Source organism: Mangrovibacterium sp., assembly GCF_059905295.1.
Window position 1 is genome coordinate 1 of record NZ_JBZQJF010000028.1, and the last position, 57,671, is coordinate 57,671.

The following is a 57,671-nucleotide window of genomic DNA, read 5'->3' on the forward strand; positions in this document are numbered from 1 at the left end:
GCATGTTTTTCCAATTCCTGGTAATGCTTGCGTACCAAAATCCGAATATCCTGTACAGCCTGCTCTTTCATAAGACTAATGCTTTCCTTCATCGAACTGTATTCGCGAATCTCGTTTTTACGGCTCATACCGTCGAATAAAGTGAACGAAACGCCAACACCTGCAAACCATTTCGGCACGATATCAGCCAGGTTGCCCGAAGCCAGCATGTAATTGCCCATCAGCGCCACGTCGGGCACATAGGCCGCTTTCTTGGCTTTTAACCCCTGCTCCGACAATTCCTGCATCATAAAAAGTTTATTGATATCGGGATAATACTGAACCGACTGTTCCTCGTAATAAGCAAGTGGTTTCAGCTGTTTTGCCAGGAAAAGCGGAGTTGTTAAATCGGCCGGAATCGAGTCGACACCTAATGTTCCAAGGAGTGCCGTTTGAGCTAAAACACCATCTTTTTGAGCTGCCAGCAATTCGCGCTTTGCATCGGCATAAGCAGCCTCAGCCTGCATCGTTTCCACCGTTGCCGACATCCCGTTTTTCTCCAGCTTTTGAGCATCCTCCAGATGATGCTGAGCAGCATCGAGTGCTTTTTGCCGAACTGTTACGGCATCATTAGCCAATTTCATCTGAAAATAGCGGGTAGCAAGCTCTGTTAACAATTGATTTTGCTCCTTAGTTACCTCTGTTTCCTTGATTTGACTTTTATAGTCAGCGGCTTTCACTGCAGCATTGATTTTTCCACCAGTGAAAAGCGGATATTTCAAATCCATATTAACCGTCCAGAAACTTTTCTGTTGCATCACAAAATTCCAGTTTCCAAGCATATCGCTCGAAGGCAACTGTAACAATTGCGATAGCTGATCGCGCTTCTCATTTAAATTTAAGCCCAAATCGTCATCCAAACGAACAGCCATGCCTGTAAGTTTTAATTCGGGCATCCGTAATGCACCTGCCTGATTTCGCGTATACTTCTCTGCTTCGAGCTGCTTACTAAGCGACTGTAGCTTTTTGTTGTTAAGGATCATCGAATCCTTTGCCTGCTCATAGGTAAACGATTGGGCAAAAGCAGATACTCCCGAAAACAGCAATATCAGCTGAAAAAAGACAATTACTAATTGTTTCATTTTGAATTCCTTTTATCCTGTATCTATTGTAAAGCTTTTAAAATGAATTCGATATTACACTCAACATCATCCGGTGTTAATGATTTATCCGTAAATAGATTACGCAGCCGGATATTGATGAATTGCAGTGTACCTCCAATAACAATCGCAAAAAACTGCTCCGTCGTAATCCTGTTCCTAATTTCTCCGTTTTCCTTTCCCATCCGGACGATATGCTCACATAATTCGACCATCTCCAAGCGGTTACTCTCCGGAATTTCAAACGAGAAATCATTCAGTAGTTTGTGATAAAAGCTAATAGCTTCAGGTTCATTTTCGGCACCGGCATACACCTTTTCAATAAAGGCACGCACCAAATCTTTGACCGTTTTATGTCGATCCATCTGATTGTTCAGCATTTCATGCGTATTTAAGAAACGCTCCTGAAATAGCCCCTCCAGTAGTTCACGCTTTCCATTATAAAATCGATACAGATAACCATCAGAAACACCGGCTTTCTTGGCAATTTGAGCAATTGATGCACCGGAAATGCCTTGTTCTACGACAACCTGCATAGCTGCCTTTTTAATGGATTGCAGCTTGGACTCATCTGTTGGTCGTGCCATAAATATTACTCTTTTAATTAATGAATGAATATTCAGTCATCAAAAATAAGTTAAAATCCGGAACTACGTGCAAAAAAAAATCCCGCCATATGAATGACAGGATTTCCTTAATGTTATGGTAATTTTCGAACAGTCAAGCCCTATTAAAATGAATTGAACTGCAACCAATTCATCCATCGGTTTCAGAGGTTAGCTATTCAATGACTTTAAACTCGGTACGTCGGTTAGCCTGATGTTCTGACTCGCTACAAGGAATACCGTCAGAGCAACGATTGACAAGTTGTGTTTCACCATAACCTTTGGCTACCAGACGATCCTGATCAATACCACGATCGACCAAATACTTAACAACCGATGCCGAACGACGTTCAGACAAACGCTCATTGTAGGAATTCGAAGCTCTACAGTCGGTATGAGAACCCAATTCAATGCGAATATCAGGATTGTCGATCATGATCTTGATCAATCTGTTCAAAACAACTTGTGCATCCGGTCTAATATTAGACTTATCCAAATCGAAATAAAGATTTTCCAGTACAAAGGTTTTCTTCACCTCTAACTTTTCGAGACGGATTGTTAATTCGTAGGTGAATTTGCCAGGGATTATCTCCGCTGTGTAAGTCGTATCCTTCCACATATAACCAGGAGCCATAGCATGAAATTGTTGAAGGGTACCAGGGGATAACTTCAATTTAAAAAGGCCGTTATCTTCCGTGACATTTTGTTCTTTCTCATCATTTATTAGCGACAATTCCACTTCCGGAATCTTATCTCCATTCTCATCATCGACAACCTCTACCTGCAGATTTAGGAATTTGGGGCTAATGTGGACTTTATAGATATCATCCTCCCCTTTGCCGGGACGATTCGAAACAAAATATCCCCATTCAAGATCAGGCGTCACAATAAGCTCGAACTCGTCGGCTTCTGTATTAATTTCCGGTCCAATACTCATCACTGTGGAGCTATCATCAAGCCGGGTATAGTAAATATCAAATCCTCCCATGCCGATACGGCCATCTGAAGCAAAGGATAAGAAGCCTCCCGGCAAATATGTCGGAAACATCTCACCACCTGATGTATTGATTTTTTCACCTAAGTTCACAGGAGCAGACCAATGTCCATCTTTACCCTCCCTGGTACACAGATAAAGATCGTTTCCTCCAAAACCTCCAGGCATATCACTGGTAAAAACAAGGCTATCCCCTGTAATACTAATGGCCGGATGAGCAAAACTATATTCTTTGTCATTATAAGGAAACTCCTCCTGAATATTCCACATACCTTGTTCATCCCGCCCCATAGTAACCAACCTTAAACGGACGATATTCTTTGGAAACATTCCGCGTACAGAATCAGGATGCACAACATTGCTCAATGTTGCAAAGAGCTCTCCAGTTACCTCGCAGTATGCAACAGGTCCTTCGTGATAATCATTGCCAAAGCCGGGAACTAACACTCGTTTTCCAGCCTTGGGACTGATATCCCAACCTTGAGAGGGCTCTCTGTAAACATCGTAAAAAAGCATTTTACGTCGTGCACGTGAGCGAGATTCCAAGTAAGGTTTCCCAACAGAAGAGTAATAAAAGTCGTCTCCGACAAAACAAGGACCAATATCACTGGTCGCGGTATTCAGTGAGTCAAGTACAAGTACCTGGTAGTTCTGCTCTGCGTAAAAATCAGAAGGCTGGGCATTTAAGATCTTACCATATCCGGCAATCAACAGAACCGAAATCAACAATACATTTTTATTCATTTGTCTCTATTTTTCAAAATAATAGAAAGGTCAAGGATCATTAAAACAGTGGTAGTGAAAGCCACACAATGCGATTAGCAGCAACTGATATTTGCCTGTTTAAAGCATAAACGACATCGCACTTTATTACCATAATGTTGATAATACCCTACTGCACTTATATCTGACCAATCGCAATAATCAGCAGTACAGAAGGACAATATAATATAATACACGATGCAAAAAACATGTTTCCTGCATATCCCTTTTTCACCCTCCACAAAGGCGACTATGTTAAAATCTATTACTAATATAAGTTCAGCTCCAAAACCTTGTATTATTAGTCCCTGAACCTAGTCCATTCCTGTTATCTGACTCAAATATAGAAAATTCAAAACTATGAAGTGCAATTATTTCATAATTGTAGTACTAAATTGGATAGACATAGTAATGCCCCCCTATTCAACTAACTAAATAGGGGTGTTTTTGAATTTTTCAAAGGAAAAATAGTCGTATGAATATTATAGGTGAAGTGGTACCCATCCTATCATTGGGTTGATAAGTGGAGTTTCCTGCGATTGGTCGTTAAAGGTTTCCCTCGGTTTGATTCCGGATTACGTTTATAAATTCCGTAATAGACCAGAACTTAAAAATTTCTTACAGAACAAAGCCACTTGTTGCGGTGTAGATGAAATAGTAAATCAGGTAGTAATAACTCTTAAAAAAGAAAAAAGCGCAGTAAGTAAAAGACTTACTGCGCTTTGGCAATTATTCGTAATTGTTATTTATCGTACCCTACTTGACTTCTTCAAAAATAACGACCACTATAAATCAACCACTTATGAAACAATGAGACAAATATGGTACAAATAATATACTATCTTTATCGGTCACAATAGCGGTCAGATCACCACCAAGTATACTAAATCCCAGCAGATATTTTGTATTTTACTACTCATTTTTTGATTGATTTTCTTCAAGATTGTTTTCCAAATTCTCATTTCCCGGGACGAATTAAACAGAACTCCCTCTTTGAACGCTTAGACACTCCTCAAATTCGGAGTAAGAAATTTGCCAAAAGGAAACGGAATAAATAGCCTTGCGGTTTATGCCGTAGTCTTTTGCTGATTTCGACTCCGATTTATCTTTCGGTCGCGGTCAATGAGTACTCTAAGAGTAAAATTTTTCAGAAATACCAACTCTCTTCAGCAAACCGTTTCAGCTTCATTTTCCCATTTGTTTCAATCGTCCGAGATAGGCTTGCCAGTAATTGCGTTTAGCCTTTTCATCCATATACGAGTTCGCAATCAGTTTTTCAACGTCGTTGGATTTACCCAAAAGCAAACGCTTTAGTTTTTCATACGTTATCTCTTGTACACCGGCGCATTCTGCAAGAACCCGGAACTGTTGACTAATTGTACCTTGCTTAAGGTTACGTGGAAGTAATCCATCATGCAAGGCAAAATCAGTATCTTCAATATGCATACGACTATTCAACAAGTCGTATGCAGGGCTTAAACGAAAATCTCCCATCCTCGTTTCCAGAAGCGAAAAGTTCTTAAAATGGGCATCTCCATTTGAAAATAAGTAATTAAATAGTATAAGCCGCAGAAGTTTCGGAGCTTCAATCTTATATGCCGGAACTGTTGCTTTCATGATTTCGAACAGCTCAAGATAATTTCCCTTGTATTTGTAATCTTCGCCATGGGTTTGTGGTGTTCTCCCTGCAAGAGACGCGAAATCTTCCTGCGCCAATTTATTTCCCAAATCGTCATAGTCAAATCTCTTGGTAATATAAGCAGCTGCTCCATCTTGAAAAAATATAAGCGCATTTTCCGCTGTTTCAAGACCAAAAACCTGCCTCGCGATTTGCATCGTCAAATGTTCGTTCGCTGGCAATTGATCCGCACGCTTGCCAATTCCCGGGATAGGCTTCAAGATATAAGTTCCTCGTTCCCCCTCTCGAATCAAGCGCAATTTATTTTTCTCCAGCAATACCGAAAATTTCTCCTGCACCCCGGAGATCGAGAGCTGTTTTTGACTCTGAATAAAAAGATCATCTGTCTCCAGCTTAGTTGCAGGCGAAAAATAAGGCAGTACATGGTAAACCTTCTTACCATTAAAAAGCCATTTTAGACAAGTTCGGCTATAGGTGTTGTACCCCTCGGCTAAAGTGCCAGGACACCTGGTTATTTCTGGTAGGCTCATGGATTATCGATTTTTAAGACCCGAACTGCTCCAATACTATCAAATTTCGCAACCGCTAGCAGCTGCCCGAAATAGTCGTCTCTGTCAATCCTGTTGTAATGACAAAGTACTTGCTTATTTGAGCCCTCGGGAAGCATGTTGAAAAAGAAAGGGAAAAGATTTTTTGAATGATATTCTTTATTCGATTTTGGCAAAGTGAGGCTTATGGAAGGTTTACCATCATCTACCATCCATGCATCACTATACCGGAAAACAAATGCTCCGTCGTCGAGTTGAGTCAAAACACCCGCTTCCATATCCTTATAAAATACCTTAGCTTGTCTCATTTGTCAATAATAACTTCTTTAATCTTCAAACAGATTTCAAAGCCTAATGCATCGGCCATCTTAGATAGAGTCAACAAAGTTGGATTACCCTTCCCGCGCTCAAACTGTTTTATGGTCCTCAGGCCTACACCTGATATTTCGGCCAAGGTTTCTTGCGTGACCTGCATTGACTCACGACGTTCCTTGATTGATTTCACCAACATCTCAAAGTGCTCCATATTGCCCTTTTTCTGCTAAAATAGAAAATTAAATCAACAAATCACGCAAAAGTGCAAGATAATACACTTATACGTGATTTCATTGTTCAATAGTCACTAAAGCAGTCCATAGTGCAACAAAATACACCTTGAATACATTGTCACTACAAACATTGCTAGCTATTCGCGTTCGTATGAGTTGATATTGTTTTGTTTCGGAGGTAATAGATATAGTAAGCCAGCTGTTGCCTGGAGCCGGAAAGCAAGTCTGAACCTTTTTTTCGAATATTACAAGGAAATTACCTCCTACCTAAAACGGGCCGAAAAAATAAAAAGCTTTTACAAACGTACAGTAAATACGTATATTGAGACCTAAGAAAGATCGTAAACCATGAAAGTAGTTAATTATCCAGAATTGAAACAAAACCTAAATTTCAACCTGGACGCAGTTACCGACGGAGAGTTGCTGGTTGTTCATCGCCCGAAGGGGAAAAGCATTGTTATGATGTCTTTGGAAGAGTTTAACGCTTTGCAGGAAACATTTCACTTGAATAAGAGCAAAAGCAACCGCGAACGCCTTGAATGCTCCATTCAGAACATAATTGCAAACTTACACAACCCACTTATTGAAAAATAATGGATATTTTCTTGGTTAAATTTGCTTGGGGGATTATCTGTATTGAATGAATACTGTTAAAACGGTCTAAAAAATCAATTCTGAACACCTACTTACCGCCAGGCATTTCTTTTAGTTCATAATTTGTACTTCGCCCACCGCTTGCTTCTTTTTGCAAAATATTTTTTTTAATCAAGTCTTGAATATCACGAAGTGCAGTATCTTGAGAACATTTATTTATTTTCCCCCATTTTGAGGTTGTCAACTTTCCTTCAAATCCATCGAGAAGTCGATTAATTATCTTCTGTTGTCTGTCATTGAGAATAGTAGTGGAATGTAATTTCCAAAATTCCGCTTTATGTAGAATTTTTGATAATGTCTCTTCTGTTGAATCTATCGCATTAATCAAGCATTCCAAAAACCATAAAATCCATTCCGTGATATCTGAATTTCCTTTTTGAGCTTTTTCAAGTTTTTCATAATACTGTTTCCTTTCAACTCTAATTTGAGCTGACATACTGTAGAATCGTCTAATACTCTTATCTGAACGAGCCAACATCATATCGGTAATTGCTCTTGTTATTCGTCCATTTCCATCGTCGAAAGGATGAATAGATACAAACCATAAATGAGCAATAGCCGCCTTAAGAACTAAGTCTATTTCATGTTCGCTTTCAAACCAGTCTAAAAACTTTCTCATTTCAAATTCAATCCTATCAGAACTAGGCGCTTGAAAGTGAACTTTTTCTTTTCCCATCGGTCCTGATACGACTTGCATTGGACCAGTTGAATCTTTTCGCCAATCGGCAACCGTAATTTTATAAAGATTACTCCAGCCTGTTGGAAACAAAGCGGCATGCCACCCAAATAATCTATCCTTTGTCAAGGGTAAATCGTATCGTTGCGTAGCATCAAGCATCATTTCAACGACTCCTTCAACATGACGTTCTGACTCTACAGAACCAGCTATCTCAATTCCGAGTCGCCGGGCAATGGAAGAACGAACTTGCTCTATTTCCAAAAACTCGCCCTCAATTTCAGATGATTTAGTAACATCCAATGTCAGCGTATTTAAAACCGCCTCATTTTGCAGATCAAATCCCAGAGATTCCATTCTACCTAAAAGTCTTCCCTGTTGGTTTCTGGCTTCACCAAGTTTTATCATCACTTTCTTGTTGTCCCATGTGAAGTCTGTCCAATTTTCTTTCTGGTGTAAGTAGATATTCATTCTCCGCATTTTATGCGACAAATATAAGGTTTATTCTCCGCATGCAGAACTTTCTCCGCGAAATTTGCGCCGAATAAAACATCTAACCTCCGCACCTTATGTTTTTTCTTGTCTGGCAGTAACGGTCCCTTTGCCCAGTATTCAATGGGAACCTCCCCATCGGCCTCTTACGGATCACTCCATATTCAACAAAGGTACCGTTGTGAAACTCGAGGATCTCATCAATAAAGCGTTCGAATTGATATTGTTTTCCTTACGGGATGGACAATACCGCAGGGCTGCCGCTGGTTTGGGAGGGAAAGGCAAGTTTGTTGCCGGAAAGGAATGAAACGGAATGCAATGGAGTGGAATGGATTAGAGGTAGCAAGCTTGCATGGGTTGCCGAGGTGGCTGAACGCAAAGAGCGAAGGTACGGAGGCAGTTACGCGATAGCGTAGCGCCGAAGTGTCCTGCAGCGAATGGAGTGAAGCGTCCTCAGGCAATGGCCGTAAAACACATAGCCTTGCACCTCAAACGGGTGGTTGGGGGATTTTTGTGGACTTGTGTAACGTTGCAGGGGCACCCAGTGCGTGATCCAGGGTGCTCTGAGATGAGAAGCAATTTCCACATAATTCTTACAGTGCACCACATACTATTAATTCAACCTGCAAATTCGTAACAGTTGAATACGGATTCTCCTAAAGCAATGCACTCAAAACAATCAAATCAAAATACATGAGCCGCGTTTTTAGTTCGTCATCTTTATCTAGTCCCATATATTGCTTTTCCTGTTCTTCTGTTGAGAAGAGAAACTCAAAGTCGTTTTTTTGATAGTAAACCAATGGTTCCTCTTCGTTATAGGAATCAACTACTACAAAACGACACCCGGTTTTATTATTCGTATCAATAAACCATGCCTTGATAAAATCCATCAATTCGCGTCCAAGACCCAAACGTTTATAATCTGTATTCACGCCGAGGCGGCCAATAAGTACCGCTGGATAGCTCTTAAAGTGCTTTTGCCTTGGAATCTTCTTCGAAACTTTCTTTTTCCTATTATTGGGAAGCGTATTCGCCTTTATACTATCGTTTGAAATTGTAAAAGCACATACGACAATCTCCGGCTTTTCATCTAACCGAAAACAATAGCTCTTTCCTAAAAGTTCTCTGGAATAATTAACTGAATCGTTGGCGAAAAAATCATTTAAATCGGCATGCCCGCAATTGAAAGGATAAGAAGTATCCAGAATTTCCTGATCGAATACGGAAAAGGTGCATTTTTCAGCAAGAAATCCCATACCGCCTTTTTTAGCGCATATTTGCTTTTTTCAAAATGGCATGGCTAACCTCAACCTGCTTACTGAAATTGACAGAAGCACGTTTAACAGAAGTTTTCGAGGCCTTTTTCACAAAGACCTTTGCATCCTTACTTTTCAAAGTTGGTATACTTTTAATTGCAATAGCCATAATGCCTTAGTATTTTACGCAAAGTAAGTAAATACAAAACAAACAAGCAAATATCGAATTTAACTTTCCTGATTTTAAACCTCGATGAAAATATCGTGTAAGACAATCTCCTAATTATTTGATCAAACTATTCCAAAACCACTGCCTTAAATATTTCCTATCTGGGATCAAGTGACGACGCCATGAAACTACTGCCAAGATTATTCGTTCTTGTTCTGATGATGTCGTCGATAAAAGATGCAAAACACTAACTCCAATATATCGACCAGTTACCAACCAATTCCCTACCACCAAATTTGTTTCCCATTTTCGTATGTAAATACTCTTTCTTCTTTTCCTTCTGTTAAACACCTAAGCCAATATATCGTTCCAGACGGGATGTCCTCATAATTGAGAAAATAGTCAGTCGCCTTTTTTTGCCCAGCGGAATGCCATCCGTCATTCCAGAATAATAATTCATACTTGTTTCCTGGGATAATAAAATTTGTATCGTTTCTTGGGCAAAGCTGAACTTCCGTTATTCGGGTAGGGTGTCCAAGATCCATTATGATAGCTGTATCTACCATGTAACTATCAAAGTCATTATCAAATAATTTTAAGTACCTTTCGTCTAATTCGCCTTTAGGATTACGAACATCGTAATTTTGTACTTTGTTGCCGCAACTGTCAGAAAAACAAGCTAAATAGGCGAGACGGAATTTTTTATTTTCGTTTGATTTTACTTTCAGGTATTGGTACTTGTTGTGAGTTTTGATTTCAAATTTGTCGACAAAAAAGGGATATTTGTCGATTACGGCAAGTTGCTCTTTTTCTTCAAAATTCTTGTCATTAGATCCCCAAACAGAACAATTCTTCAGGTCTTTAACATGAGCAGCGGAATATGAAAAAAGTGGATACTTTCGAAAAAGTCTCATGTTGATCTTTTTATTTAAATTGCATTTTAGCTCACGTTTTCGACCAAGACTGTCCAGAATAAACGGGGTATCAATTGGAATCAAGTCTTGATTACTACTTACCATTGGTAGATAAAGAATATTCTTTCCTAGTTTTTTAAAATGAGCATTTCCGAGCCAATTAAAAGAAGCAAAGCCCACCGGTCTCCATCCATTAGTATCGAAAGTAGCGAGATAGCCGATTTTAACCCCTTCAAAAGGATTATGCCACATATCTATACTTGCGGTCACTAAATATTCTTGGGTTACATCCAGCATATTGGGTTGAATTAATTTTGTATATAACTGATCTTTAGGCACTCTATTCATTATTTGCGCTATTTCCGGCTGGATGCTCCATGTTCGACGATAGACCTTAGGAATAGTTTTTTCGTACTGGATAGTCAAGTAAGGAGGAATCTCATCGTTGTGAAAATTAGGTCTGTTTTTGGGCTGCATCGCTGCATTCAGGTTATCAACTAAATTCAATGTGTCATTAGCGTTATCTAGTAATTTGTCAACCTGAATATTTTTGTTTGCGAGTCCTACATAAGCATGTCTGGCATAAGTCCTATTTCCCCATGCTGGAATGTAGTCGAAAGTCGCTGGAGCACCAGCAGCTCTCAAGTAATAAATCATTAATCGGCTTCTGGCAACACAATCACCTTCTGCGCTGTAATTAAGCCACGTAAAATTGCTTTCAGACGGATACAAACTCTTTATTTCGAATTTGCTTGATAGAGACCAAAAGATACCATTCCGGAGAAAGGAGTACAGGCTATCTAAATTATTAAGAATAGGTTGTTGCAAAACCAAATTGGAATAACTTGATAAAAGCGAATCCCTCCAATTGTCAACAAATTCTAATTCTTGCTTGTAAGGGAGAATATACTCAACAAAGTCGTTAACAGAAATTTCATTTCTCCACTCAGACTTGGATAATGCCAAAAAAGCTAAACTATCCTGGGCCTGAAGGAAGCTAGAGGATATATACTCCTTGTCAATAAGGACATAGGGCTTTGCTGTTTGATTTGACAATAGTGAATTTAGCTTTTTCTTTGACGAATCATTAATTGTCTTGTAACTACAATCGGAAATTATCCTGTTGATCGTTTCGATTGAATCCAATGAGCAACGCAATAGCGTAATTTTAGTGGAGATTATTTGGTCATTTATTGTTTGCGCTGATTTTAAAAATAAATCCTTTTCTTCGTCTGAGAATTTAATGTTCTTGGGTGTACATGCTTCCGCAATAAGAAACAAACAAAAGATAAACAGAGATATTCCCTTCATACTTTTTTAGGTTTTACAACTAGATTATTGGTTTAAAAATTCTTTTTGAAGCATTCGTGATTTTTTGTGTGGTACTGAATAAGATCAGACTGGCCTTACCGACGATCTCTTCTTCAGGAACCACTCCCCAAAACCTCGAATCGTTTGAGAAATTTCGGTTGTCGCCTAACATGAAGTAATAATCATGTTTAAAAGTAAACGTGTCGGTTTGTTTTCCTTTTAAATAGAACTCGCCATCAATAAATTCTAATTTTTCTTTTTCCAATCGGGAAATAACACTTCTGTAAATGGCGAAATTCTTTTCTGTTAATAAAAGAGTCATCCCCTTGGCAGGAATAATAAATGGTCCAAAATCAGCTATTGTCCAGTCTATCGTTTTGTCTTTATTATACACATAATTGTCTTCATGATGAGGAATTAGCTCTGTTCTTATCGAATCGATGAAATTGTACTTTTGAAGTGTATTTTTCTGTTTCGCACTCAAATTTAAACGTAAGTACTCCGTTGAGTTCTTACCGAAATAATTTCCCGGGAGAATTTCTATTTCCTCTTGTTTCAAGGTTTGGTCAACATTGTTCGAGAGTTTTAGCCAGGTATCGTATATTTTCTTCGCATCCGGAGCTTCACCAAGAATATTCCGGTTAATTGTAACTGTGGAATTGTCAATGAGGACCGTATCGCCGGGAAGGCCAACACAGCGTTTTACAAGGAAAAAGTCTCGTCGCCTTGAATAAGGATGGCGAAAAACAACCACATCATTTCGTTGAACCGCAGATATTCCTTTAAGCCTTAGGTACTTCCACCATACCTCGTTCCGCCGGGACCAAGCCTTTTTATTTTGAGCACAGATCATGTTTATCCACGGAATCTCAAAAGGAGAACGAGGCATTTTGGGCCCCACTGTTAATTTATTTACCAGAATAACATCACCCGGGAATAATGTATTCTCCATCGAGCCGCTTGGGATCGAAAATACTTCGAACAAAAATAGCCGCACCAAAATAGCTACACAAAAAACGAATATAAACATGAACACGGATTTTATCCCCCTGCCCAGCCACACAGGTTTCCGAACAATTTTTAGCTTACTGATCAGCCAATAAACCCCGATGACCAAAGCTAGCAAAAGGGGCAGCCATAGCAGCCCTGTAAGAAGGCCAATCAACAGGATAAGTCCGGCCATTACTGCAATTTTCTTATTTCTCATCCAGAGTCCCTTCCAAATCATCCGGGTACGCCACTTCTCCTTTTATGCTCAGTTCTTTGGGTGAATCCTTCCCGTTGTAATACACTTTAATGGTTTTATGGAACACTCCGGGGAAATCGGCATCATACTTTATCTTAATTTTCCCGCTGCTACCAGGTTTTACCGGCTTCTTTGTCCACTCCGGCACCGTACAGCCGCAGGAAGTTTTAACATCCAGAATCAGTAGGGGTGTTTCTCCTGGATTCGAAAACTGAAAGCTGCAAGAAGCTTCTTTTTGGTAGGGAATAGAGCCGAAGTCTTGCTCCGCTTTTGAAAAGTCTATAACAGCATCATTGGTCATCACTGCAGTTGTGCAGGCACAAACTAAGAGCACCAGAATTAGGGTAACTATTTTATTCATTTCGAGGAATGTTTTGTATTCGGGTTAACTGCGGAACGAATATTCAAATTTTTATTCCGGTTTAAATAATAATAGGCCAAAGGCACAAAATACAGGCTAACAAAAGTTCCAATGGTCATCCCGCCAATAATGGCCCAAGCCAGTGGCTGTTGGAGGCGCGAGCCCATATCATGCCCCCATAGGAAGGGCACCATGGCTAGGATGGTGGTAGCGCTGGTCATCAAGATTGGCTTAAGCCGTCGGCGGCCACCAATGTGAATGGCCTCCAGTACCGGCTGCCCATTGCGCACCAGCCCGTTTATTGTATCGATTTTTAAAATCGAATCGTTAATAATAATTCCGGTCATCACCACAATGCCGATCATACTCATCAGGTTCAGACTGTTGCCGCTTAGCCACAGCAAAAGCAGGGCTCCGGCAATATCGATCGGGATTTCAATGAAAACAATAAATGGTTGCAGCACCGACTCAAACTGCGAGGCAAGGATAAAGTAGAGCAACAGCAAAGCAACAACCAGTACAATAACCAGCTCTTTAAACAGCTCGCGGTTCGCAAATAAGGAACCGGCAAACTTAACATGCACGTTAGGGTAACTTTTCAATACCTCGTGAACCTGCCGTTGTATCACACCCAACTCATTGTCAGTAATATCAAACGACAGTGAAGCGTACCCCCCCTCCTTACCACCCTGCAACAGTTTGTAGCCGGCAATCCGCCTTACTGTTACCAGCTGATCTACCGGAACCTGCCCTTTGGCATTGCTCTGCACCCGGACAGAACGAATAACCGTATAGATATCTTGTTGCTTGCCGGTCAGTACCACCGGCACTTCGTACTGCCCTTGGCGAAGGGTAAACAGCGACAACCGGTTCAGCGATTTTTTCAGGACGCTGGTCAAACGGGCTACTGGGATATCGTAAAGCTTAATTCGGTCAAAACGGGGACTGATCTCATAATATTCCTGCAAAGGCGCTTTTCTCTCAGGCGATTTGGCAAACAGTTTCGTGATGTCGGCAGCAATCTTATTCAAAACTTCGGGATCGGGAACAGGGGTACTGCCATCGGTCCACAACCGGATCTCCAGGGGAGACTCGTTATCCCCGAATATCTTTTCAAAAATCGTTTCGGGGGGAGATATTTCGTAGAGCGCTTCCGGGTAATTGGCTGTCATCCACTGCCTGACTTCATTCAAGGCATCTTTCCTGTCCACTGCATTTTCAGCCTGAAAATAAATTTTGGCCTCCGATGCCCCCAGCACATCACCTTGTTCCAGGATAAAGCTTTGTTCGCCCACCATGCACGAAAGCTGCACCGTCAGGCTGTCTATTGCTGACCTCAGCTCCTCCATGCGCCTTTGATTCTCGTTCACCCCAATGTTCCGGTTCCAATCAATGGTGATTTCAGCCTCAGTCTGTTCAAAAGCCGGAAAACGCTCTTTCGTTAAGGCAGAAAACGCCCATACGCCAACCAATATAAACAGGAATGTACCCACCAAAAACCACCGCCTGTTTGCAAAAATCCAATCGTAACCCCTAGCATAGCTGTTCTCTATATTCCGGTAAAACTGCATCCACTGCAGCGCTTTGGGCTTTTCACCTACCCTTGCTTTTGGCTTCTTTCCCGTTCTACGGTAAAAAACAGCGTACAGGACGGGGATCAGAGTGATGGAAACAATCAGCGATGCGCCCAGCCCGATGGTGATAGCCATAGCCTGGTCGTAAAACAAAGCCCCGGCAATGCCGCTCAAAAAGATCAGCGGGACAAACACGGCACAGGTGGTCAGCACCGAGCTGATCAGCGGGCGTATAACCTCGTTGGTTCCGGCAATAGTAGCCTGAATCACACCTTTTCTGTTTTCCGAATAATACTGGGAAATGTTATCGATGACGATAATTGAATTGTCAATCATCATTCCCACACCCAATATCAGCCCCGAGAGAGATATAATGTTGATGGACAAATTAAACAAGTAGAAGAACAGCAAACTAACCACCAAACTGACCGGGATGGAAACACCGATCAGGATGGGGGATTTTAAATCTTTCAGGAAAAGCAGCATGATCAGGAAGGCCAGGATACCACCAATTATCAAGCTGCTTTGAAGGTTAGAAATGGAATAATCCAGCAGTTCAGTCTGGTTGCGCGACAGCTCAAAGCGCAGACGGGGATAATCTTCGTTCAGGTTGTCCATTAGTTTCCCAGTCTGTTCCTTCAGGTCTTCCATCCGGGCATCCGATTTTTTAATGACTGCCATGATGATGGCCTGCCCTTTTTTATCCACAAAAACGCCCTTGCCCGATTTGGGGCGAACTTCAATTTTCGTCAGTTCACCCAATGTAAAAATACGGTCGCCCGAGCGGAGGCTGATCTGCTCAATGTCGCGCCGGTTTTTAAGCAGTGTGGCATATTTTACATTGAACTCGTACATACCGTTGCGTACGCGGATATTGCCCAGCGAAATGTTGTTTTCTTCCAATGCCGACTGAATGGTACTATAGTCAATGCCCAAAACCCGGAGCTTATCCAGGTCGGCAGAAATCCTGATTTCAGGATACTCCATCCCGCTGATATCTACCATAGCCACTTCCGGAAGTTGTTCCACCCGCTTTTTGATGACTTGTTCGCAAAATTCGCTTAGCTCCATAAAACGCTCTTTGCTCTCATCGGCGTACTCCTGTTTTAGCATCACGGTCATGTAGAATACCGGGATATCAGTAGCCGATGCCTTGATGATACGGGGACGCTCAAAATCAGAAGGCATAGAAGGCATTAAACCGTCCATCTTCTCGTTCACCTCCACAAAGGCGTAATTAATATCTGTGCCGTATTTAAAGGTCAACCGCACGGTGCCTTGCTCGTTAGTGGCCACACTCTGAATATCGTTAAGATGGCCGAGCTGCAACATCTGGCGGCGTATTGGGCGGATGTAATTCTGTTCCATCTCGTTCACAGGTTTATCGGGCGCCGAGACCTGGATGGTGATTTCGGGGATCGCAATATCCGGCAATAACGAGATCGGGATCAGGTTCATAGCTGCTAATCCTAAAATCAGGAACGCAATAAAGGTCATGATTACGGCAACAGGCCTTTTTACAAGAAATTCTACCATTTGTAATTCAGTTTAAACCAATCTCCCGTGCAGGGGAGTGGAGGAATGGTCATTCATATGTTTCTATTATCTTGTCGAAATCGGCTTCCAAATCAGCGCCAATCTCAAAATCATACAGGCAAAGCCTGCGGATGGAATAAAGCTGCACCCAAAAGTTGCTGAGCGAATTCAGGTAGCTGTTTTGGGCGTTCTGCATGTCGGTGTAGGAACTGTTTACCTCGAGTACGCTGGCTTTTCCCAGCATAAACTGCTGTTGCACCACCTGGTAAGTAACTTGAGCAATGCTGTCGGCCTGGGCAGCTGCGGCCACCTGTTTGTATTTTATGTTGAAGCCATTGACCAAATTGATTACCTGAAGACTGATCGCATCCCGTTCTTTGCGTGCGCTCTCTTCTGCCAGTTCTCGGTTAAGTTCGGCTTGGGTGATGGCTCGCCTGGTATCGCCCCAGTCCACAAGCGGGATCGATAAGGTCAGCGACAGGGATTCCTGGTTTTTCAAGTCCCGGTAAGCATCGGTCAGCTTCTCCTGGTTTTGGTTCAAACCAACTGTCGCACTGAAATTGGCCGAAAAACGGTTTGCTTTAGCCATTTTCACCGAGCGTTCAGCCATCAGCAGTTTGTTTTCCAGCGCTGCCATATCCGGGTTATTGTCAAAGGCTTTTAATAGCGCATCTGCGGCGGAAACCACAAAATCAGGGATTTGCGAAGGGATCTGGCAACGGATTTGCGTTTCCCTCGGAAGCTCAAGAAAGTTGTTCATAGCTAACCGGGCTTCGTCAAGTGCTAACAGGCAACTTTCGAGCGAAATGCCCGCATTGACCTTCCGTAGTTGCAGTTTAAGGTAATTATCCCGCGAGATCGCTCCTATATCAAGCTTCTTTTTCCCGAAAAAAAACAGGGTATCGGCGTTGCTTTTGTTCAGCTCCGCAATCTTGCAGCTCATCTCGGCATTCAGCAGGTTAAAGAACAGATTGATGGTTTTTATCTTGGTGTTTTCAACATCCTCCAGATATTGTTTGCGTGCCTGCCGATAGCTTACCGAATCCATTCTGATTCGCCATTTGAATGTATTCACCCCGGTCAGGTTTTGCGAATAACTCAGGGTTACCGGGTTAGAAATATAAGCTAAATAGTCGTCCCCCTGTTCCTTAAAGGTTTTGTACCGGTACAGCGACGAGTTCATGGTGACTGTACCTCCGGTCTTGGCAACGTACTGGGTCAATGAGATTCGTCCGCTTGAGGTCAGGCTTTGAACCTCGTAGGGGCGGTATTGTTGGTCGTTCGAGTCCCATTGCTCTTCGATGGAGCGGCTGTAATTGGACGGAGTGACCGAAAGGGTCGCTTTGGGGAACAGCAACCTTAAAGATGTTTGGTAATCGAGTGCGCTGGATAAAAAGCTGTTTTTTGCACTGAAAGCCTCGAACGATTTTAGCTTGCCCAAGGCAATCGCCTCATCCAGCGTTAACTCCATGGTCTGTGCATGTACCTGATTCCATATCATTACCGCGCCGGCCAATAAGATTAGTCGTTTGCTTAGCTGAAATAGTATCATCGCTTGTTTTAAAGGTTTAAAAGTTTACGGGGAACGCTTGTCTTAATTCTCTTTGATGACCTGCACCGGTGAAAGGTGTGCCAGGTTGAAATGACCTTCGATAATGACATCTTCCCCAGGACTGATATTTTTGTTAATTACTGTATATTCTGAATTGGTCTCGCCCACATCCACGTAGCGCCAGAAAGCTGTATCGTTCTTCTCTACAAATACCACGTTCCGCTCCTGCCGAAGGGTAACAGCTTCTTTGGGAACATAAATTTTGTTTCCCATTGGTTTGTGCACCATTACTTTTACGTTCATGCCTTCAGTCAACCGACCGTTTTTATTGGACACCAGCGCTTTTACGTCCACCATGCCATTATCGGCCACTTTGGGGTTAATTTCAAACAACCTGCCGTGCAGCGTGTCGCCCTCAAAAGCAAACGGGACCACTTCCACATCCATTCCTTTTTGGAGTTGGGCCATTTCAGCTTCCAGCATGGGAAAACTAACTTCAAACTCCCGGTTATCAATCAGGCTGCAACAGTGATTATAACTGGTCGTTTCGTTAAAGACCCGGGCTTCGAGGTCGGCAACAACCCCCGCAAAAGGGGCTACCACCTTGGTTTCGTCGAGGTTCCGCTTGGCCAGTTTAACCTCGTTCACGGCATCCTGATAGCCCGAACGGATTAGGGCCATTTCCATAGTTGCCTTGGGGATCGACGCCGAATCGTTCATGGAATACCCCTGGTTCAGCAGGGCCTCTTCCAGCGCCAGGTAGCACTTTTCTTTATTCCTTAAAGCCTTTTCGTAATTGTATTGTTGCTGCGAATCTTCTACAGCAGCCAGTACATCGCCGTTGGACACGCGGTCGCCGTTGGAAACATTGACAGCAACAATTTTTCCCGCTTGTTCAAAGTTCAGGGACGCTCCCTGCCGGGCTGTAAGCCTCCCGTTGTTCTCAAATTCTTTATAAAAAATTCCCTGGCGGGCTTTCGAGGTGACCACCACATTCACATCTTCAGTATACTCCAGCTTACCAACGGCATTGGCTTGTTTCGCTTCGCCACTGCTACAACCGGCCAACAGGGAAATGCCCAATAAAGCCCAAAGCAGGGGCACAGCGTTTATCGTTTTCAGGTTTAACATCATGGATTAGTTTTTTATCGTTACAAATAGAATTCTTCGTTGTTGTTTCCGGGCAGCTTTTCGTCTCAACCATTTAAAACTCCTTAACCGCTTCGGTTTAATTCCCCTCACAAACAGCGGGAGGATGACCACAATGGCCACCATCGAGAACAGAAGACCCCCGATGGTACCGGCAGCTAGGCTAAACCAGAATGCTTCCTTCTTGCCCCCCGAAAGAAAAGGAGCCAGCCCCAGCACAGTCGAAAAAAGGGTGAGTACCACCGGCACCAGTTTGTTATTGTAAGCTTTCAGATACGCCCTCAAAGGAGAGAGGCAGGCAAAACGTTTCCGCATAGTATTCAGGTCGTTCAGAATATATAGAGCCGAGTTAACCGTCAGCCCGCTTAAAAGCAGCAATGAAGCATAGCCTCCCTGGTCGAAACCGAAATCGAAATACCAGAAGGTGAGGAATACCCCGATAAATGAAAGCGGAACCATCATAAGCACAGCCAGGGGCTGCAAAAGGGAACCAAACACAATGGCGCAAATAAAAAAGATAATCGCGGCGACCAGCAAAAGCATCCAGACCTGCGTTTGGTCTGCTTTTTCGTCCAGCCAGTTCCCGCCCTGGTAATATTGTTGTTTAATCCGGTAACCAACAGGCAGCTCCTGTACCAGGCGCTGTTCAACCTGCCCGATAATGTATTCTTTCTGCCCGTAACTCCCGATAAAATTATATTCGACCACCATGGTATATTCCATGTTTTCTTTGTTGATCAGGTCTTGCTCCCGCTCTTTGCTGAAACTACCCAAACCGTTTAACCGGGTTACACGCTTGTTACCCAGGTCAAGGGGCAGGTTGTTGATTTCCCAGAAATCGGGGAGCGAAGTTTGCCCCGGTAACAGGTAAACGGTCTGTTGTTCCCTTCCTTTGTAAACGGGCATTACCCAGTCTTCATCCCTCGACAGATCTGACAAGTCGCGCAGTACCCAGCCTTGCGATATGCCGGTACGCCGCATCCGGTCCATATCCAAATCCAGGTAATACTCGCGATGGACATTGCCCCCCGAAGTTGACCGCCCGTTAATGAAAATGGAATTTTCTTCCACCCGGGGGATTTCTTCCAGGTAACGTTTAACCTTTTGGGCATAACCTTTCAGCGCCTCCAGGTTATAGCCATACAGCTGGATGCGGCTGTTGCGGTAGCCCTCGTTCAGCGAATTGTCGAAAGCGCGCCCCACTCCGCTTACAGTCCAATCGGCGCTCCCCAAATCGATGACTTTGCTTTCGACTTCGCTCTTAAGCGTGAACGGGAACCCGCCAAACTCGTATTCCGGCTTGAACAACACTGTTATCTGCGCAGATGAAGGGCTGTATATTCGGGTTTCAAACTGTTCTATCTCATTATAATTTGAAAGAAAATTCTCCAGTTTCTCAAACACCTCGTTGGTATGCTCCAGCGTGCTGCCATCGTTCATTGTTGCCGAAATGTTAATGCTTGTCCGCCGGTTGGAGCTACTAAGGGCCTGGTGCTGTACCTTCTCGGTAAACAGGCGCAAACTTCCCCCAAGCACTATATCGGCAACCGGTTTAATGTTTTCGAGGTAGAACTGGGCGCCCAACGTTTTATTGTACCAGTTAGTGTACCAATGACGCTCCTGGAAAGAGGCAGGTAACATATAAACCGGAAGCCCAAAGCCCAAAACGGCAAGTAGCAACAGCGCCCAGCGGAACCGCGCCATCAGCCGGATTGACTTACCGTAAAAACGGGTCATCTTCACTTTCCGGCGCATGCGCCGGTAGGTGCGCCTGGTTTTTACTTTCCGAAGGAGCATTTTGTCGAGCAGGGCCGGTATAAAAAACAGGGATACCAGCAGCGATACCGCCAGGTTAATCATGATGACCCAGGCAAAATCAATGAGCCGCAGTTGCAAATCTTCGTCCAAGAAGAAAACGGCGACCAATGCTCCCATCGTTGTCAAAGTAGCGGCGAGGATAGCCCGGAACACGCTAATGCCATGCCCGTTGCGCAGGTGGTCGGCCATAACGATGGTATTATCGATAAGGATGCCCAGCGAAATGGTGATACCAGCCAGCGAGTACATGTGGATTTCGATGCCCAGCAAATAGTAAAAAATAAAGGCTATTAAAATGTTGGCCAGGATGCTGAAACTGATTACCAGCAGGTAACGCCCGCTTCGGCTGACCAGCAGTACAAAAAGCAATAAAATAGCCACCGATGAAAGGATGCGCAGGATAATTTTGTTGAGTTCTTCTTTTAATTGCTCCGAACTGTCGTAACTAACATTAATGCCGTAACCTTTGGGCAATTGGGCGCGCATTTCCCCGACCTTGTCCTTAACCAAACCGGCTGTGACAATCTGGTTAGCACCCGGCGTCGATTGCACCACGATGTTGACCGTATTCAGCCCGTTGATCCTGTAAAAACTCTTCGGTTCGCTTTCCCGCTCTTTCACTTCCACCAGGTCTGTCAGTTTGAACAGGCGCCCCTGGTGTTTGATTTGGATGTCGTCCGGCTTAAACTTGTCGGCCCCCCAGCCTGAAAAAGTAACCGGCACAAAGGTCTGGTCGCCCGAAAAAGTTTGATCAGCTACCCGCCCCAGGTTCGTCTGGCTGTAATATTCGCGGATTTGAGAAGCCAATTCCGATACCGCAAGCCCGATATTTTTGAGCAGTTCCTTGTTGTACACCAAATCAATCCGGCGCGAATTGCCCCCGTAAACAAAAACACCGTTTACCCCCGGCAGTTCCGATAAGCGGGGTGCCAAGTATTCATTCGCATAATTGCCTATTTCGCTGTTCTGCCCCAGGCCGCTCATGGTAAAAGTAAGCAGGGTTTCAGCCTTTTCTTCCTCATCCGGTCGGCTGGCCCGTATTTCCGGGTAGCTCACCCGTTCCGGTAGCGAGGGAAAAACCTGCCGGATTAAAGTGGCCACCTCGAAACGGACGGCATCCATATCCGCTCCCTTATTCATCTCCATACTTATCCACCCACTACCGGCCGATGTCCGGGAGGTGAGCTTTTCCAGGCCTTCAACCCGCGACAACAGACCTTCCAAACGGGAAGTCACTTCGCTGTCGATAACCACCGCATTGGCCCCCTGCATTTGGTAGCTTACCGTAACTGCCGGCTTACTCCGCCCCGGGTACAATCGTAAGTTGACCAAAGGCATTATAGCTAGTCCTATTATAGCCAATACGATGAAAGTGGAGACAAGAGAGAAAGACGACAAACATCTTTTAAAAATGACTACTGCACTCATAAGTCAACATTCGCATATAGCGCTAAAAACTCTTTATCCCTGTAATTGTAAGAATTATTATTTTAAAAAATACCTTTCTTTGATGACAGACAAATACCTGTCGGTTAATTCTGGCATTTCTTTTTCAGGAACAAAGAATTGCTTAGTCTTCATTTCTTCATCCAAAATGAAAAGAAAAGGGATGTTTGCTTTTTCGAGAGGTAAACCAAGAATATTTCGGTTTTGTGTTGCGTATGGCATCTTTCCAAACATAGCATCTGAAACTCTCATATTCTCGTCATCATAAATCAGCACTATTTTACCGTTAGTCTCAAAATCAACAAAGTAGTTCTTAAGTCTGTCTAAAGTGAAATTTACGCAAGCAGAGCAACTAAATATTGAAAACCGAAATACTAAAACTGGAGATTTAGCAACTATATCTTTTAGTTGGATATTATCATCGCTAATTTGAAGTCTACAATTATTCACTGCTCGTATTTCATTTTCATACACACACGTTGTCGATATGTCTCGGAATTTTTGGGTCATTAAAGCTTTGACTATTCTCTGCTTTTCGATACAGTTATCTTTCTTACTGTTTTTTGTCATAAGCACCAGATTTATGACAAGTAATCCAACAACTGAACTTACCATGACAATTTTATATATTTTCATTTCCTTAAGTGATATTGCTTTAGATTTTGTTATTATTCTAAGACATTGGATTTCAACCTAAGTTTTAAAAGTACAGGATTGTCTTCTATCGAGAGATTTTTGACAATTGTTTTGTCCAAATCAGAAAACCAATCAGTAGGCTTGGTTTTTAGACTTCGAGTATCAACAACTACAACAATCGTATTATCCTCAACGAAAAATGCTTTGTTAAAAAACAGCAGGTTGCTCAATTGTCCATCAAATAAAACGTATTTCCCATTCATCTTATTAAATATTATTGTTGAAGGTTTTCCTCTATAAAGAAAATTAGTTAATATATGACTACTATTTTCCAGCCCATTCTGAAATTGTACAATATATTTACTCATATAATACTCCTCATTCCCTTTTGCTTCTTTCCATGAAGAATATCCTTTAACTTCATCCAACAATGGTGGATTTTCATAATCAAAGTTATTCTTACCAAAATCCCATTCATATTCTAAATGGTATCCTCCAGCATCTATTGAATATACTTTATTTGAATACGCTTGAAAATAGTGTACTACATCATCTCTAGATAAACTTCGAAAACTACCGAAAGGAATTTTAGTTCTAGCCCATTGAGGAAATACTTCTTCTTTAAGTATGAACCCTCCCTTTTCTCTGGAATATAATAATCCCTCTTTTTCTGAGAATTTCGAAATAAAAGCAATTGTTAAAGAGTCAACTATTTCTATTCGCGTAACGGAAGATATATCTTTATCTAGGACATCTAATTGGGTTACGAACTCACCACAATGATCATATATTCGTAATTTTTTCCCATCTATCATCTCTATGTTATTTGTGTAGGGGTTGATTGTAAAGTCAGTTATGCCTAGATATTCTCCTTCGCCTCTCCCGACCCTTTTCAGTTTATGTACGAATTCACCGTCGAGATTAAATGTAAATATTGAGTTTTGAGATTGGTCGAGAAAATATATATCCCCACTATTATAGACTACTTTATTTATGCGTCCTAGAAGTATCTCATTTGAAGTTTCAAGAGGAGCTATAGCTGGTTGTTCAAATAAATCTTCCATCTCATATCTTTTCAGCGTGTTCATGTCAACTACATATTTCTTATCGCTTCTATTAATTTCCTGTTTAACCCCACATCCAACTAACACGCACACCATTAAAGATACATAATATATAAATTGTGCCATTTTTTGTATATTTGATAGTATTCACTCTCATTGAGTGAATACTATTTGTTTGTTTTAAAACTTTGTTGTTATTAATTACCTCTGTAAACAAGACAGGCCTCACCAGCGGTTAACGCAGGCTTCATGGAAATCACAACAATCTTCAGGATCACCAGTTGGTTGACACATTATGTCTTGATCTAAGCACGGAGTACGTATAGGATCATCGGGACAACAATCGTACCTATCTCCAGGATCATCTGCATAACAAATCCCTTCCTGACCAGAATCACAAGTGACAGTACTCTCCTCTCCAACAGCTGACGAAATTCTTACTAAAGAGCCTAAGAATTCACTTTGGGAATCCATTTTGCCACTAATCAACACCAAATTGAGGGCTATCACCCCAAATAATATAAAAGACAATACTTTATTTTTCATTTTTTTTAGTTTAGTTTGAATAACATATATCGAAAAATTAAAATGTCATAAGACCATTAGGTTATTTAAGCTAGTATCTATCTCATTATCACATCCTTCCTTTTTTTTCAAGGGATGAACGGTAAGCGGAACATCATACACCTGCTTTCGATCTTATCCCTTTGGATTTGTTACTCATTCATTTGCAAGCTTGCATCGCTATTTATGAGTTGTTGCATTTTTGCTTTTATTTCATCAATAGCTTTTGAGGGCACTTTTACTTCTTTGCTGAGTAGCTCTTTTGCCATTGCTATTGCCTTTTCTGTCTGCCCTGCTTCCGCGTATAGTTTGGCCCAAAGGTACCGTGGATAAAACTTATGGGGAACGGTATTGGCTGCCAGTCGGTATTGTGTTTCTGCTTTGGCATATTCTCCAATGGCCTGGTAACAGTTGCCCAAGGCAATGCCGGTAAATTCGTCGTTGTAATAGTTCGTGGCTTGGGTGAGCACATCTATGGCTTGGTGGTACTTTTCTTCCATAGCCAAACATTTACCGTATTGCTGCAAAAACAGGCCGTTATGGCGCAAAACAGAATAAGCCTCCTCAAAGCTTTCGTTGGCTTCAGCATAAGATTGTATATTATACAACTTATTAGCTTCGTCCCATACCCAATAAGCTCGCTTTAGACTAGGGCTGTGCAAGACATAGAACACGATCGACAAACTAATAACAATAAAAATTGAGAATCTCATGATTGGGACCAAAACAGGTCCAATTTCAACCGAGCCCATGGGATGAAATGCCGCCAATATAGCAAGAGACAAGAAGAACAGCAGCGTCACTGGCAACGAGTAAAACGGGTACGAAAAACAGCCAAACACCAAAACACCAACCACTGAGGCCCTGGCAGCTCCTGCGGTTAACCGGTGCTGCTGCGATAAAGAGGCAGGTAGATTGAAGAATAATGCATAACCGACACCCAGCAAGAATAACGCTAAGCCGATTATGCCCGTTTCAGAAGCAGTTTGCATAAATTCGTTAAATACCCAACGCACGCTTCCAGCCAGCATCTTTTCGTTCTCCGTTCCGTTGCCCGCAGCAAAATAGTTTGCTTGGACCGGAGCCAGGGTTGCTTGAGCCGTGTTAAAGCCATGCCCAATTACCGGGCGTTCCGCAATAGTATGCACTGCAACCTTCCAAATTAGCAAACGTCCGGAAGCCGAATCTTTCTTGAACAGGTAAAGAGTGGTAAGTACAGTAAACATCAAAACCGGGACAGCCCAATAAGCCAGTCTCCTTTTTAACGGGGTATTCAATACCCTTTTGACATATAACAAGGGATGATAGCGGAAAAATAACCAAACCAGCAACACGGCCCCCAAGCCCAGGTAAGCCGCCCGGCTCCGGGTGGATGGGATTGCAACCAGGATCAGGCAAACGGACAGATACCCCAGCCAATGTATAATTTTGTTGATTGCGGAATTTTGCTTAACCGACGAAAGCAACAAAGCAAAGGGCAGTGAAGCTACCAGGAAGCCCGCATAGGGCGCCGGGTTAAAAAAGTGCCCCGAAATTTTAAACTGCCCGTGATAAATGGGGGCCAACCCGTAAAGTTGGAGTATTCCTAACGCGGCCTCGGCTAATGCAACAAGAGCAATTACCAGTAACGGGATTCGCATAAGTTGTTCCCAGCCTCGGGTTGTTATTTCTTTTAGTAATGTGGTTGCCAGAAAATAAAAGACAAAACAGCCAGAGAACCAAAAGAATTTTTCGTCATACCAGATACCTCCTTCTTTCCCTCTTACTAAAGTCCAAACACCCCAAGCCAAAACAGCAAGTGTCAATTTATCAATTTGCTGTGCCTTATTCATAAAGTAGATAGGTAAGCATGCAATAACAAACACAATCATCCACCTGGAAAAAAAGAATATCTTCCCCATTCGTGTAGAATCATACAACTCTGAATCTACGATTAACGGAGCTATGAACCCTGCCGATAGCACAATTATGATGAAAACATGCAGATAATATGACACAGTCTTACCCCCCATATTATGTTACAACGATATTAGTTAGTTTGATAAAACCAATTAAACTCTTGCCGGAAAATAGCAGTTGTGTAAACCTGAACTTTTATTCGAAGAGTGTATTTAACAACTCCCAAAACCAGGATTCTGATGGAACTTCGCTAGAAGGCGAAGGATATATTTGCCCCGGTGGTTCTTCAACCGATTCGTCTGCGCATGCTGATAGCATCTCCAAATTTATTTGTGCGTGACTTTCCGAACGATAATTCGGGGATATAAAGAAGTTTAAAAGAACAAACGCACCGAACAAAGAAATAGTAATTTTCTTTTTCATCGTAATTTTAGTTAGTAGTAATGACTTTTTTCTGATCTGCTACAAATGTAAAATACCACGAATAAAAATTCTATTTCTGGCTGGGGTGTAAAAGGGTGTATTTTGTTGTGTGAATATTAAGGGGCTGTTATTCAATAGCTTTCAGGAAGAGGTAGATTTCAGTCGCGTCTGCTAGTAACAACTTGTCACGGATTCTTTTTTTTGCGCTTTTAATAGCATCATTACTTACATTACACAAATCAGAGATCACGTAATTGCTCAAATTAAAATAGATACACATACAGTATCTGATATCCGTTGGCGTAAGACCAGGAGCTTTTTGCTTTAAACTCTCCACCCACCTTGGGAGCAATACCGAAAAGTGGACTTCAAATTCCATCCAGTTTTTAATCTCTCGATTTTCGACAGAACTTAAGAATTCGGAGATTCGGATCGATTTGTTATACCGACTTTTCACATCCTCCATTTGGTTAATTAATTGTTTGTTGTCGCTTTCTGATTTCCGAAATGATGAAAGTAAAATATCAATTTGCCCTTGAATTTCCATCTTCTCCTTTTGCAATTTCTCTCGCGTACGCTTATCCCGTTGAAGCAGTTGCCATCCCAATATGACCAGGCTAAGTGATAGAAAACTAACTACTATTATAATCAGGATACTGCGTTGAACTTTCAGCTTAAGATTAGATTTGTCTTTTTGAAGCTCGGAAAATTTGTAGTGAGCACCTAAAGCAAATAATTGATTTCGTTTCAGTTCACTAACCCGTTTGGAATCTAACACGAGAAACTTTTCTCTCATTTCAAAGGCTTTTTTATAGTTGCCGGTTTTTACATACAGAAAAACCAAATTCTGCAGGCACTCATTCATAGCTCTGGTATCATTAGCCTTATCGGCTTCGTTTAAGACTTCAATCGCTATTTTAATCGCATCGTCAAACTTTTTTTGTTTGATATACAAAAAAGCTTGAGCAAATTTATAGCGCAGCCTTTCGTTTAAAGTAGGTGTATGTGAGTACTTCTTGGTTGTAAATTGATCGTAATATTTCTGCACCTTTTCTGAATGGTCTTTCTCCATCATCTTATACAGAAGGTTAAGTTCCCATTTATATACCTTGGCCCAATAGTCTCCTTTTGAAAAGGATTCAATCGCTCTTTGAGTATAATCAATTTGGAGAGTTTGTTTTTTTTCTATAAAAGCAAGTGTCGCATAGAATAGCCCGTCGTATAAAGGATCCTTTAATTTTTCGGAGTCTTCTTGAATTCTCTTCTTCAGTTCTTCTCCGTCGATTCCGATAAGATTGCTATATCTTAAAAGGCCAAGGGAAGAATAGAATCTCAAAGTGGTAAATCCATTAGTGCTAAAATAGGCATCACAGTCAACGTACATTTCCAATGCAACACCTTCTAATTGGAGGAGTTCGAAAGCAAATGCCTTTACCAGCCGGCTAATATGGAGATGATATTCGTCTTTGGCCTCAATAAAAACCAGTTCCGCTTTTTCAATGGATGAAATGCTATTTCGATATTCTTCCTTATTATATTGCGCTAATCCCTTTATCGTATTTATTCTTGCTGCTGCAATCGGTGAGAGGTTTGTGGTATCTAATCCGTTTATTAAAGAATCCAGGTTTTCAGCATTGTGAAACATTTCCCCTTCTATCTCGGTCAATCTCTCAGACAATGAATTATTTTTAGGCGAATCTTTTAACCCACAGCTAACCAATATGTACATCATCGCTATTGTGACAAAAGATCGAGAAAATAAAGAGTATTTTATGTAGTTCATTTAGGTATAGTTCTGTTAGTTTACTGACATAAAGACAACTCTTGACAAATTAATAATAATATTTAACATCAATACAAGGGAACAAGTCCACAACAAAAAGCATAAACATTTCATAAATTATCCAAACTAAAGATAGGAATGGACTATTTGGGTGATTTAACCAAAATAATAATGTTGTATTGGCAATACAACCAAATACTGCTCCAACGAAAGTAAAGATCTATGTTTGCCTGCAAATTTACCGACAATAAAGGATTAAAGTGTAGACTAGAGTATCAACCAATCACTAGGTGTAATCTACAAAACCCCTCGCACTTAACTTTCTAAAATCCCTTTCCGAAACGCGGCCAAAATTTAGAGAGCTAATCCTCATTTCGATCCTGTTCCATTGCTTTCACTCTCCAACTTTTTTCGTTCCAATTTTTCCATCTCCTGCTTCACTAATCGCTCGTAGGTCTCAACCTGTTTGCGAATAACCGAAATACTATCCCTATTTCGTTCATAAACAAAAACAGTCTCCAATCGAGAAAGATCTTGAGCCTTTGCCTTTCCTTTCATTTTGACATATCTATACTTCAGGTCATTATCTTTTAAGAGAGCATTATTATTGAACTGCCAGATATTAGCGGCAATTAAAGAGAGAATAATCAAAACCAAAGCAATGATGGTCACGGCAGTCTTACTACTTCGAAAATCTACGATAAACACGTGCTCTTTGCGGACGGTAACATTTTCATTAGCTTGTGATAGCTCAATCTTCCTGCCGATACCGTTTAGGATAGATTTTAACTCATTTGACACCACAAATAGCTTACCATGAATTTTTTCGATGGTATAGGCCGTGACTTGGGCGATATCACTCCTGAGTTCCTTCATTTGTTCTGCTGAAAAATCCTTCCGCCTAACGGGCTCTTGGAAGCCATCCGTTTGTCCCCTCAATTTCTCGATACCAACATCTGGATTTGACTGATCATTTTCGGTATTTCTCTTGCCCAATTCATCAATCTTTTGTTTTAATTCTTCAAAAAGAGCATAAACTACTGAAGAATCCATTTTCCCTGTTCCCATAATCCTAATTTTAATTCGTTACAACCTGCGCCCCTTTTTCCGCCTTTTCCGTCTTTGTGCCTCTTCTCGTAATTGTTCCCTATTGTCTCCAACATTCCCTGGAGAAGCTTTCAGCATATTCAACAAATCTCCCATCACGGAAGCAGCTGTTCCCCATGAAGAAGAAAATGCCTTCCCACTGTGAAGCTTATTTGCGTAACTCGGAAAGGACAGAACAGGCATCAACCTGGCATTTTGTTGCAACTGATAATTAATCTTGGAATAGCTGAAAGCCCGGTCAATTTTTGATCCATTGAATTTATATTCATCCTTCTGAAACCGCACGCCTTGAATCTTATCCGTACTCCCATTCTTCCGAAAATCGAGAGAAATACCGGATTTCCAAAGTTCAATTTTCAACTCCTGCCAATTTCTGCAGTTGGGCAAAGCCGATTTTAAAGCATTATAAATTTCATATTTAACCTTATCTGCTCCTTTGAGTCGGTGTTCCTTCACATTCTCTTTTCCAGCAGCAATATAAAGACCGTGTTTCTTCGTCAATTCCATACAAATTCTGGAATTCCGCAGTTTTTCGTTCTGATCCGAAATCCTCTTGCCATCATTGTCAATCCGGTTTATTATCAAGTGAACGTGTGGGTGTTCTGTGTCATGATGCCGAACAATAATATACTGTGTATTTTCGTAATCCATCTTTTGTAAATATTCCTGCGCAACATCGACCATAAGCCGATCTGTCAACCTTCCCTTATCCTGGACCGAAAAATCCAATGATATATGTGCGACGGGCTTTGTCACGTTTGGTCTTAGCTTGCTTTGGGTGACAAAACTTTGTGTAATGGATGCATTATCTTTCAACCGCACTCCTTCTGCATAAATTAGATTGGCATCCTTCTTATTGAGAACATAGTTCACTGCTCCCTGAAATCCTTGCCCTTGTACGATTTTAGCAATCATCCTCAATCCGTATAATCAAATTATCCAGTCGCTCAGTTATCGTAAACAAATGTTTCTGGACTTCAAAAAAACCAGCCGCATTAGCGGTTCTCGCAATCTGATTGATATTATTGGCCATTCCACATAGCTGTCGAATGTATCCTGCCAATTCTGGTGTAAGCCGTTGTTTCACCACTCCCGACTGAATACATCGACGAATAAATTCACTGCGGTTAACACCTGCCGTCCGTGCTTTAGCTTTAAGAGAATAATATTCCTCAGTAGCCATCTTGAGAGTTACTTTATAGGCCTTCTTCTCCGAAGGCTTTTTGGCTGGCCTCCCATTAATATTTCTATTTTTAATCGTTTTCATTTGAATTGGAATTTGAAAATAAATGAGACCGACGGGATGTTTTTTGCTCTTCGGAGCAAGGTTTCGGTCTGACCGAAGCACAAACTTGCTTCATCAACAAATAGAGTCCTTTCCAATAATCTCAGCGTCCGATTTTCGATCTTCATTTTACCTCCTCCTGCTCTCACCTGGTAAGGTGATGAAATTGAACATGGCCTTAAGCCGATCGCCAATCATCCCTCCATAAAATTCATCAGATGAAAGCGTGTTCAGTGCAAAATTCGAAGTTCCATGGGTGATCGCTCCAACATCACTTCTGAGACTTAATAACTCGGAAATGGGACGGGTAATATTCCCGTAATCCTGAATCGCTTTTGGTTCCCGGCCAAATTCATCAATGATTAACGGTCTTCTTACAAACGTCGCCAGCGACTGCTTTCGAATTTGGTCTTGCAATTCAACCGATTTCACAAACAGCAGCAAGGGGTAATTAAGACAATACTTTTTTACAATGTGATTATGAAGAATTGAATAGGTTTCCAACAGAACAGTCTTGCCGCAACCGTATTTGCCCTGCAGTAAGATCCCTTTTGTTAAATCACCAAAAAAGGAAGGATTATTGGTCGTATAAAAGTAGAACTGTTTGATTATTGGTTCGTTGTTATCATCAATGATAAAATTCTGGTCCTGATTTCGCTTCAGCAGGCAAATGCTTCCAAATGTCCGAAACAGATTCAGGAAGTCGGAATATTCCAGAGAAAGAAACAAACGCCGTTGGGTTATCTTTTCTCTTTCATCGATGATAACTCTTTGAGCATCTTCAAGCAGAGCACCACAAAATCCCCGATTAGTCAAAATCACTTCCGGTGTGGACAAATCCTTTCTTTTCTCCATTAGAATCGATATTAAAATTTCTGTCTTTTGTCTTACTATTGTATGGTGAGAGTTTAAGGTTCGACCTAGGTGTCAGAATCTGATACTTAGTTTTGACCCTAAATCCACCCCCTGGGGCGAAGTCTAACAAGCCAGCTTCTTTCAGTCGATCTCGTGCAGATTTCAGTACCTGTAACGAAATATTCGCATGAGCAACCATTCGTTTATCCGCGAATTCAATCCACTTCGGCCAATACGAACGATTTGCTACGTGAATCAGGAAGAAAAACAATCGGGTCTCGTTTCCTGAAAAGTTCTTCTGTTCATCAACTCGCCAGAAATTAGTGATCAGTTCGAACAGATTCATCTTCGTAGGCCTTTATAACGTTTTTGGTATTCTGAGCTTGCTTCCCGTTCAATCTCCTGAATCGTTTTCTTTTTCCCATGGGTTATCCAGTCCAGTAGCTCATCTTCAAAGAAATAAAGCTTCTTACCATTTTTGTAGCATGGCAGCAATCGCTTGCGAACGAGGGTATAAACGGTTGGTTTAGCTTTACCGATAATCCGGCAGGCATCATCAATACCGATAGGTATGCGTTTGGGAGGATTTAATGGCTTATGCTCTTTTGCCATCAGTGATTTTATTTCGGCCACTTCGTTGACCAAATGAGCAACTGCTTTCGGCAGATTCTCAAAGGAAATTTCATTTGCATCCATAACTTTTGTTTTTGATCGTTATGCTGCAAATGAAGCCCGTGTTTTCTGGGTGTTTGTAATGCCACAGAAAAAACACGCAAGAAACACTACGGATGGTGATAATTTCTAATCTTTATTCCGCTAGGAGCTCCTTCTCAATTTTTATGATTCCTTTTGACTCGTCGTCTTTCAGATGTCGCTTTATCGTTTCAACCTCTGCATCTTTGAGTACATCTTGAAATACACTTTTTAGGAATAAAGCAAGTTCAGTCTGATTGCTGACTTTTTTGAAATTCCAGATATTCCATCCAAAATGGTAAATATCCAAGTTTGATAATTTGATTACACTGATCTGTTGTGTAACCGACAATTGCTTCCCGTCTAAATAATTAGCTATATAATGACAGAGCAAATCCAATTGTTTATTAGAAGTATATGGTGCAAATTTCTGTTGAGTGTATTTTATCACAACTTTTTTTAAGTTCTGCTCTTCTTCAGCCAACGCTTGCAGACTGTCTTCCCTAATTTTATTAGAGTCCTTTACTTCAACCGGACTTGGCGCATATATCTTTGTATTCTTGCGGTAGAAAAGTATCCTTTTAGCGATCGCTTTATAAAGGCCGTCGATAACAAGCATGAGAATACCATAGCTCATAAACAACAAAAAAATAGTTGCGAAAAAAATAACATTTGCTGTGAATTCGTCAATTCCAAGTGCAAGAACGGATAATCTGACAAAAACGGCCATCACGGTGCATCCAAATAAGATAGCCCCTAAAACAACAATGTATTCAATGTATTTCGGTTTCAGCATTTGTGTGATATATCGGTTTTTGGAGCAAGATATTCACTTATTGAGAAACTTTTATCATAAATATTCCCAAAAGGAACATTTTTCACCCATTCTTTGATCTTATTTCATCTAATTGAATAGCCTGTGCGGCTTTATTTTTCTTATCGTCTACCACTTTAGCATAAATCTGAGTGGTTTTAACATTTGTATGCCCTAACATTTTACTAACAGTGTAGATATCAGTACCACTTGACAATTGCAAGGTAGCGAATGTATGACGGAAGCAATGGAATGTAATATTTTTTTTAATCCCTGCAGCTGTAATCCACTGCTTGAGTGGACGTGATATCCATGAAGGGTCAGGTAAACCTTCAAAAACATATTGCTCCGGGGATCTTGGAGGTCCACAAAGTTCCAGGGCTTGTTCTGATATAGGAGTATACTCAACACCCTTTGTCTTTTGCTGAGTAAACTGGAGTAAGGCTTGTTTCCCATTTTTGCTAATTTCTCTCCACTGAAGTTTCTGAATATCCGAGTGACGTAATCCTGTTAGTGCAGAAAACAAAGCTGCTCTTTTAAGAATATCCCTTTCACATGGGGTTGCGGCAAGGGTGTTAAGTTCGTCAACGGTCAAATATTCTCGACGCGATTCCTGATCCCTCAATCCTTTCATTTTAGCAGCTAAATCTACAGTCAAATAGTCGTCAATGAAAGCTTGTTTGACAGCAGCCTTAAAAATAGAGAAATAAGTCCCAGCCGTATTATGTGAGATTGTTCCACTTTTCTTATGCCCCGCTGGAGCAGACAAAAGAAACTGTTTAAATTCTTCGGCCATACGGGTATCAATTTGCGAAAACAGAAGGGTGTCACCGGCAAACTGTTTCAAAAATACATGAGCTCGTTCCCAATTAATTCGGATAGACTTTGAACTATTCTTCCCGTGGCGTCGATCAATTAACCTTTCAAAATAATCGATAAAATTTTGTTGAAGTCGCTCTTTTTGTTCTGACAGCGCTTTCTCTGAATCACTGTACAAATCAACATTATCATATTCACGCTGTCTGAGCTTGCGTACACCATCTGCATACAACATCGTTTCTCTGTCGAGCTCACTTTTGCAAATAACAACACCGTTGTCATCTCGTTTGGGCCTGTATGTCTTCTCTCCATCAGTAGAAGAACGAGCCACTCTCTTCTTATCCCATTCAACAGAGGTAACTATCCTGTTCAAATATTCTCGTTTTCGTTGCGGTTTACTTTTACCGGGAACAAATACCGGATAGCTCTCAATATAAACATACCACTCCTTGCGATCTTCAGCTTTCCGAAGTCTCACCGTAACCTTCGTGTTTGATAGTTCTTTCATGAGGTGTCCTCCTATTATCTAGAGTTGTAAATACTATCGATTTCTGTTTTTGGCGCGTAAACAAATTTTCCAATTTGTCGAATTGGGATAGAGAATTTACGAATATGTTTATAAACGGAACTATCAGAAATGCCAAATTTTTTAGCAATTTCACCGATCGTGTAGCAATCCTCTCGCTCTAGACGATATAATTTCACTGCCGGATTCTCTTTTGTTGGCAATGTCTTCGGTTGATCCGGAAACATTTGTTCTACTGTAACACGATCAATTCTCACAAGACGAGTACCTAAATTGATCGCCGGAATTCTTCCTTGGCGGACAAGTCGGTACAAAGTGCTTTTTGCAATACCCAAAAGAGCAACTGCCTCCGGTACTGAAATATAAGGACGGTCATCTGGAATGCTTTCAATTACAGCTCTCCTTTGATCTTCCTTTTTCTTCTGTACTTTCCTTTTGCGATATGCAACATCGCTACAATGCCTCGAACAATAAACAGAAGTCACCGTCTTCGGAGTGAACAGTTCGTTACATACTTCACATTGTTTTTGAATTTTATTTATCACCATCTTCACCATCATTTAAGTCTCACTATTATCCTTAAGGACTCATATGTTCCACTTCGTCGTGAATTAAGTTCCGGTACAGATATGGTACAAATATAGGCCAAAATTCAATGAAAATTCGCCTGAAACAATAATTTAATAAAAACAAAAAGCGCAGTAAGTAAAAGACTTACTGCGCTTTGGCAATTATTAGTAATTGTTATTTATTGTACCCTACTTGACTTCTTCAAAGTCAACATCAGTAACTTCACCATCCTGGCCAGACTGTGCATTTCCTGCTTGAGCACCTGCATCAGGTCCTGGTTGTCCTTCTGGTTGTCCTTGCTGAGCATTATACATTTCCTGAGAAGCAGCCTGGAACACTTGGTTCAACTCGGCAGTTGCAGCATCAATCGCAGCAACATCCTGCGCTTTATGTGCCTCTTTCAGTTTATTTAATGCAGCTTCGATCGGAGCTTTTTTATCAGCCGGCAATTTATCGCCAAACTCTTTCATTTGCTTTTCAGTTTGGAAAATCAAACTATCAGCTTGGTTCAGTTTATCAATTTTTTCGCGTGCAGCTTTGTCTGCATCAGCATTTGCAGCTGCTTCATCGCGCATTCGTTTGATTTCATCATCACTCAAACCGGAAGAAGCTTCGATACGAATTGACTGTGATTTTCCGGTTGCTTTATCTTTCGCACTTACATGCAGAATACCATTAGCATCAATATCAAAAGTTACTTCAATTTGAGGAATACCACGCTGTGCTGGCGGAATACCATCTAAGTGGAAGCGGCCAATTGTTTTGTTACCGTTTGCCATTGGGCGTTCACCTTGCAGAACGTGAATCTCAACTGACGGCTGGTTATCGGCTGCAGTGGTGAAAGTTTCTGATTTTTTTGTCGGGATCGTAGTATTCGCTTCGATCAATTTTGTCATGACACCACCCATTGTTTCAATACCCAATGAAAGCGGAGTAACATCCAACAACAAGACATCTTTCACTTCACCAGTCAATACACCACCTTGGATCGCAGCACCAATTGCTACAACTTCGTCGGGGTTAACACCTTTTGAAGGAGCTTTACCGAAGAACTGTTGCACTTTTTCCTGGATAGCAGGAATACGTGTTGAACCACCAACCAAAATCACTTCGTCGATGTCAGAAGATGACATACCTGCATTTTTCAATGCTTTACGACAAGGTTCAATTGTAGCGTTGATCAATGTATCAGCCAATTGCTCAAATTTGGCACGGCTCAATGTTTTTACCAAGTGTTTTGGAATACCATTCACCGGCATAATATATGGCAAGTTGATCTCCGTTGATGTAGAACTTGACAACTCGATTTTTGCTTTCTCAGCAGCTTCTTTCAAACGTTGCAAAGCCATTGGATCCTGACGCAGGTCAACACCTTCTTCATTTTGGAATTCCTGTGCTAACCAGTCAATGATCACCTGGTCGAAATCGTCACCACCAAGGTGAGTATCACCATCGGTTGATTTTACTTCGAATACTCCATCACCCAATTCAAGGATTGAGATATCAAATGTACCACCACCCAAGTCGAATACAGCAACTTTCATGTCACGGTCCATCTTATCCAAACCATAGGCCAATGAAGCGGCAGTAGGTTCGTTGATGATCCGGCGAACTGTCAAACCGGCAATTTCACCAGCCTCTTTGGTTGCCTGACGTTGAGCATCGTTGAAGTATGCAGGAACTGTAATTACAGCTTCTGTTACTTCCTGACCCAAATAATCTTCAGCTGTTTTCTTCATTTTTTGAAGAACCATTGCTGAGATTTCCTGAGGTGAGTACTTACGATCATCAATTTGTACTCGAGGTGTATTATTATCACCTTGCACAACAGTGTAAGGTACACGTGAAACTTCTTTATTTACCTGGGAGAAACCTTCACCCATAAAACGTTTGATTGAATAAACCGTTTTATGTGGATTTGTGATCGCCTGACGTTTTGCAGGATCACCAATTTTACGCTCTCCACCTTCTACAAAAGCAACAACTGACGGAGTTGTACGCTTTCCTTCACTGTTAGGAATTACAACCGGCTCGTTACCTTCCATTACGGCAACGCAAGAGTTGGTTGTTCCTAAGTCGATTCCAATAATTTTTCCCATTTTTATCTTTAGTTTTTAATTCTATTTCTAATTAAAATTCTGAACTCGGTGTGATTTATTCAATCACCATGCCAAGTAAAAAACCTTGCTTTCGGGTGAAAAATTGGCACAAACGTCCCAAGCCTGAACTTTATCACTGACAGTTTTGATGACAAAACGACATAGACAAACATGTCAGTGCTTTATCCGATGGCAATACCGACACATTCAATAAAAGTTACTTACTTTGCATGTTGTATTAATTTAATTGTGAGATGTCAGTACATAAAGAAGTAAAAAGGGTAACCACTCATGTTTTGTCAGAGATGAAACTGAAGGGTGAAAAAATTTCCATGTTGACTGCCTATGATTACAGTATGGCAAAATTGGTCGACCAGGCAGGAATTGATGTTGTCTTAGTTGGTGATTCGGCTTCGAATGTGATGGTCGGAAACGAAACGACCCTCCCTATGACTTTGGATCAAATGATCTATCACGGGGTTTCAGTTCGCAAGGCTGTTAACCGGGCTTTAGTTGTAGTCGATCTGCCCTTTGGAACCTACCAGGGTGATAGTAAAGAAGCTTTGAAATCGGCCATCCGCATTATGAAGGAAACAGCTGCCGATGCGATTAAAATTGAAGGCGGAAAAGAAATCATTGAATCTGTTAACCGTATCCTTTCGGCCGGTATCCCCATCATGGGTCACTTAGGATTGATGCCACAATCAATCAACCGCTACGGAACTTACTCGGTTCGTGCCAAGGAAGAAGAAGAAGCTCAAAAATTAATCGAAGATGCCAAATTACTGGAAGAAGCCGGTTGTTTCTCTGTTGTGCTTGAAAAAATTCCGGCCAAACTAGGAAAACAAGTCTCTGAAATGTTACGCATCCCCGTAATCGGTATTGGTGCCGGTAACGGCGTTGACGGTCAGGTTTTGGTGATTCATGACATGCTGGGTATCACTCAGGAATTTTCACCTCGTTTCCTACGACGTTATGCAAACCTGGCAGAAGATATAAAAGGTGCCGTCACACACTATATTAACGATGTAAAATCGAAGGATTTCCCGAACGAACGAGAACAATACTAATCAGTTCCAAGTTCTGAGTTTCAAGTTTTAAGTTGTGAAACTTGGAATTTGAATCTTCGAATTTGAAATTTTAACCTATGCAAGTAATATACGAAGATAACCACCTGATTGCTGTCAATAAAGCATGTGGCGAGATTGTACAGGGTGACAAAACCGGCGACGAACCTTTAATTGAAAAGGTTAAGGCCTATATTAAAAAGAAATATAACAAGCCCGGCGATGTTTACCTGGGATCGCCTCACAGGCTGGATCGCCCGACAAGCGGGATCGTACTTTTTGCACGGACCAGCAAAGCGCTTACCCGCCTGAATGAAATGTTTCAGGATAAAACAGCCATTAAGAAAACCTACTGGGCTGTTGTCGATATTTTACCGGAAGAAGAGGAAGGCACACTGGAACACTATCTTTGGAAAGATGAGGGAAAAAACAAAAGCTTCGCCTCAAAAAAACAAAAGAAAGGATCGAAACTGTGCAGCTTAAGTTATAAGCACAAAGCCAGTTTGAACCGTTATCACTTGCTGGAGATTGATCTGCAAACCGGTCGTCACCACCAAATCCGGGCACAGTTGCTAACAATTGGCTGCCACATTAAAGGCGACCTGAAATACGGTGCTGCCCGCAGTAACGAGGATGGAGGTATTCACTTACACGCCCGTAAGCTGGAGTTTATTCACCCGGTGAAGAAAGAACCCATCACTATCGTGGCTCGCCCTCCCAAAGGCGACCCCATTTGGGATGAACTCGTTCAGATTAAAGAACTAAAGAATTAATTTCAGATACAGACTCCGTCAAGCAATTGGCGGAGTTTTTTTTGTCATACTGACAAGGCTATTTAAAGCCGTTCAGCGAATTTCCGTTAAAACTAAGCGGTAGTAAACATTCCACACTATTCAACACTTCAATTTTATTTCGACTATCCAGGATTACACGAATCTCCTGATTATACCGGTGCTGACATTCCAACAAAGCTTGCCGACAAATACCGCAAGGACTCAGATTTAAGGCATGTTCTCCATTTTGATCAATCGCTGAAATCGCGATCGACTCAACCGCCTGATCCGGATAATTGGCATTGGCCCAGAACAAAGCAGAGCGTTCGGCACATATGCCAACAGGGGTCGCAGCATTCTCCTGGTTGCTGCCTCGCACAATTATTCCGTTGGTTAAACGGAGTGCCGCTCCCACCTTAAAATGCGAATAAGGAGCATAAGCTGTTGCTGCAGTTTCGCGGGCAGCAAAAACTAATTCACGATCGTTTGTTATTAACTCTTCCGAATTTTTGTATTCCGATATCAGAATTTTGATTTCTTTTGTTCGCATTGTCAGGAAGCTTTTTCTCAAAAATAACGCTTTAAAATTGTATTAGCGCAAAAACGAGGTCCAGGGAAAGATTTATTTTACAGAAGACAAGAATTATGCTCAAGAAAACAAGTTTACTAATATTCTTTTGCTCGCTGGCAATTTTAAGTTTGGCACAACGGGTGCTTACCCGCGAAGAATATATTGAAAAGTACCGTAAACTGGCGATTCACGAGATGCTACGCTGTGGAATTCCAGCCAGTATTACCTTGGCGCAAGGTTGCCTGGAGTCGGGAAACGGCAATAGCGACCTAAGCCGTAAATCGAACAACCATTTTGGTATTAAATGTAAAAGCAACTGGACCGGTCGGCGCGTTTATCACGACGATGATATGCGAAATGAGTGTTTCCGCCACTATAGTTCGGTTGAAGAATCGTACATCGACCATAGTGATTTCCTGGTTGCTAACCCGCGCTATGCAAGCCTTTTCCAGCTGGACATTACCGATTATAAAGGATGGGCCCGCGGATTGAAAAAGGCAGGCTATGCTACCGCTTCACATTATGCCGAATCACTGATCAAGATTATTGAAGACTATAAATTGTATGAGTACGATCATGTTGTTGACGGTGAAGAACTGGACATGATCCAGAACCAAAACAACCACAAGCAAGAAGCAGCCAAAGAACTGATTAACCCCTACCAAACCCGCAAGGTTGTTTTCAGAAACGGGTTGAAATCGATTGTGGTGAAAGCCGGCGACACACCGCAAAGCATTGTGGACGAGTTCAACATGAGCTTGTGGGAACTCTACAAGTACAACGACCTGCCTGATGAGCACCGTTTGCAGGTAAACGAAATTTTGTACATCGTTCCGAAACGGAATAAAGCCCTTCGGAACTTTAAAACACATGTTTTCCAGTCGGACGAAACCATGCATTACGTATCGCAAAAATACGGTATCCGACTGAAGAAATTATACCGAATGAACCGGATGCGCTATGGAGAACGGCCGGTAGCCGGAACGGTTATTTACCTGCGCGATAAGGCGCCCCGAAATTAGGATAGTAAATCTTTAGCATAACTTTCAGAAAAAGTAAAAATGCTGATATCTCATCGAGATCATCAGCATTTTTCTTTGATATTTAGCTTTGTTTTATTGCACCTTAAATGCTTCGGGATCGTGTACTCCACGTAAGAAATCTTCGGTTGCCATGCGCTTTTTGCCCGACAGCTGCAGATCGCTAATGACCAGCCAACCGTCCTTAGCTGCAATTTTAAGGCTGCTTTTACCATCGGTCTCCAAAGTCCCCGGGGCAACACCATTAGCCGGTTGAATTTCAGCACGGAAAATTTTCAAACTGAAGACCTTTCCTTTACCATCAACCAACTCGGTCCAGGCAGCCGGGTAAGGCGACAACCCACGAATCAGGTTCCGTACTTCAACAGCTGGCTTACTCCAGTCGATTTTACAGTCTTCTTTAAAGATTTTGGGGGCCGGTTTCAGGTTTTCATTCTGAATTTCGTCCTGCTCAACGGTTGTATAATTTCCTTCGCCTAAAGCATCCACGGTTTTTACAACTAAGCCCGCACCAATATCCATCAGCCGGTCGTGAATATCGCCTACATTGTCGTTGTCGCCAATGGTAATTTTTTCATGAAAAAGAATGGCTCCTGTATCAATTTCGTGCGACAGCAGAAAGGTTGTTACACCCGTTTCCTTTTCACCATTGATAACAGCCCAGTTTAAGGGAGCAGCACCCCGATATTGCGGCAACAACGATCCGTGCAGGTTGAACGTTCCCAAGCGAGGCATCCGCCAAACCATTTCGGGCAACATGCGGAAGGCCACTACTACCTGCAGGTCGGCCTGCAAAGCTTCGAGCTCGGCAATAAACTCCGGATTTTTCAACTTTTCGGGTTGCAGAACATGCAGGTTTTGCTCAACGGCATATTGTTTCACGGCCGACTGTTGCAGTTGACGCCCACGACCGGCAGGCTTATCCGGGGCCGTAATGACACCAACAATAGTATAACCACCCTCAACCAAAGCTTTCAAACTAGCCACAGCAAAATCGGGCGTTCCCATAAATACAATCCGTAAATCTTTTCCGGTCATAATTCCTTTTGAATAGTTTAGTGCAAAGATAGTACAAACATTGGGGATCGTCATTATCCCACGAGGGATAGGGACCGGAACCTTGGGGCAAGTCCTTCTCCCCTTGGGGATCATCATCCGCCCCATGGTTCGCGTCATCATCCCCTGATTACTTCTCTCAAGTACCTTGGGGATAGCCGTTCGCCCCATGGGGCACAAGGCAAGTATATTGGGGACAATCTCTGTCCCCTGAGGGACCATCATCGGCCCCATGGTTCGCTTCATCGTCCCCTGGTTACTTTCGACTAGTACCTTGGGGATGGTTGCGAGCCCCATGGGGCTCGAGGCAAGTCTATTGGGCATAATCGCTTTCCCCAAAGAGCTCACGATAAGTAGCTTGTAAAGCTATTCACCGGGTGACTTTTATTCACCAGGTGACTCAAAGTCACCTGGTGAATGATTGATCTTACAGGAAATTCTGGTTCAGGAACTCCTGGAACTTCTCTTTATACTGTTCGCTGACTGGGATATAAGTCTTTCCAAATACGATGCGGCTGCGTTCAATCACTTCAATTTTATCGAGGTTAACGATGAACGAGCGATGAACCCGCATAAAATGATCGGCAGGCAGTTTTTCCTCCATCGCCTTCATCGAACTAAGTGAAAGAATGGGCTTGTCTTCGTGGGCCAGGTAAACTTTCACATAATCCTTCAAACCTTCAACATAAAGAATATCGTTAAAATTGATGCGGCGAATTTTATATTCAGATTTTAGAAAAAGGAATTGATTATTCGCTTCCAGGCTTGTAGCAGCCCCCAATTCGAGGTCGATCTGCTTTTTTGCTTTGTTTACTGCTGTTAAAAATTCCTGGTAGCTATAGGGTTTCAGCAGGTAGTCAATTGCATTCAGCTTAATGCCCTCCAAAGCATATTTTTCGTATGCTGTTGTAAAAATCAATTTAGCCCTGGTATCCTGCACCCGTGCAAATTCGATCCCTGTCAGGTCGGGCATTTGAATATCGAGGATGATCAGGTCAACTTCATTCTCCGACAGAAAATCCATGGCATCCAAGGGGTTGTCGAACGAGCCCAACAAATCGAGGAAGGGCGTTTTCTCCACATAACCCGACAACAATTGCAAGGCTAAAGGTTCATCATCAATGGTTATCGTTCGAATGTTCATGACAATTACTTTTTGAGATTAATCGATAAACGGACCACGAATTCCTCCGGGCTATCCGTAATTTTCAACTCATGACGGTCGGGATACAGTAAATCAAGTCGTTTCTTCACATTTTCCAGGCCGATTCCTGAATGTTTCTTTTCGCCTTCGCCCCCACTTCGTCCAATGCTGTTGCGGGTTTCGAAACGAATTTGCTCACCATCAACCTCCATTCGAATATGAATAAACGACCGCTCCCGGTAACTCACGCCATGCTTGAACGCATTTTCGATAAAAGCAATAAACAGCAGTGGAGGGATGTTTAGCTCCGGTACACTTTCGGGCAAATCAACTTTCAAGTCAACCTTTTTATTAATTCGCAACTTCATCAGGTCGATGTAGTGGTTCATGAAAGTAATTTCGTTACTCAACAGCGAATAACCACCTTCCGATTCGTATAGTAAGTAGCGCATCAGCTTCGACAGTTTCAGCACAGCCTCCTGGGCTTCGTCGGTATCAATCCCGATTAAGGTGTAAATATTATTCAAGGTATTGAAAAAGAAATGCGGGCTAATCTGACTTTTCAGGAAAGCCAGTTCCGAGTTCAATTTTTCTTTCTCCAGTTCTTTCCGTTTTTTCTCGTTTTTCGAAAGCTGCTGCAAAACGCCCAAGCCTAATGAAAAACCAGTCACCAAAGCTGCAGTCGAAAAGAAGTTATAGATTTTAAACTGAAAGATTGGTGGTCGGATTTCGTCACCTTTGGCCTTACTTATTTGTGCCATAAGATCGGCCATCTCCTTCTCATGAACCGAATCGTGGAAAACATATTCGCCAATAAAATAGCTTATAAAATACAGCACTACGATTAAAGCGGCAGCCAACAAAAAATACATCAGCTTGCTTTCCTTCAGAAAATACCGAGGCACCAGCCACAGATAGTTCAGGTAAAACACACATCCGTAGATCAGCGCATTAAAATAAAATTGATGCAAGAAATGGCTCCCCCGTTCTCCTCCGTATGTTGAAATCAGGAAACTCGGGATAATTAAAATAATGGCCCATCCCAGGGCATGGAGCAAAATAGCGAGTCGGTTATTAAAATGAAGTTTGATCGGCATTTGCTAAAATCAATTTGAATATTCCGGAAACGAAGATCGGATCATTGATCTCACGTATTCATGCAATTGAGTTTTCCGGGAAACCCGGTAAATCAAATATACATATTTCGGTGAAGAAAAAGGTGCAGCCGCCAAGATGACGGACTGCACAGGGGTGTATTATTCGTATCGTAAAGCGTCAATCGGATTCAAGGCGGCTGCTTTTCGAGCCGGATACCATCCAAAGAAAACACCGATAACAGTACATACCAGGAAGGCAAAAACAACCGACATCGGCACAATGACAGTAGGCCAATTCATGAGGGCCGAAACTGCCGTTGATGCACCTAAGCCCAGTAAGATTCCAATCACACCTCCGCTAACACTCAGGAGGATTGACTCAACCAGGAATTGCATCATGATGTCGTTTCCGCGGCCACCAACAGAGAGACGCAAGCCAATTTCTTTTGTCCGCTCGGTAACCGACACGTACATGATATTCATGATACCAATACCACCAACCAACAGTGAGATTCCTGCGATAGCCCCAAGAAGCATGGTCATCATATCGCTGACCGATGAAAACATTTGAACCATCTCGGCCTGAGAACGAACACTGAAATCATCCTCGTCATTGGCTTTCAGTTTGTGGGTGTGTCGTAAGGTTTCTGTAATCTGAGTAATAGCCTGATCATTCAAATCTTCGGATGCCGCAGATGCAAAAATGCTCTGTATATAGGTGATTGCTAACATCCTTTTCTGAACGGTTGTGTACGGAGCAAGAATCAAATCATCCTGATCCTGCCCCATGCCGTTTTCTCCTTTTTCGGCCAAAACACCAATAATCTTTAATGGGATCGTTCCAACACGAATTGATTGACCAATCGGATTTTGACCATTCGGAAACAGGTTCTCAACAATTGTTTGGCCCACCAGGCATACTTTTGCGTAGGTCTTAACCTCCCGATTCGAAAAATTACGACCCGTTTCGATTGAATACTTTCGAATCTCCAGATAGTCATTATCAACACCATAAACACTTGTTGGCCAGTTATTATTTCCAACCACAGCCTGGCTCGATGAACTTACCTGCGGCGAAACTGCAGATACTGCAGAACATTGTTGTTTAATGGCATCCACATCCGAAAGTTTCAGGGTTTGCATATCGCTGGCACTCTGGCGTACACCACCACGCATGTCGGCTCCCGGTCGAATAAAAATCATATTCGTTCCCATGGATGACATCTCGTCCTGAATACTTTTTTTGGAACCTTGCCCAATGGCCAACATCGCAATTACCGAAGCCACACCAATGATGATCCCCAACATGGTCAAAAAGGCCCGAAACTTATTTCGGCGCAAGGCATTGATTGCAATTTTCAGGGTATTTGTGTAGTTCATTTTCTTTCCGTTTTAAATTACATCCTGATCAACCGGAAGCTCTGCCAGCATTTGCTTCGCGCTGAACCGATCTTTCACCCAGTCTTCTTTTACAATTCTCCCGTCTTTAAAAACCACATTTCGTTTCATAAAGCGAGCGATATCACTCTCGTGTGTTACGAAGATGATGGTCTTTCCCTGATCATTCAGATCCTGAAATAAAGCCATAATCTCGTAAGAGGTTCGGGTGTCCAGGTTACCGGTAGCCTCATCGGCCAAAATCACCCGCGGATCGTTTACCAGCGAGCGGGCGATAGCTACCCGTTGTTGCTGACCACCCGACATTTGATTCGGCATGTGGTGCATACGGTCTGCCAGACCTACAGCCTCCAAAGCAGCCAACGCTCGTTCCCGACGTTCTTTTGCTTTCACTTTACCGTTATAGTACAAGGGCATCTCCACATTCTCCAATGCGGTTGTTCGCGGCAATAAATTGTATGACTGGAAAACAAACCCCAGTTTCTCGTTCCGTAAACCGGCCAGTTCATTTCGATTCATCTCGCCCATGCTGATTCCGTCAAGCTTGTAAATACCTGCAGTTGGTTTATCCAGACATCCCAAAATATTCAACATAGTCGATTTTCCGGAACCACTGGTTCCCATAATGGCTACAAACTCGCCTTCTTCGATTTCCAGGTCGATGCCTTTTAGTGCATGCACCGTTATTTCTCCAACATGAAAATCTTTCTTCAGCTCGTTAACTTGTATAATTTTATTTCCCATGACAGCCTCCTTACTTGCTTTCTTTACTCTTTTTGTTTCCTCCCGGAGGAGTTGGCATAAACGGGCTTCTTGCTTCCTCAGCTTTCGCTTCCTTTTTAGTTTGTGAAACCATGGATACAATGACATCTGTCCCTTCTTTTGGTCCCGAAAGCAATTCGTAATTAATTTCATCGGTATCACCAACCTTCACTTCCTGCGGGTAGATTTTATTTCCTTCTTTTACCCAAACAACTTTTTTATCGGCTGAATTCGCTCCGGACTTCGGCATTTCAATTTTCACTTCGGGGTGCAACTCCTGATATTGAGCCATCAATTCCGCATTTGGTTTAAATTCAACAGCTAAATTCGGCACCGTTGGGATATTCACTTTTTCAGTCACATAGAATGTTGCATTGGCAGTCATACCGGGCATCAGTATCTTTTCGGGATTCGGAGCGTCAATTACAACCGTGTAAGTCACTACCGATTCGTCATCACTCGGATTTAAATGAATTTCCTTAACCGAACCGTCAAATGTTTTATCGGGGAAAGCGTCTACTGTAAACTCAACCCGTTGATTCAATTTCACCTGACCTATATCTGCTTCATCAACATCGGCCTCAATTTCCATCTGCGTCAAGTCGTTGGCAATAGTAAACAAGGTTGGTGTTGAATAGCTGGCAGCAACAGTTTCACCTTCTTCCACATCACGCTCCAGAACAATTCCGTCAATTGGTGAATAGATGTATGCGTAATCCAGATTGGTTTTGGCAGTTTTATACTGCGCTTCCGATGAACTCAATGAGGCCTTAGCCGACTCGTAATTGTACACCACCTGGTCGAAATCTGTTTGAGCAATCAATTTCTTATCAATCAGTTTTTGATAACGTTCGTAAGTCGATTTCTGATAATCATATTCAGCCTTTGCTTTATTATAAGAAGCCGCTGCTGAATGCAGTGCTGACGCAAGAGATTGCGTATCCAAAACGGCAATCAACTGCCCTTTCTTAACGATCGAGTTATAATCCACATAAATTTTGTCGATACGACCAGACACCTGTGTACCAACTTCTACTGTCTGTGTCGCTTCAAGTGTTCCGGTAGCAGTTACCGTATTACTAATTGTGGCACGACCGACCTTTTCTGTTTCCAGCTTGATATTTGCAGTAGTTCCGCCGAACATTTTGAATGCCAGCAAGCCAATTACGACAACTGCTGCAACAAGGATAATGTATACTAATTTCTTCTTCATGACTGAGTTTTTATTTGGTCAAACTAATTGGTATTCCTTTGTAAAAATCTAAGATCTTGGTGCTAAACACCATATTAAACTTGGCTTGTGTGAAGTCACTTTCCGAGGTAATCATGGTTGTTTTCACGGTTAGAAAATCAACCGAATTCAACAAACCTTCCTTATATTTTTCAGCAGCAACCTCGTAAGATTCTTTCGCTGACTCGAGCTGCATCTGGCTAGCCTCATACTGGCTTTGTGCTGTTGTCAGGTCGAGACAAGCTTGCTCGATGTTTTTGCGTAGTTCGTTTTGTGTATCAACTTTGGTCAGCTCGGCCTGGCTGGTTGCAATTTTTGCTTGCTTCACTCCAATTTTTCCTTGTTTATTCTGAAAAATAGGGATCGAAAGACTCAATCCAACCGTTGGCGTAAACTGATTTTTCAGTTGTTGCCCGTAGGTAAAACCGGAAACATTATCAGACCAGCCGGTTGACAATCCCGATGAAAGGGACAAAGTTGGCAGGAGACTGGCTTTGGCAATCTTTTCATTCATCTGTTGACTTTCCAGGTCTGCCTCAGCTTGCTTAATTTGAGGTTTAAAACCAAGTGCCTCCAGGTAAACATCGCTGGCAACCGGCTTTTCCGGATTATCAAGCAGTGCACTAAAGTCCGGAGTCTCGATTTCGAACTGATCGGTTACCGGCAGCTCCATCAACTGCATCAAACTAAGCTTAGCCATCGACAAGGTACTTTTGGCATTGGCCTCCGTCAATTTTTCGGTTGACAGTTCAGACTTAATCTGCAGGTAGTCCGAACGAGATATGACGCCTACATCCATCCGTTCCTGAGCTAAAGCCAACTGTTCTTCGGTTGCGGCGATTTGTTCCTGAGCATTGTTTAATTCTTCCTGGGCATACAAAATTTGCAAATAAGCATTCAGGATATTCAGCTCCAGCGATTCTTTCACGGTTTCGGAGTAATACTCGCTGCTTTGCAAATTCAGTTCCGATTGTTTAATCTGGTTCTTCAACTTGAAGCCATTAAAAAGGGTCATCCCGGCACTTACTCCAAGATTAGTGGTGTTATTCCGGCTACGATCACCAAAATTGTTCGACTCGGTATATACTTCTTTTGTCCAGCTAAAATTGGTACTGGCCGATCCCGAAAAATTGGGTAATACATTCGCTTTACTTTGCTCCAAGTCCAGTTTACTGCTTTCACTCGACAACTGCGATTGAACAACACTGACATTCTTTTTCAATGCGTAGTTGATGCAATCGTCCAACGACCATTGCTGATCCTGGGCCTGGGCTCCAAGCAAGCTCCCAAACCACAGAATTGTCATCATTACTAATTGTTTCCGCTTCATGATCCGCATACATTTTTGATTTGATACCAAAAGTACCGGACACTATTAATAAGAAAAAAAGCAATAGAAGTTTGAGGGGATTTTATCGACGTTTGGGCGGATTTTAGGTATGCGAAATTTCTGTTTTCAACCCAATATCTGGCAGACAACCTAGCTTGGCACCTCTATTTCGACGAAAAAGGAGCACCACACAACGAACCCATTATCCAATTATTCGATGGATTCAATGATTTTATCGACCAACTGATTTCCAAAATTCAGCAAAAGTTAATTACAGGAAAAACGAATCAGAGAAGCTTCAACATCTCAGCGGGAGTATCAATCAATTGTTGAGCTCCGGCAGCAACCAAATCTTCCCGGTCGCGGAACCCCCAGGTTACGCCCAGAGCATACATCCCGGCATTATTTGCGGTCAGCATATCGGTATCGCTGTCACCAACATAAAGGCACTCTTCAGGTTTCATTCCCATTTCAGCAGCTAATTCAATGGCTACTTTAGGATTTGGCTTTTTCAGTTCTTCTGTTGTCATCCCTTGCACGCAATCAAAATTAAAAGGAAGCACCGCCTCAACCAGTTTCTTGGTGAGCTCATCGGCTTTGTTTGAAAACACAGCCATCGGGATACTTCGCGCCGACAAGTCATCCAAAAGCTCTGCAATCCCCGCGTAAGGCACCGTTTTGTTTTTGTAATTTTGACGATAAACGGTCATCATTTCTGCAAAACATTGGTCGATTTTCCCATCTGTTCGCTCCCCCTCCGGAATAGCTCGCTGCATCAGCGTGCGCAATCCTGAGCCTACAAACGAACGTACAGCAACGCGATCATGAATCGGAAAATGATAGGCTTCCATCACGACATTAACAGCATCGGTTAAATCATCCAGCGTATCCAGCAGAGTACCGTCTAAATCAAAAATTACACCTTTAAAGTTCATTGTTATTCATTTAATTGTTTTTCGAGACCTGAAGTATTTTTTGTAAAAATAGTATTAATCATCGGTGCATCCCAACGATCTCCCCTCGTAAGCCCCCATATCTTAAAGCCAAAATTAGCCTTACATTAAGCTTTCAAAACCATTTATTTCACTCATCCTTCAAAAAACCTCATTATCTGAATCTTACTCCAATCCTACAAAAATGTATGAAATCAACATGTTGGTGATTAAGCTAACTTTGTGTATCTAAAAAATACCAAACTATGTCAGATCAATTAAAAAAAGATGCCCTGCAATACCATGTTCAAGGTAGGCCGGGTAAGATTGAAGTAGTTCCGACAAAACCTTATAGTACGCAGAAAGACCTTTCGCTGGCGTACAGCCCGGGAGTGGCAGCTCCCTGTCTCGAAATTGCCGATAACCCGGAAGATGCTTACAACTACACTGCAAAGGGCAACCTGGTAGCTGTAATCTCGAACGGAACAGCCGTACTTGGCTTGGGCAATATTGGCGCCCTGGCCGGCAAACCGGTGATGGAAGGTAAAGGACTACTTTTTAAAACTTTTGCCGATATCGATGTTTTCGATATTGAACTCGACACCGAAGATGTCGACAAGTTTATTGAGACCGTTAAAATCATCGCACCAACCTTTGGTGGTATCAACCTCGAGGATATTAAAGCACCTCAGTGTTTCGAGATTGAAGAGCGTCTGAAAGCAGAACTCGATATTCCGGTGATGCACGATGACCAACATGGAACAGCCATTATTTCGTCAGCTGCTTTCCTGAATGCACTGGAAATTGCCGGTAAAAAAATCGACGAAGTGAAAGTCGTTGTGAACGGAGCAGGAGCATCAGCAATGGCTTGTTCGCGACTCTATTTCTCGTTGGGTGTAAAACGTGAAAACCTGGTGATGTGTGACTCTAAGGGAGTGATTCACGAATCACGTACCGACTTGAATAAGATGAAACGCGAGTTTGCAACCAGCCGTGATGTACACACACTTGAAGGAGCGATGCGAGGTGCTGATATGTTTCTGGGCTTGTCTGTTGCCGACATACTGACAGCTGAAATGATACAGTCGATGAATGAAACCCCAATCGTATTTGCACTGGCCAACCCGGATCCGGAAATTGCCTATGATAAGGCGATCGCCTCACGCCCCGACATCATCTTTGCAACCGGTCGCAGCGATTATCCGAACCAAGTGAACAACGTACTGGGGTTCCCCTACATCTTCCGCGGAGCCTTGGATGTACGTGCTAAAGCCATCAACGAGGAAATGAAAGTTGCTGCCGTAAAGGCATTGGCAACCCTGGCCAAAGAACCTGTTCCCGAAATTGTTTCAACGGCTTACAACCAAAACACCATCAGCTTTGGACGCGAATATTTGATTCCGAAGCCACTTGATCCCCGGTTAATTTCAACAATTTCAACAGCTGTTGCTAAAGCTGCAATTGACTCCGGTGTTGCACGCAAGTCGCTCACCAATTGGGATGCCTACAGCGACGAACTGGATCGTCGTCTGGGACACGACAACTCATTGATCCGTACCATCCGCGAACGTATCAAAAATTCGGGCAAGCGCCTGGTACTGCCAGAAGGAAGCCGCCTAAACGTATTGCAGGCTGCTCAGGCCATTCTGCAGGAAGGTATTGCGATTCCAATCTTACTTGGAAACCGCTCACGCATTCAGCAATTAGCGAAAGAAAACAAAATTGATATCGAAGGAGCTCAAATCCTTGAATTCTATAGTGAAGAAGGGGCCGAACAACGTGAGCGCTACGCCCAAGCTCTGTTTGAAAAACGCCAGCGTCAAGGCGTTACGATGCAGGCTGCAAACAGAATGATGTATGCCAACGAATACTTTGGTATCATGATGGTCGAAATGGGAGATGCTGATGCATTTGTTTCGGGTTATGCAACCAAATATTCCGACACCATTCGTCCGATCAAACAAATCATCGGGACCAACAACCCAGGCAAACAGATTGCCGGAATGTATATGGTGATGGCTAAACGCGGACCAATCTTCCTGGCCGATACAACCATCATCAACCCGACCCCGGATGCTGAGGCGTTGAAAGAAATTACCCTGCTGGTCAATCGCACTGTGGGGCGTTTCAACATTGAACCTGCAATTGCCTTGCTATCGCACTCGAACTTCGGATCAACGGAAATGGGTGATCCTGCAGTGCCGAGAAAAGCTGTTGAGTTATTGCACAAAGAACATCCGGAGGTAATTGTGGATGGAGAGATTCAGGCCAACTTCGCCCTCAACAAAAAATTGCGGATGGAAAAATTTCCATTTGCCAAATGGGGTGATAAAAATGTGAACACTTTGATTTTCCCCAGCCATGGAACAGCCAACATAACACACAAGCTGTTGCACGAGCTGTCGGGCTACGAAATCATTGGCCCGATTCTACTGGGTATTGAAAAACCGGTTCACGTGTTGCCAATGGAAAGTACCGTACGTGAAATTGTTAACATGGCAACTATTGCTGTTCTTGACGCTATTTTCACGAAAGAGTCAAGCAGCAAAGCGTAAAACATCGTTTAATCATTCACCGGGTGAATTCGAGTCACCGGGTAAATTCAGATATACTCAAAGGTCGAGGCATAAGCTTCGGCCTTTTTCGTTCCTGTTCCATCTCTTTCTGAGTTTTTTTTTCAACCAGACCAAAATCTAGTTGTTATATTTACACAAAGCTTTTATTCCCCAACATTTTTTTCAAACCCGCTTTCAGAAAACGAAACAGAAGACGCAATCGCGCCGAAAACAATAAAAACAGATTTGACATGAAAAAAGTAAAAATTGCAAACACCGATTTGGAGATTGCTCCAATAAACTTCGGTGGAAATGTATTTGGTTGGACATTGGACGAAAAACAATCTTTTGAGATTCTGGATGCTTTCGTAGATGGCGGTTTTAACTTTGTCGATACAGCCAACACTTACTCGTGGTGGGTAAACGGTGTTGGTGGACAGTCAGAAACCATTATTGGTAACTGGATGAAAGCCCGCGGTAACCGCGACAAACTGGTTATTGCAACTAAAATTGGTTCCGAGACTAAAGTACATCCCAAAGACATCAGCAAAAAACAAATTCTGAAATGTGCCGATGAATCGCTAAAACGGTTACAGGTCGATTATATTGATTTGTATTATACCCACTTCGACGATGATAAGACACCCGTTGAAGAAACCTTGTCGGCTTACGACGAACTGGTGAAAGCCGGGAAAGTGCGATACATTGCCGCATCGAATGTTTCACCGGAGCGGTTGACTGAGTCATTTGAGGTAGCCGAGAAAAATGGCCTACCAAAATATGTAGCCCTTCAACCGCACTACAACCTCGTTGAACGCACCAACTATGAGCAAAACTACCTGCCTCTGGTTGAAAAATACGGATTAAGTGTATTCCCGTATTGGTCACTGGCCTCAGGCTTTCTGACGGGTAAATACCGTTCAGAAGCCGATTTAAGCAAAAGTGTTCGTGGTGCAGGTGCCAAACAATACCTAAACGACAAGGGGCTCAGTGTTATCGCCGCATTGGATGAGGTAGCGAAAAAACATGGCAGCCAACCAGCAACCGTATCCTTAGCCTGGTTATTAGCACAACCACACCTTTTGGCCCCTATTGTGAGTGCGACAAGCAAAAGCCAGCTCGAAACCTTATTTGCCGCTCCCAAATTAGAACTCGATACCGAAGATTTAACGCTGCTCGATCAGGCCAGCAAATAAACAAGGTTGAAAACAGAGAAAATTCGAAAAGACATGACTAGCCGGGGAAACCCGGCTTTTTTTATTGTCAACCGATTCCCCCTCCATTAAATAGCTGTACACCGAGCCAGGGAAAATAATATCTGCAAAAACCAGACAACCATCCTCACAAAAGCCGCCACCTTTATTCTACTTCAGGGCAGAATAACTCATCCAGATACAATCCCATTTTTAAGTTCGATCTGGGTAGAGCCATCCCCAATAGCCAACCAACACCACACGATTCTTATCTCCCAACAACACACCGAATTACACTCTATATCTGAACTTATATATGCCGAATAACACCAAATCAAAATTTAAAACGATTTTAAATTAAAACGGCTTAACTATCTATAATTCCGAAGATTATCAAGCACATACAAAAACATCGATAAATATGGAATTTGACACAAGAGATGTCGCATAACATTCTCCATTTTTTCATATGTCAATATTTGTATATTTAAAAATATTTTTAACCATATGCTCTTTTAAAACCTAAATAAACCACTATGAAACCGTTATACCGAAACATACTCCTAATCATAACATTAATAGTTGTGGCTTTGGTGTTAGTTAATTTGTTACATGAAGCTCCTGTGTATAATATGCAGATGGAACAACTAAAGCAAACCTACGCACTGAAACCGGTTCCTTCTGTTGATCACAGCAAACTTAAAGAACTCCAAAAGGAGTTCAAAACACCCCAGGAAGTAACCGAAGCTTGTATATCCTGCCACACAGAAACCCCAATGGAAGTTATGAAATCATCCCATTGGAATTGGGAACGGGTGTCCTATATTGAAGGTCGCGGAATTTCATCAGCCGGAAAGAAGAATGTTATAAATAACTTCTGTGTAGGTTCTAACTCAAACGAACAAGCCTGTGCAAAATGTCACATCGGTTTTGGAATGAAGGATAACAAGTTTGATTTCGACCTGGCTCAAAATGTTGACTGCATGGTGTGCCATGACAATAGCGAAGAATACCTGAAAGGGGCATCGATGGCCGGTTATCCTGATCGAAGCGTAAACCTGACCAAGGTTGCACAAAGCGTTGGCATTCCGCAACGAATAAACTGCGGATCCTGCCACTTCTTCAGCGGGGGAGGAAACAATGTCAAACATGGCGACCTGGAAGCAGCCCAACTATCATGCAGCCGGGATGTTGATGTGCACATGGCAACCAACGGCATGAATATGAGCTGTGTTGACTGCCACACCGCAACAAATCACCAGATAAAAGGCAAATTGTACTCCGTATCAGGCGACGATAACAACCGGGCGACTTGTGAACAGTGCCACAGCAACACACCACACTTTAGCAACGTACTCAACCGACACACTTCCCGAATTGCTTGTCAAACCTGCCACATTCCAAGCTATGCTAAAGTGAATTCAACAAAAATGGCATGGAAATGGTCTGAAGCAGGAAAGTTAAAAGACGGCGAGCCGTTTACGGAGGAAGATTCACTCGGCAACCACAGCTACATGTCCATCAAAGGATCCTTTAAGTGGGAAAATAACCTAAAACCCGACTATATGTGGTTCAACGGAACTGCCGACCAATATCTTCTTGGCGACAGCATTACTGAAGTGCCGGTACAAATGAATCGGCTTTTCGGTTCATATCACGATAAAAAATCGAAGATCATTCCTGTCAAAATTCATATCGGCGATCAAATTTACGACAAGAAATACAGGCGACTCGTACAGCCCAAACTATATGCAGCACAAAAGGGAGATAGCGCCTTCTGGCAAGATTTCGACTGGCAACAAGCCGCAACTGCCGGCATGAAAAATGCCAACCTTCCCTATAGTGGCGATTATGGCTTCATTGAAACAGAAATGTATTGGCCGATTAACCATATGGTAGCCCCTGCCAAGCAGGCCGTGAGCTGTGTAGAATGCCACACCCGCAGTAGCGACGGGCGCCTCGCTAAGCTAACCGGCTTTTATGTTCCCGGCCGCGACCGTAATGTAACACTCTCGAAGGTCGGTGGATGGTTCATTATTCTGACACTAATTTCGGTAGTGGCACATGCACTGATCCGCATGTCATCAACCATTATTAAAAATAAATACGACAAAGAGATCATCAACTACGACGAACAAGACAATACAGAACTATAAACTTAAACCTCAACGATGAAAAAAATATATATCTATAAAGGATTCGAACGTTTTTGGCACTGGACCCAGGCTTCGCTAATCATGTTCCTCGCCCTTACCGGCTTTGAAGTTCACGGAACCTACGAAATGTTTGGTTTCGAAAAAGCGGTAGAGTTTCATAGAACTGCTTCATGGCTTCTAATTGGATTGATTGTATTTGCCATATTCTGGCACATCACCACTGGTGAGTGGCGACAATATATCCCAACAACAAAAAAACTACGCTTACAAATCGTTTACTATGTGACCGGTATTTTTAAAGGTGAAAAACATCCAACAAAAAAGACCGAATTGAGTAAGCTCAACCCACTGCAAAGGCTTGTTTACCTGGGATTCAAATTAATATTAATTCCAATGGTTTTAATCTCGGGCATCTTTTATATGCTCTATAAAACCATCGATCAAAATAACATTGTAGTCGTTGAAGATTATCCGCTGAGTAGCATCGCCTTTTGGCACACCTTAGGAGCCATCTTGCTGATTATTTTCTTAATCATCCATGTTTATATGACCACAACTGGCGAAACACCTACGTCGAACATTAAAGCGATGATTACCGGCTACGAAGATGTTGAGCACGCAACCGAAGATGTATTATTTAAACCCAACCACCATGAATAGCAAACCATACATGAATCCATACCTGGCAGGCCTATTGTTAGGCTTAGTGTTACTGACCACCATTTACATTACCGGCCGCGGTCTTGGTGCCAGTGGTGCAGTAAAAAGCGTAACCCTGGAAGCGATTGCGGATGTTGCCCCTGAGCATACAGAGAATACACCTTACCTGAAAAACTATGTCGAGTCACACGAAGGTGGCCCACTGAAAAACTGGCTCGTACTCGAGGTTATCGGGGTAATTATTGGAGCATTCTTCTCCGGAGTAATCTCCGACCGGGTTGGACTGAAACTGGAACGAGGCCCACAAATTAGTAATCTAACAAGAATCATCGCAGCCATTATTGGTGGATTCTTGTTTGGGCTAGGCTCCCAACTAGGCCGGGGTTGCACCAGTGGAGCAGCCCTAAGCGGCATGGCTGTCATGTCGTTTGGAGGCATCATCACCATGCTGGCAATCTTCGGAACCGGATACGCCTTAGCCTATTTCTTCCGAAAGCTATGGCTCTGAAAATCAATTATTCAAACAGTCCAATTTTTAACACTCAAATATTCCATCCATGGGACCTTTAGTACCTTATATAATCAGCAACGAATTCAACTTGATAGTGGCTTTACTCATTGGAATTGCCTTTGGGTTTGTCCTTGAACAAGCCGGATTTTCCTCAACAAAGAAATTGGCCGGACTATTTTACGGTTACGACTTCACGGTTCTGAAAGTATTTTTCACAGCAGGCGTTACGGCCATGATTGGTGTACTGCTGCTGGCTCAATTCGGCTTACTCGATCTTAGCCTCATCTATGTAAATCCAACCTTTCTTTGGTCGGCTCTCGTGGGAGGAGCAATTATGGGGGCTGGCTTTATTATTGGTGGTTTTTGCCCGGGAACAAGCGTATGCGCCGCCTCCATTGGTAAGCTCGACGGTATGGCCTTTGTGGCAGGATCAGTTGGAGGCATTTGGTTCTTTGCCGAGAAATACGATTGGTTTGAGCACATTTATCTGGCTAACGACTGGGGATCTGTATTGATTAATGATCAATTGGGGATCTCAAAAAGCTTATTTGCCTTTTTACTGACAATCGTAGCTTTTGCTGCCTTCTACTTTACGCACAAAATTGAGAATGCCATTACGAAGCACCCTTCGGCTCTCACTCATAAGAGACGAAAAAAATACTTGGTTGC

General features: G+C 42.3%; 49 protein-coding genes (1 of these 49 running past the window's edge). 10 read left to right on the forward strand and 39 right to left on the reverse strand.

What is annotated here, in order from left to right; all coding sequences use genetic code 11:
- The 6 genes from AC37HE_RS01710 to AC37HE_RS01735 form a co-directional block, all read right to left on the reverse strand.
- On the reverse strand, positions 1 to 1,121 hold a 1,121-nt coding region (locus AC37HE_RS01710), incomplete at its 3' end, for a TolC family protein (RefSeq protein WP_500781042.1).
- 23 nt (positions 1,122 to 1,144) lie between these two features.
- Entirely contained in the window at positions 1,145 to 1,726 is a 582-nt protein-coding gene (locus tag AC37HE_RS01715) for a TetR/AcrR family transcriptional regulator (RefSeq protein WP_500781043.1), read from the reverse strand.
- A gap of 193 nt (positions 1,727 to 1,919) precedes the next feature.
- Positions 1,920 to 3,482 (reverse strand): OmpA family protein, encoded by a 1,563-nt coding sequence (locus AC37HE_RS01720; protein ID WP_500781044.1) that lies wholly within the window; start codon positions 3,480 to 3,482, stop codon positions 1,920 to 1,922.
- Positions 3,483 to 4,685: 1,203 nt separating this feature from the next.
- Positions 4,686 to 5,669 carry a HipA domain-containing protein gene (locus tag AC37HE_RS01725; protein ID WP_500781045.1) on the reverse strand — a complete coding sequence of 328 codons (984 nt, stop codon included), beginning with the start codon at positions 5,667 to 5,669 and terminating at the stop codon, positions 4,686 to 4,688.
- Positions 5,666 to 5,995, reverse strand: a complete 330-nt coding sequence (locus AC37HE_RS01730; protein WP_500781046.1) for a HipA N-terminal domain-containing protein — start codon at positions 5,993 to 5,995, stop codon at positions 5,666 to 5,668. The genes AC37HE_RS01725 and AC37HE_RS01730 overlap by 4 nt, the downstream gene beginning before the upstream one ends.
- Positions 5,992 to 6,213 carry a helix-turn-helix domain-containing protein gene (locus AC37HE_RS01735; protein ID WP_500781047.1) on the reverse strand — a complete coding sequence of 74 codons (222 nt, stop codon included), beginning with the start codon at positions 6,211 to 6,213 and terminating at the stop codon, positions 5,992 to 5,994. The genes AC37HE_RS01730 and AC37HE_RS01735 overlap by 4 nt, the downstream gene beginning before the upstream one ends.
- 370 nt (positions 6,214 to 6,583) lie before the next feature.
- On the opposite strand from AC37HE_RS01735, the gene AC37HE_RS01740 reads away from it, so the two are divergent.
- On the forward strand, positions 6,584 to 6,829 hold the full coding sequence (locus AC37HE_RS01740; protein ID WP_500781048.1) for a type II toxin-antitoxin system Phd/YefM family antitoxin: 246 nt from the start codon (positions 6,584 to 6,586) through the stop codon (positions 6,827 to 6,829).
- 88 nt (positions 6,830 to 6,917) lie between these two features.
- On the opposite strand, the gene AC37HE_RS01745 is transcribed toward AC37HE_RS01740, so the two are convergent.
- From AC37HE_RS01745 to dnaK, 24 genes are all read right to left on the reverse strand, one after another.
- Positions 6,918 to 8,036, reverse strand: coding sequence for a Fic family protein (locus AC37HE_RS01745; protein ID WP_500781049.1), 1,119 nt, complete (start codon positions 8,034 to 8,036; stop codon positions 6,918 to 6,920).
- Between the two features lie 677 nt (positions 8,037 to 8,713).
- Positions 8,714 to 9,313, reverse strand: coding sequence for a GNAT family N-acetyltransferase (locus AC37HE_RS01750; RefSeq protein WP_500781050.1), 600 nt, complete (start codon positions 9,311 to 9,313; stop codon positions 8,714 to 8,716).
- A gap of 10 nt (positions 9,314 to 9,323) precedes the next feature.
- Positions 9,324 to 9,482: a hypothetical protein gene (locus AC37HE_RS01755; RefSeq protein ID WP_500781051.1), complete on the reverse strand. Its 159-nt coding sequence runs from the start codon at positions 9,480 to 9,482 to the stop codon at positions 9,324 to 9,326.
- Positions 9,483 to 9,766: 284 nt separating this feature from the next.
- Complete coding sequence (locus AC37HE_RS01760; RefSeq protein ID WP_500781052.1) at positions 9,767 to 11,707, reverse strand: hypothetical protein; 1,941 nt, start codon at positions 11,705 to 11,707, stop codon at positions 9,767 to 9,769.
- A 19-nt stretch (positions 11,708 to 11,726) separates the two neighbouring features.
- Positions 11,727 to 12,737, reverse strand: coding sequence for a signal peptidase I (lepB, locus tag AC37HE_RS01765; RefSeq protein WP_500781053.1), 1,011 nt, complete (start codon positions 12,735 to 12,737; stop codon positions 11,727 to 11,729).
- Positions 12,738 to 12,903: 166 nt separating this feature from the next.
- The gene (locus tag AC37HE_RS01770) at positions 12,904 to 13,314 is read right to left on the reverse strand and encodes a DUF1573 domain-containing protein (RefSeq protein WP_500781054.1); all 411 of its coding nucleotides are present in this window, start codon (positions 13,312 to 13,314) and stop codon (positions 12,904 to 12,906) included.
- On the reverse strand, positions 13,311 to 16,424 hold the full coding sequence (locus AC37HE_RS01775; RefSeq protein ID WP_500781055.1) for an efflux RND transporter permease subunit: 3,114 nt from the start codon (positions 16,422 to 16,424) through the stop codon (positions 13,311 to 13,313). The genes AC37HE_RS01770 and AC37HE_RS01775 overlap by 4 nt, the downstream gene beginning before the upstream one ends.
- Positions 16,425 to 16,473: 49 nt before the next feature.
- Positions 16,474 to 17,976 (reverse strand): TolC family protein, encoded by a 1,503-nt coding sequence (locus AC37HE_RS01780; protein WP_500781056.1) that lies wholly within the window; start codon positions 17,974 to 17,976, stop codon positions 16,474 to 16,476.
- Between the two features lie 42 nt (positions 17,977 to 18,018).
- On the reverse strand, positions 18,019 to 19,110 hold the full coding sequence (locus AC37HE_RS01785) for an efflux RND transporter periplasmic adaptor subunit (protein ID WP_500781057.1): 1,092 nt from the start codon (positions 19,108 to 19,110) through the stop codon (positions 18,019 to 18,021).
- A 3-nt stretch (positions 19,111 to 19,113) separates the two neighbouring features.
- Positions 19,114 to 22,371, reverse strand: a complete 3,258-nt coding sequence (locus tag AC37HE_RS01790) for an efflux RND transporter permease subunit (protein WP_500781058.1) — start codon at positions 22,369 to 22,371, stop codon at positions 19,114 to 19,116.
- 57 nt (positions 22,372 to 22,428) lie between these two features.
- The gene (locus AC37HE_RS01795) at positions 22,429 to 23,025 is read right to left on the reverse strand and encodes a thioredoxin domain-containing protein (protein ID WP_500781059.1); all 597 of its coding nucleotides are present in this window, start codon (positions 23,023 to 23,025) and stop codon (positions 22,429 to 22,431) included.
- A gap of 32 nt (positions 23,026 to 23,057) precedes the next feature.
- Complete coding sequence (locus AC37HE_RS01800; RefSeq protein ID WP_500781060.1) at positions 23,058 to 24,215, reverse strand: DUF4934 domain-containing protein; 1,158 nt, start codon at positions 24,213 to 24,215, stop codon at positions 23,058 to 23,060.
- A 99-nt stretch (positions 24,216 to 24,314) separates the two neighbouring features.
- The gene (locus AC37HE_RS01805) at positions 24,315 to 24,635 is read right to left on the reverse strand and encodes a hypothetical protein (RefSeq protein WP_500781061.1); all 321 of its coding nucleotides are present in this window, start codon (positions 24,633 to 24,635) and stop codon (positions 24,315 to 24,317) included.
- A gap of 170 nt (positions 24,636 to 24,805) precedes the next feature.
- Entirely contained in the window at positions 24,806 to 26,485 is a 1,680-nt protein-coding gene (locus AC37HE_RS01810) for an O-antigen ligase family protein (RefSeq protein ID WP_500781062.1), read from the reverse strand.
- Between the two features lie 617 nt (positions 26,486 to 27,102).
- Entirely contained in the window at positions 27,103 to 28,758 is a 1,656-nt protein-coding gene (locus AC37HE_RS01815; protein ID WP_500781063.1) for a tetratricopeptide repeat protein, read from the reverse strand.
- A gap of 369 nt (positions 28,759 to 29,127) precedes the next feature.
- Positions 29,128 to 29,826, reverse strand: coding sequence for a hypothetical protein (locus tag AC37HE_RS01820; protein WP_500781064.1), 699 nt, complete (start codon positions 29,824 to 29,826; stop codon positions 29,128 to 29,130).
- 18 nt (positions 29,827 to 29,844) lie between these two features.
- Positions 29,845 to 30,780, reverse strand: coding sequence for a relaxase/mobilization nuclease domain-containing protein (locus AC37HE_RS01825; RefSeq protein WP_500781065.1), 936 nt, complete (start codon positions 30,778 to 30,780; stop codon positions 29,845 to 29,847).
- Positions 30,770 to 31,132, reverse strand: a complete 363-nt coding sequence (locus AC37HE_RS01830) for a plasmid mobilization protein (protein ID WP_500781066.1) — start codon at positions 31,130 to 31,132, stop codon at positions 30,770 to 30,772. Before AC37HE_RS01830 ends, AC37HE_RS01825 begins: the two co-directional genes overlap by 11 nt.
- A gap of 147 nt (positions 31,133 to 31,279) precedes the next feature.
- Positions 31,280 to 32,005 carry a hypothetical protein gene (locus tag AC37HE_RS01835; protein WP_500781067.1) on the reverse strand — a complete coding sequence of 242 codons (726 nt, stop codon included), beginning with the start codon at positions 32,003 to 32,005 and terminating at the stop codon, positions 31,280 to 31,282.
- A gap of 342 nt (positions 32,006 to 32,347) precedes the next feature.
- Positions 32,348 to 32,701 carry a helix-turn-helix domain-containing protein gene (locus AC37HE_RS01840; protein ID WP_500781068.1) on the reverse strand — a complete coding sequence of 118 codons (354 nt, stop codon included), beginning with the start codon at positions 32,699 to 32,701 and terminating at the stop codon, positions 32,348 to 32,350.
- 112 nt (positions 32,702 to 32,813) lie between these two features.
- Positions 32,814 to 33,494 carry a hypothetical protein gene (locus AC37HE_RS01845; protein ID WP_500781069.1) on the reverse strand — a complete coding sequence of 227 codons (681 nt, stop codon included), beginning with the start codon at positions 33,492 to 33,494 and terminating at the stop codon, positions 32,814 to 32,816.
- A gap of 82 nt (positions 33,495 to 33,576) precedes the next feature.
- Positions 33,577 to 34,839, reverse strand: coding sequence for a site-specific integrase (locus AC37HE_RS01850; protein ID WP_500781070.1), 1,263 nt, complete (start codon positions 34,837 to 34,839; stop codon positions 33,577 to 33,579).
- A gap of 14 nt (positions 34,840 to 34,853) precedes the next feature.
- Positions 34,854 to 35,405, reverse strand: a complete 552-nt coding sequence (locus tag AC37HE_RS01855; RefSeq protein WP_500781071.1) for a helix-turn-helix domain-containing protein — start codon at positions 35,403 to 35,405, stop codon at positions 34,854 to 34,856.
- 210 nt (positions 35,406 to 35,615) lie between these two features.
- A complete protein-coding gene (gene dnaK / locus AC37HE_RS01860) occupies positions 35,616 to 37,526 on the reverse strand; it encodes a molecular chaperone DnaK (protein WP_500781072.1) in 1,911 nt (636 codons plus the stop codon).
- Between the two features lie 254 nt (positions 37,527 to 37,780).
- Here dnaK and panB point away from each other — a divergent pair, with 254 nt between their 5' ends.
- Positions 37,781 to 38,596, forward strand: coding sequence for a 3-methyl-2-oxobutanoate hydroxymethyltransferase (gene panB / locus AC37HE_RS01865; RefSeq protein ID WP_500781073.1), 816 nt, complete (start codon positions 37,781 to 37,783; stop codon positions 38,594 to 38,596).
- A gap of 77 nt (positions 38,597 to 38,673) precedes the next feature.
- A complete protein-coding gene (locus tag AC37HE_RS01870; RefSeq protein ID WP_500781074.1) occupies positions 38,674 to 39,366 on the forward strand; it encodes an RluA family pseudouridine synthase in 693 nt (230 codons plus the stop codon).
- A 58-nt stretch (positions 39,367 to 39,424) separates the two neighbouring features.
- Here AC37HE_RS01870 and AC37HE_RS01875 read toward each other — a convergent pair whose 3' ends face one another.
- Complete coding sequence (locus tag AC37HE_RS01875; RefSeq protein WP_500781075.1) at positions 39,425 to 39,916, reverse strand: cytidine deaminase; 492 nt, start codon at positions 39,914 to 39,916, stop codon at positions 39,425 to 39,427.
- A 95-nt stretch (positions 39,917 to 40,011) separates the two neighbouring features.
- On the opposite strand from AC37HE_RS01875, the gene AC37HE_RS01880 reads away from it, so the two are divergent.
- Positions 40,012 to 40,959 (forward strand): glucosaminidase domain-containing protein, encoded by a 948-nt coding sequence (locus AC37HE_RS01880; RefSeq protein WP_500781076.1) that lies wholly within the window; start codon positions 40,012 to 40,014, stop codon positions 40,957 to 40,959.
- A 93-nt stretch (positions 40,960 to 41,052) separates the two neighbouring features.
- Here the strand turns inward: AC37HE_RS01880 and fmt are convergent, their stop codons facing one another.
- The 8 genes from fmt to AC37HE_RS01920 form a co-directional block, all read right to left on the reverse strand.
- Entirely contained in the window at positions 41,053 to 42,357 is a 1,305-nt protein-coding gene (gene fmt, locus AC37HE_RS01885; protein ID WP_500781077.1) for a methionyl-tRNA formyltransferase, read from the reverse strand.
- Positions 42,358 to 42,460: 103 nt separating this feature from the next.
- On the reverse strand, positions 42,461 to 43,177 hold the full coding sequence (locus AC37HE_RS01890; protein ID WP_500781078.1) for a LytR/AlgR family response regulator transcription factor: 717 nt from the start codon (positions 43,175 to 43,177) through the stop codon (positions 42,461 to 42,463).
- Between the two features lie 5 nt (positions 43,178 to 43,182).
- On the reverse strand, positions 43,183 to 44,274 hold the full coding sequence (locus AC37HE_RS01895; protein ID WP_500781079.1) for a sensor histidine kinase: 1,092 nt from the start codon (positions 44,272 to 44,274) through the stop codon (positions 43,183 to 43,185).
- A 159-nt stretch (positions 44,275 to 44,433) separates the two neighbouring features.
- Positions 44,434 to 45,654 (reverse strand): ABC transporter permease, encoded by a 1,221-nt coding sequence (locus tag AC37HE_RS01900; RefSeq protein WP_500781080.1) that lies wholly within the window; start codon positions 45,652 to 45,654, stop codon positions 44,434 to 44,436.
- A gap of 12 nt (positions 45,655 to 45,666) precedes the next feature.
- Positions 45,667 to 46,416 (reverse strand): ABC transporter ATP-binding protein, encoded by a 750-nt coding sequence (locus tag AC37HE_RS01905; RefSeq protein WP_500781081.1) that lies wholly within the window; start codon positions 46,414 to 46,416, stop codon positions 45,667 to 45,669.
- A gap of 10 nt (positions 46,417 to 46,426) precedes the next feature.
- Positions 46,427 to 47,647, reverse strand: a complete 1,221-nt coding sequence (locus tag AC37HE_RS01910; RefSeq protein WP_500781082.1) for an efflux RND transporter periplasmic adaptor subunit — start codon at positions 47,645 to 47,647, stop codon at positions 46,427 to 46,429.
- Positions 47,648 to 47,657: 10 nt separating this feature from the next.
- Complete coding sequence (locus AC37HE_RS01915) at positions 47,658 to 48,974, reverse strand: TolC family protein (RefSeq protein ID WP_500781083.1); 1,317 nt, start codon at positions 48,972 to 48,974, stop codon at positions 47,658 to 47,660.
- A gap of 308 nt (positions 48,975 to 49,282) precedes the next feature.
- Positions 49,283 to 49,930 carry an HAD family hydrolase gene (locus AC37HE_RS01920; RefSeq protein ID WP_500781084.1) on the reverse strand — a complete coding sequence of 216 codons (648 nt, stop codon included), beginning with the start codon at positions 49,928 to 49,930 and terminating at the stop codon, positions 49,283 to 49,285.
- A 263-nt stretch (positions 49,931 to 50,193) separates the two neighbouring features.
- Between AC37HE_RS01920 and AC37HE_RS01925 the strand changes: the two genes are divergently transcribed.
- The 6 genes from AC37HE_RS01925 to AC37HE_RS01950 form a co-directional block, all read left to right on the forward strand.
- Positions 50,194 to 52,482: an NADP-dependent malic enzyme gene (locus AC37HE_RS01925; protein WP_500781085.1), complete on the forward strand. Its 2,289-nt coding sequence runs from the start codon at positions 50,194 to 50,196 to the stop codon at positions 52,480 to 52,482.
- Between the two features lie 251 nt (positions 52,483 to 52,733).
- On the forward strand, positions 52,734 to 53,678 hold the full coding sequence (locus AC37HE_RS01930) for an aldo/keto reductase (protein ID WP_500781086.1): 945 nt from the start codon (positions 52,734 to 52,736) through the stop codon (positions 53,676 to 53,678).
- A 533-nt stretch (positions 53,679 to 54,211) separates the two neighbouring features.
- A complete protein-coding gene (locus tag AC37HE_RS01935) occupies positions 54,212 to 55,831 on the forward strand; it encodes a tetrathionate reductase family octaheme c-type cytochrome (RefSeq protein WP_500781087.1) in 1,620 nt (539 codons plus the stop codon).
- A gap of 15 nt (positions 55,832 to 55,846) precedes the next feature.
- The gene (locus AC37HE_RS01940; RefSeq protein ID WP_500781088.1) at positions 55,847 to 56,491 is read left to right on the forward strand and encodes a cytochrome b/b6 domain-containing protein; all 645 of its coding nucleotides are present in this window, start codon (positions 55,847 to 55,849) and stop codon (positions 56,489 to 56,491) included.
- A complete protein-coding gene (locus AC37HE_RS01945; RefSeq protein WP_500781089.1) occupies positions 56,484 to 56,999 on the forward strand; it encodes a YeeE/YedE thiosulfate transporter family protein in 516 nt (171 codons plus the stop codon). The genes AC37HE_RS01940 and AC37HE_RS01945 overlap by 8 nt, the downstream gene beginning before the upstream one ends.
- A 49-nt stretch (positions 57,000 to 57,048) precedes the next feature.
- Positions 57,049 to 57,671: the 5' portion of a YeeE/YedE thiosulfate transporter family protein gene (locus tag AC37HE_RS01950; protein WP_500781090.1), read on the forward strand. It continues 577 nt past the right edge of the window; 623 of the gene's 1,200 nt are visible here — the first part of the coding sequence; the start codon lies at positions 57,049 to 57,051; its stop codon lies beyond the right edge, outside the window.

Bases quoted from the DNA above. Each gene is read 5' to 3' on its own strand.
- AC37HE_RS01770 (WP_500781054.1), bottom strand. From the start codon at position 13,314: ATGAATAAAATAGTTACCCTAATTCTGGTGCTCTTAGTTTGTGCCTGC.
- AC37HE_RS01830 (WP_500781066.1), bottom strand. From the start codon at position 31,132: ATGAAAACGATTAAAAATAGAAATATTAATGGGAGGCCAGCCAAAAAG.
- AC37HE_RS01905 (WP_500781081.1), bottom strand. From the start codon at position 46,416: ATGGGAAATAAAATTATACAAGTTAACGAGCTGAAGAAAGATTTTCAT.
- fmt (WP_500781077.1), bottom strand. From the start codon at position 42,357: ATGCCCAATAGACTTGCCTCGAGCCCCATGGGGCTCGCAACCATCCCC.
- AC37HE_RS01870 (WP_500781074.1), top strand. From the start codon at position 38,674: ATGCAAGTAATATACGAAGATAACCACCTGATTGCTGTCAATAAAGCA.
- AC37HE_RS01835 (WP_500781067.1), bottom strand. From the start codon at position 32,005: ATGGAGAAAAGAAAGGATTTGTCCACACCGGAAGTGATTTTGACTAAT.
- AC37HE_RS01745 (WP_500781049.1), bottom strand. From the start codon at position 8,036: ATGAATATCTACTTACACCAGAAAGAAAATTGGACAGACTTCACATGG.
- AC37HE_RS01935 (WP_500781087.1), top strand. From the start codon at position 54,212: ATGAAACCGTTATACCGAAACATACTCCTAATCATAACATTAATAGTT.
- AC37HE_RS01840 (WP_500781068.1), bottom strand. From the start codon at position 32,701: ATGGATGCAAATGAAATTTCCTTTGAGAATCTGCCGAAAGCAGTTGCT.
- AC37HE_RS01845 (WP_500781069.1), bottom strand. From the start codon at position 33,494: ATGCTGAAACCGAAATACATTGAATACATTGTTGTTTTAGGGGCTATC.
- AC37HE_RS01850 (WP_500781070.1), bottom strand. From the start codon at position 34,839: ATGAAAGAACTATCAAACACGAAGGTTACGGTGAGACTTCGGAAAGCT.
- AC37HE_RS01760 (WP_500781052.1), bottom strand. From the start codon at position 11,707: ATGAAGGGAATATCTCTGTTTATCTTTTGTTTGTTTCTTATTGCGGAA.
- AC37HE_RS01740 (WP_500781048.1), top strand. From the start codon at position 6,584: ATGAAAGTAGTTAATTATCCAGAATTGAAACAAAACCTAAATTTCAAC.
- AC37HE_RS01910 (WP_500781082.1), bottom strand. From the start codon at position 47,647: ATGAAGAAGAAATTAGTATACATTATCCTTGTTGCAGCAGTTGTCGTA.
- AC37HE_RS01880 (WP_500781076.1), top strand. From the start codon at position 40,012: ATGCTCAAGAAAACAAGTTTACTAATATTCTTTTGCTCGCTGGCAATT.
- AC37HE_RS01790 (WP_500781058.1), bottom strand. From the start codon at position 22,371: ATGAGTGCAGTAGTCATTTTTAAAAGATGTTTGTCGTCTTTCTCTCTT.
- lepB (WP_500781053.1), bottom strand. From the start codon at position 12,737: ATGTTTATATTCGTTTTTTGTGTAGCTATTTTGGTGCGGCTATTTTTG.
- AC37HE_RS01925 (WP_500781085.1), top strand. From the start codon at position 50,194: ATGTCAGATCAATTAAAAAAAGATGCCCTGCAATACCATGTTCAAGGT.
- AC37HE_RS01755 (WP_500781051.1), bottom strand. From the start codon at position 9,482: ATGGCTATTGCAATTAAAAGTATACCAACTTTGAAAAGTAAGGATGCA.
- AC37HE_RS01795 (WP_500781059.1), bottom strand. From the start codon at position 23,025: ATGAAAATATATAAAATTGTCATGGTAAGTTCAGTTGTTGGATTACTT.
- AC37HE_RS01915 (WP_500781083.1), bottom strand. From the start codon at position 48,974: ATGATGACAATTCTGTGGTTTGGGAGCTTGCTTGGAGCCCAGGCCCAG.
- AC37HE_RS01900 (WP_500781080.1), bottom strand. From the start codon at position 45,654: ATGAACTACACAAATACCCTGAAAATTGCAATCAATGCCTTGCGCCGA.
- AC37HE_RS01750 (WP_500781050.1), bottom strand. From the start codon at position 9,313: ATGGGATTTCTTGCTGAAAAATGCACCTTTTCCGTATTCGATCAGGAA.
- AC37HE_RS01890 (WP_500781078.1), bottom strand. From the start codon at position 43,177: ATGAACATTCGAACGATAACCATTGATGATGAACCTTTAGCCTTGCAA.
- AC37HE_RS01820 (WP_500781064.1), bottom strand. From the start codon at position 29,826: ATGGGAACAGGGAAAATGGATTCTTCAGTAGTTTATGCTCTTTTTGAA.
- AC37HE_RS01775 (WP_500781055.1), bottom strand. From the start codon at position 16,424: ATGGTAGAATTTCTTGTAAAAAGGCCTGTTGCCGTAATCATGACCTTT.
- AC37HE_RS01825 (WP_500781065.1), bottom strand. From the start codon at position 30,780: ATGATTGCTAAAATCGTACAAGGGCAAGGATTTCAGGGAGCAGTGAAC.
- AC37HE_RS01780 (WP_500781056.1), bottom strand. From the start codon at position 17,976: ATGATACTATTTCAGCTAAGCAAACGACTAATCTTATTGGCCGGCGCG.
- AC37HE_RS01930 (WP_500781086.1), top strand. From the start codon at position 52,734: ATGAAAAAAGTAAAAATTGCAAACACCGATTTGGAGATTGCTCCAATA.
- AC37HE_RS01945 (WP_500781089.1), top strand. From the start codon at position 56,484: ATGAATAGCAAACCATACATGAATCCATACCTGGCAGGCCTATTGTTA.
- panB (WP_500781073.1), top strand. From the start codon at position 37,781: ATGTCAGTACATAAAGAAGTAAAAAGGGTAACCACTCATGTTTTGTCA.
- AC37HE_RS01920 (WP_500781084.1), bottom strand. From the start codon at position 49,930: ATGAACTTTAAAGGTGTAATTTTTGATTTAGACGGTACTCTGCTGGAT.
- AC37HE_RS01895 (WP_500781079.1), bottom strand. From the start codon at position 44,274: ATGCCGATCAAACTTCATTTTAATAACCGACTCGCTATTTTGCTCCAT.
- AC37HE_RS01730 (WP_500781046.1), bottom strand. From the start codon at position 5,995: ATGAGACAAGCTAAGGTATTTTATAAGGATATGGAAGCGGGTGTTTTG.
- AC37HE_RS01805 (WP_500781061.1), bottom strand. From the start codon at position 24,635: ATGAAAAATAAAGTATTGTCTTTTATATTATTTGGGGTGATAGCCCTC.
- AC37HE_RS01855 (WP_500781071.1), bottom strand. From the start codon at position 35,405: ATGGTGATAAATAAAATTCAAAAACAATGTGAAGTATGTAACGAACTG.
- AC37HE_RS01875 (WP_500781075.1), bottom strand. From the start codon at position 39,916: ATGCGAACAAAAGAAATCAAAATTCTGATATCGGAATACAAAAATTCG.
- AC37HE_RS01735 (WP_500781047.1), bottom strand. From the start codon at position 6,213: ATGGAGCACTTTGAGATGTTGGTGAAATCAATCAAGGAACGTCGTGAG.
- AC37HE_RS01715 (WP_500781043.1), bottom strand. From the start codon at position 1,726: ATGGCACGACCAACAGATGAGTCCAAGCTGCAATCCATTAAAAAGGCA.
- AC37HE_RS01725 (WP_500781045.1), bottom strand. From the start codon at position 5,669: ATGAGCCTACCAGAAATAACCAGGTGTCCTGGCACTTTAGCCGAGGGG.
- AC37HE_RS01785 (WP_500781057.1), bottom strand. From the start codon at position 19,110: ATGATGTTAAACCTGAAAACGATAAACGCTGTGCCCCTGCTTTGGGCT.
- AC37HE_RS01815 (WP_500781063.1), bottom strand. From the start codon at position 28,758: ATGAACTACATAAAATACTCTTTATTTTCTCGATCTTTTGTCACAATA.
- dnaK (WP_500781072.1), bottom strand. From the start codon at position 37,526: ATGGGAAAAATTATTGGAATCGACTTAGGAACAACCAACTCTTGCGTT.
- AC37HE_RS01800 (WP_500781060.1), bottom strand. From the start codon at position 24,215: ATGGCACAATTTATATATTATGTATCTTTAATGGTGTGCGTGTTAGTT.
- AC37HE_RS01810 (WP_500781062.1), bottom strand. From the start codon at position 26,485: ATGAATAAGGCACAGCAAATTGATAAATTGACACTTGCTGTTTTGGCT.
- AC37HE_RS01720 (WP_500781044.1), bottom strand. From the start codon at position 3,482: ATGAATAAAAATGTATTGTTGATTTCGGTTCTGTTGATTGCCGGATAT.
- AC37HE_RS01940 (WP_500781088.1), top strand. From the start codon at position 55,847: ATGAAAAAAATATATATCTATAAAGGATTCGAACGTTTTTGGCACTGG.